Source organism: Candidatus Bathyanammoxibius amoris (genome assembly GCA_024451685.1).
In the GTDB taxonomy this organism is placed as follows: domain Bacteria; phylum Planctomycetota; class Brocadiia; order Brocadiales; family Bathyanammoxibiaceae; genus Bathyanammoxibius; species Bathyanammoxibius amoris.
Genome location: JAMXCW010000012.1, coordinates 1 through 57,671 on the forward strand (window position 1 = coordinate 1; position 57,671 = coordinate 57,671).

Genomic DNA, 57,671 nt, shown 5'->3' on the forward strand with positions numbered 1-57,671 from the left:
GGTTGAGCTGTCATAACTTAAGGCACATGTTTTCCACCCTATTAGGAAGCAAGAATCGTCACGCTAAACAGATACAGGCCCTGCTAGGCTACAAATCCGCCTTGACAAGCCTAAACGTTTACACTAAAGCACTTGAAAATGACTTACGGGATGCTATTGACAGTATATAGCTTGAATAAGGACAAGCATATCGATTACAGATGGTCAACTCGCACACGTAAGTCCTTATATATTACTATTCCCCACCGCTTCATAATCATGGTCTCACTTTCGTTTCGACTTGCTCGACTAAATGCTGAGGGATGCGCTTGCTACTCCACCGTCACACTCTTGGCGAGGTTGCGGGGTTTATCGACGTCGCAGCCGCGCATGACGGCCATGTGGTAGGCCAGTAACTGCATGGGGACTGCCGAGAGGATTGGGGTCAGCGGCTCAGGGGCCTCGGGGATGTAGAATACGTGGTCGACTTTTTTAGAGATCTCCGTGTCTCCCTCGGTGGCTATCGCAATTACCCTGCCGCCCCGCGCCTTCACCTCCTCGATGTTCCCCAGAATCTTGGCGTAGGTGCTGTCCTTTATGGCGATGAAAACAACCGGCATGTCCTTTGTGATTAGGGCGATGGGGCCGTGTTTCATCTCGGCCGCGGGATAACCCTCGGCGTGGATGTATGATATCTCTTTCAGCTTAAGCGCGCCCTCAAGGGCCACCGGGAAATTGTAGCCCCTGCCGAGATACAAAAAGTTCTCGCTGTCCTTGTATAATGCGGCCAGCTCTTCTATCTGCTTCTCTCTCCTGAGTATCTCCCCGACCTGCGCGGGAACCTTTCTCAGATCCGTCATCATACGGTAGACGTCTTGTTCTTCCAGAATACTCCTGCTGCCCAGAAAGACTGTCATCAAATACAGGGCGGCTATCTGTGAGGTAAAGGCCTTTGTGGACGCGACCCCTATTTCAGGCCCCGCGTGGAGGTAGATGCCCCCCTCGGCCTCCCTGGCGATTGTGCTCCCCACAACGTTGCATATTGAGAGTGTGCGGGCGCCGTTCTTCTTCGCTTCCCGCATGGCCGCCAGCGTGTCGGCGGTCTCGCCGGACTGGCTTATGGCTAGAACCAGCGTGCCCTCTTCGATAATCGGCTTTCTATAACGAAACTCTGAGGCATACTCCACCTCTACCGGCACGCGCGCGTATTCCTCCAGCATGTACTCCCCCACCAGGGCTGCGTGCCAGGAGGTGCCACATGCCACTATAACTATACGCTTCATCCCCTTAAGTCTTTTTTGCTCCTCAAGAAATACCCCCAGCCGGACGCTTGAATGGTCGGTGTCCGTCCTGCCCCTCATCACGTTTAACAGGGAGTCGGGTTGTTCATGGATCTCTTTGTGCATGAAATGCCGGTAGCCCTTCTTCTCAATCTTGTCCGCCTCCCATTCAATTTCTTCGGCACGAATGCGCACGTCCACGTAGCACCTGTCCGCTACAGGGCTGATGCTGCGTGTCTCCACCTTCTCCCTGGTCAGCACGGCCAGTTCCCTCTCTTCCAGATACACCACCTTCTTTGTGTGGTTGAGTATGGCCGCTACGTCTGACGTTACAAAATTTTCGCCCTCTCCCAGGCCCACTGCCAGGGGACTCCCAAACCTGGCCGCCACAATCTTATCCGGGTCATCACTGCATATGGCCGCCAGTCCATAGGTCCCCTCAACCTCCAGCAGCGCCTTGCTCAGGGCGTCTGCCAGATCCCCACGGAAGTATTTCTCCACCAGATGCACCAGCACTTCTGTATCCGTCTCGCTTTCAAAATTATGACCCTCATTCTTGAGCATAGACCTCAGATAATCATGGTTCTCTATTATGCCGTTATGGACCAGGGCAATCTTGCGGCCACAATCCATGAGTGGGTGGGCGTTCTTTACGGAAGGCGGGCCGTGTGTGGCCCAGCGGGTGTGCCCTATGCCTATCGTACTTTCACAGCGAGAACCCTCCAGCCCGCGGCTCAGGGTCTCGATCCTGCCTGCTGACTTGACGCACACGACCTCATCAGGGTTTATGTAGGCTACCCCCGCAGAATCATACCCCCTGTACTCAAGCCTCTTGAGCCCCTCTATGAGGATAGGCAGTACCTCTTTGCCGCCCACATATCCTACTATCCCGCACATTGACCGTGCCCCGTTATGTTTCTATACATTCTGAGGAAGTAAAACAACCGAAAAATGACATACACAATTTTGTAGTCTCTCTTAGAGCATTACAAAAACAATGATTGTCACATGTTAGCAGAATCTTCCTCTAAAGGCAAGATTTATGATGCGAACGTCTACTGGATGCTGACTGATTTCTTAAGATATACTGTACTATGCCCCGCATTCAGCTCTTAAAAACCGGAAAGCGATTTAGCTGCTCATAGATAGACGTCCACGACCGGCGGGCAAACACGATGGGGACGTTTCGTGACCTTGCCACCTCCTTCACTTTATTAGTTATGTTGTGATTAACGTAGTCGTAAAGAAGTATTATCAGGTCCATATTCTCAGGTATGCCGTTTCTAAAGCCCCTGTTTTTCTTCCTGCCGGTCATATGCTCTATGCGGGTAGCACCCAGCTTAACAAGCTCTCTGGGGATAGAACCAAGATTGTCACCACCTACTATTAGTACGGACATTATCTAAGACCTCCTGCTATAAAACAAAAAAACCGCCTGTGAAACAACGCGTGAGTCTCATCTCATTGAGTCTCGTCTCATTGAGTCTCGTCTCATAAAGAAGCTTGTATTGCAAATGAGTCTCATGCGCGCTCATCAGTCAAAAAATTTTACCTCCTCGCAACTCTGCCAGCTCTCCCCTCATCCACTCCACCCCACATCTCGTACATCGGAAGGATTATATAGACCATAGCCACTGCCCCGAGCAAAATATATGAAGCGATAAGCCATACGGCAAAACCGGGAGAAACGAACCGTACGAGCCACGGCCCGGTGAGATTTAGTATTATACCCACAAAGGCCGTGACGTGGGTGGCAGCCTTAATCCCTTCCCTGATACCGGTCATATTCAGTATACGCGACAACACAAAGAATATAAGAGGTATCATAAACGCATGCACGTGTAACGATTCGGACATCTCCCGCGCGCTCTTTGGAAATACCATACCCTCCTCCGGAAGGGGCGCGTCCTCAGGCTCGTCTTCACTGACGTTCCCGACGTAGTAGACAGCGACCTTGTGCGGCGAAAAATCCGTCCTCTGGGAGAACATCCAGAACGAGATGCCCATACTCAGGCCCATGAGTATGAGGAAAAAACTTATCGCCGTCTTGTTACTTAGGGAAGCAGTGCACAGGCGTTTAGGCATTTTTTCTCCCCTCAGGTCTTCTCTTCTTTGAACAGTTCCTTTACGGACCCGACCATCTCAAAACCGATATCGTCGTAGTCGTCATGCTCATAGGCAATGAGGGCACCCACGTCTTTGAGGCCTTCCAGGAGTTCCGCGCCGCGTTCACGCCCCAGAATAAATACCCCCGTTGAAAGGGCGTCCGCCTCCGTCGCGCTCCCGGCGACCACCGTTACACTGATGACCTCTCCACTGGCAGGCATCCCGGTCCGGGGGTCAATTATGTGCGAATATCTCTGCCCGTTCACTGTAAAAAACCTTTCGTAATCGCCGGAGGTCGCGATCCCCATGTCCACCAGCTCTATGTACCCCAGGAGAACGTCTTTGTCTCTGGGGTGCTGTACGCCTATCTTCCAGGTATCGGCACCGGGCGGATGGCCGAGCGCATATATGTTTCCCCCGAGATTCACCAGGGCGGACGTTATCCCGCGTCCCTTAAGCATGTCAACGGCCCTGTCAACGGCAAAGCCCTTTCCAATGCCGCCCAGGTCTATCCTGGTGTCCGGGTGCTTGAAGAAGATTGACCCGGACTCACCCTGTTCCTGAATTTCTATGTTCTCATAAGACACGGCGGGCAGTATGGACTCTATCTCACCGGCATCCGGTACGCTTACGTTACCGGTATAAAATCCCCACTTATTCACCAGCGGCTCGACGGTTATATCAAATGCCCCCCCGGTAAGAACACTGTAACCCTGCGATTCTTCGATCGCCTCTAAGAGCACAGGGTCGCATTCTGTCGGCCCATGCGGCGCCTCACGGTTTATGCGTGAGAGTTCGCTTGAAGACTTATAATTGCTCATCAGTGCGTCAAGCCCGTCCATCACCTCAAAGGCCTCCTTAACCGCCAGCGACGCCACGTCCTTATCGGGACTGTAGACGGATACCTCCGCAAACGTCCCCATAATGAGCCTCGTCTCCCGTATCAATTCCGGTGGTTCCAGGGATGAAGCTCCCGGCACAAGAGCGACCGCGTTCTCCAGCCCCCGGTCTCCACTCAGATAAAACTCATCCACCACGGCCAACACCTTTTTCGTCCCCTTGCACATCATAACGACCGACATGGTGGCGCCCGTGATATTTATGATATCCCTGTTTACCATTATGGGGCTGCGAACCGTCTTCCCGATAAACTGGTGGAGGAACCGCCTCCTCACCACCTCTCCGCCACGGCTCTCCCTGTAGACAAGGACCGCCATGTCCTTTATCCTGCCCTTCGGCTCCACCGCAACAATAAACATAAAGGGGTGAAACTTGCCTATCTCCTCGGTTATGATGGCGTACCCCTGAACCTCCCCGTCTTTTCTGCCTATAAACACCTCAAAGCCCTGCTCGTAAATGCTCCTCCTCAGGCGCCCCTCAAGGCCCCTTTTTTCCTCCTCTGTAAGGATAATCAAGTCCCTGAGAATCTCATCACTCTCCGGAAACATCTTAGAGAGGGCTTCTTCCCGGGTAAGATAGACCTGGACCTCAAAATTGCCGGGAGGCTCAGGTTCCTTATAGGCCTGTGCCGATGCCGGTGTCACTGTCACTGACACCATCAAGGCAACTATGATAACAATCAATAACCCGTGTCTCATACTCATAAAACGTCCGAATAATCCTGCATAAAGGCGTGGCTGGCCGCCGCTGGTGCAGCTTGTATGATTGTCATTCCGAGGGAGTAAAACGACCGAAGAATCTCGCATCTTGGAGATTCTTCGCCCAAAAAACTCAGAAAGACGTGTGAATTTGTAGACCTTTGTATGACTCATACTCACCTGGTAGCCCCTTAGAGCCTTCCTTTATTACCCACCCATCCCTTGAGGGGGGAGAGTAAATGTACACCGATACACCGGATGTATGGGCCCGGCCCACCTTGGGCACAGCATTCCAAAAGGGATAATTTTTTTCAGAAGACCCATTCTACTAAAAAGCATCCCCCCTTCATAACGATTTTAGAAGAACGTCGCCACACCGAAGGCGAACGTATTGTCCCGCTTATGGGCCTGGCCGCTTTCCATATTCCACTCGTAGTCCACCTTGAACACCGTATCCTCCGTGTAATGGAAGCTGAGGCCGAAACTGGCCCTGTTATTGTACGTTGAGGACCCTTTGTCTATCTGATCCCACCTCGCGGCCAGCGTGAGGTGTGACTCCTCCTTAAAGAAATTCGGACCCACCTTTCGAATGAACTCCGGCATAAAGTGCCATCTCGGCTCGGCATAGTAGCCCCACATACTGGGCGGCAGGGACGGCTGGTTCGTCCTGACACTCTTACTCCTCTGAAGGTCCGTGTACGCGCCTTCACCCACGAGTTCAAACGGTCCCTTCTCAAATGCAAAATCAAAAGCACTTATGTAGAAGTAGTTATCATCGTCGTACTTGTTGACAAAAAAGGAGCCGCCGAACTCAAGTCCTAAGAACGGACTGAAGCCAACCCTCCCCACAACACCGGGGGTGTTTGTGTTGCTCCTGTCATACCTGAAGAAACGGGCGTCACGAATGCCTTTGCTCTTTGTTATGTTGTTGCCAAAGCCGTTCGTCGCGTAGATCTCATAATCCAGCTTTGACAACTCCGTCGGAAAGAAAGTACCATAAAATCCCATACCCGCCTGCGTGAGCGTGGTTGGTATAATAAACCTGTCCACAAGCGGCCTGTCAATGAATTCCTGAAGAGGGGCGTCGTGAACAAGGTTGTATTTCCCCAGAGGCACCAGGATCAAACCGGCCCTCAGGTTTATCTCTTCCCGAAGCAAGAAATCAACCGTAGCAAATTCAAGCTTCACCTCTCCATCCAATACCTTGGCGTCACCGACATTGCCGAGTTTAGTGTTGGCACCGCCGTGCTCAAACTCAATCTCCGCGGCAACCTTCACCCTGTCCGAGACGTCGGAATAGATGAACGGGACGAACCGCAGCACTTCAAACCTGTTGTCGCTGCCCTCCTGCGCCCTGTAGCTTGCGTCCATGTAGCCGCCGAGGTAGGTGTTCCTGCCCATTCTGCGCAGAAACGGTTTTGTGTAGATACCGCCAAACTGCGGTGAAACCTCCTCCTGAGCAAACTCCTCAGCCCTCTCGGGTATGTAGAGGCCCGAAAGGGTAAAGTCCCCCCGCCTGCCGGGCTCCTCCGGCTTCTTCTCACGTCCCTCACCCTTTTCAGCAAGCTCCGCAGCAGTCCTCCTCTCCCTCTCCGCAGCAGCCACCTGCTGTCCCACAAGCATCTCCTTCAACTCCTGCACCTGTTTCTCCAGCCTGTCGACCTTGTTTCTCAGGTCCTCCTGCGCCAGTACGCCCTGAGACGGAATCAAAAAAATCATTAGAAAAAACGCCATCCCTATTACGACCCTCATAATACATTTCTCCTTTCTCGCTTTGTTTTGGATTTCTTCCGTGTCGCATACTAATCTCTCTTGCACAGGCCTTCAGCAATGACTATTATTTGTTACATGAATTGAGACTGAGACTCACGCGCAGAGATTACCCTAATCCGTACCCCCCGTCAAGATGTTTTTCCATAAAAACCATGACACCTTCACAAAGTCTGTTGTAACAAGAAGATACGGGCTCGCTAGGGAAAGATAACACAGTGAGGAGGCCGTTAAATCTCTACATAAAAGCACATAGACTTCAGCTCTTATTTGCCGCCAGCCGTATCAGCGGCCCACCGCCGGGCCATGTCTATACGTTTGGCAATGGCCGGGTGGTCGTAGAACAGATACTCGATTATGCCGGAGGGGTCTTTGTCGGCGAGGTTGTTCTCGGCGAGTTTTGTCATCAGGCTTATAAAGTCGCCGGGTTTGCCGGTCTTGTCCAGCGCGTAGCGGTCGCACTGCACCTCAAGCCCACGGCTGTACCAGTTCTGAAGGGGTAATATAATGACGCCAAACACACCCAGTATAAGCAGCAACAGCGGCAGAGTGGCGATATCATACGTGTGCTCAAAACCAAGTTCTAATAAAAACCTCTCCAGGAGGCCTTGCGCTATGTACAGGCCGGCAAATCCTGCGATGCCGGCCACCGCAAGAAACTTCCATATATGCCTGTATACGTGGTGGCCTAATTCGTGCGCGAATACCACCGCAATCTCATCCGTCGAGAAGTTCGAGAGAAGCGTGTCCCCCAGGATGACCCTGCGTGTACTGCCAAGACCCGCGAGCATCGCGTTTGCCTTCTTCGTGTTCCTGCTCAGGTCCATTTTATAGACGCCCTCCAGGGTGACACCGGCGTCCGCGGCCAGCGGGGTTAGCGTCTCCCTCAACCCCTCGTCTTCCAGTGGAGTAATCTTATAGAACAGCGGCAGTATGAGCACGGGCGCTATCCTCGCAAGCACCACACTAACCAGCATGAAAAGTATCCCGGCCGGTATCCACCAGTGTTCACCAAAATTTCTTATCAGAAAATATACCGCTTCTATCATTGGGAGGGTTATAGCAAACCCCAGCCCCGCGCCCTTCAATTCGTTCTTAGCCCAACCCGCAATGGTCTGGTTGGACAACCCGTAGCGGTGTTCAAGTATGTAGCCGGAATAGAAATCAAGCGGCAGGCTTATAACGGCAAACAGCAGGCAGAAGCACAGGTAATAAACGCCGAGCTGAAGATAATACCCCTGGGTGAATCCCGCCGCAATGTCTTTGAGCGGGAAGGTGAGGTACAGCGTCAAGAAGAGCAGGAAACCAATGCCGACGATTAAGTTGATAATGGTCAGCGCATAGCGCCTCCTTGCGTATTCTTTGGACTTTGCTCCTACGTCCGTTTTGGTCTTTTCTGTTATCATAAAATTGTAGCGTCCGATCTCCGCATCGGACGTGGAGGCAAGAAACGTCGGGTACGGAGACCCGACGCTACAACAACGAATTCCGTATGCCACAAGACCAGCTCTCGTTGTCGCTCGCAAGTACCGTCCCTACGTTTTTATCTTCAGGCCCAGGTCGGATATCATGCGGAGGTCTTCTTCCGGCGGTCTCCCCCTTGTAGACAGATAACCGCCAATGATTATGCTGCTGGCACCGGCGTAGAATATCCAGCTCTGCAGGTCTCCCAGGTTTCTTTCCCTGCCGCCGGCCAGCTTTATCTCTTTCGCCGGCAGTACAAACCGATAGAGCGCAATAATTTTAAGAATCTCCATCGGGGCAAGCGCCCTGGCGCCGCCGAGCGGCGTACCGGGGATAGGATGTAAAAAATTAAGCGGCACCGTGTCAACGTCCAATTCCCTCAGCGTGAATGCGAGGTCGAGCCAGTCGTCCGGTGACTCACCCGCGCCGAATATGCCGCCGCTGCATACCTCAAGACCCGCCTCCCGGGCCGTCCTGATGGTGCGCAGCCGATCGCTGTAACTATGCGTGGTGCAGAGCCGCGGGAAAAACCTTTGCGATGTCTCCAGGTTATGGTTAATGCGCCTTATACCGCTGGCCTTTAGCCGTTGGGCATTTTGCGGGGAAAGCAGCCCTGGCGACGCGTGCAGGTGAATGCCGTCTGTTCCGTTCACCCCCCCGACACCCTCACACAGTCTGGCCACTTCATCATCGCTCAATTCCCTGCCGCTTGTTACTATCCCAAGCGACCCGGCAGCCGGCTCAGCCGCGCCGCTTATGGCGCTCGCAAGGCCCTCCCCGCCCATAAGGGCAAAGCCCTCTACGGCGGTATCAAACCGTGCGGACTGGGCGCAGAAGCCGCAGTCCTCGGCACATCTCCCCTGTTTCACACTCACCAGGGCACAGCAGCTTATCTCATCCCCCAGAAATTTATGCCTTATCTTGTTGGCCCAGTACAAGAGGTCGTATATGGCGTCTGTCTCGTTGAGGCCGCAGATATATGCGGCTTCATCACGGGTGACCTCACACCCTTCCAGTATTTTTTCGCCTAACACCCTTATATGATTATCCACTTCAACTACTCCTCTGTCGCAGGGCAACCACAGGGGGTTGCCCCTACAGAAGTCCCAGGGCGGCCGCAAGGCCGTCCGCCTTCGGCGGAGCGCCAGGCAGTCCCTGCAGATTCATTAACTGCCCCGCAGCCCGTTAAAGGTATCGGAAATCTTTTTCCATAGCTCTTCGGGACGTTCCGACCGCAGATGACTCATACACCCGCTGCCGCCGTACGACCATACGGCAATATTTTTTATACCCTCGTCACGGGCAATCTCAATGGCCCTCTTCACCTCGTCCTCCCTGTCGGCGGGCACACGGAACCCCTGAATCCATAACTGCGGTTCTTTATCATACGTCTTACAGAGCGCCACCACGTCCCGCGACACGCTGCGCACGAACTCATCCACATCCCTGTCAAACGCCAGCCAGTAGGGGTCGCTTCCGAATATGCTCAGGTATTTATTTTCAAGGGCCTTTTCCCACTCGTATATGCCGAACCGCGGGTTGCGAAAGGGCAGGACACAGAGGGCGTTTATCAGCCCCTTGCTCACGGCAAGCCCGGATAGGGACTCAATAAACCCGAGTATAGTCGCCTGCCTGAACCGTGTGACGTCCTCGGAAAACTGCCCCATCATCTCGTAGCCGAATTTCTCGCGAAACAATCTCTTGCACACACCGCAGCAGCAGCCCCACACGTCTCTCTTCTTCCCGAATAGCGGCGTGAGTTCTCCATAGTACAGATGCGGTTCGTCCCAGAACACGCCGTGCGCGTTTGAATGGCCGGCAAGCTCCACCCACGCCTCCATCATCTTTCTGAACGTTGAGGAGTTGAGGCATGCCTTGTCCGCCGACAGTTCGCCCTCCGGCAGCTCCATGCGCTGCCGCTCACGGGGGTTCATCGCGATAAAATTGGAAAAGGCCTCGCCGCCGAATACCCTGCCCACTCCCCACGGGTCAAGAAACACCTGAAGACCCGCCTCCTTGGAGGCCTTTACTATCTGGACAATGGTCTCCGGGTAATACGTCATGTCCTCTTCGCTCACGGTGTGGACCACCATATTGCAACCTGAACCGGCAATCTCAGCCATATCCCGCTTTACGTGATCGAGGTGCCTGGAACCAAAGTAGCTCACGCCCAAGGTCAAACCGCCGCTCAACTAAACGCCTCCTTCCGGGTCAGCCTGTACGCTATAACCCCACTGCCAACGGCCGCTATAGCCAGGAGCACGGCGCCCGTCGTGTAATCGTGGAATATAAGTTTTCCTATGCCGAACGTCGCGCCGTAGATGAGCGCCACGCCGGAGAACCATTCTACCAGCAAGCCCCATCCCAGTATACCCCGCTTTATGTGCGGCAGTTCCTTCCTTACCGGCCCCCAGAGGCCGCCGGGCCTGACCTTTGTGTAAAACTTCTTGAGCTGCTCAACCGGTACCGGCTGTGTAAGGAACGTGACCGACACCCACACCACTATCGAGAACGGCACGATAACCATGAACCTCTGCTGTACCGGGACGTGCATTACCACGAGCGGTATATTTATGACCATAGAGGCCACCAGGGCCGATATCTCAGACCAGGCGTTTATCCGCCACCAGAACCACCTGAGTATAAGCACCAGCCCGATGCCCGCCGACATAGGTATAAGAAATTCCCACGCCGCCGTGATTGAGTTCATCTGCGAGGCCACAATCCCCGCCATCACCATGAGTACCACCGAGGTTATCCTTGAGACCAGCACGTAGTGGCGCTCTGACGAGCTCGTCTTGATAAACCTCTTGTAGATGTCGTTTATAAAATAGCTGGAACCCCAGTTTAGATGGGTGTCGATTGTGGACATGAACGCCGCAAGAAACGACGCCACCAGCATCCCCTTCAGGCCGCTCGGCAGAAAGGCGTTTATGGCCATCGGATACGCCTCCTTGCTGTGACTCTTCGTGATCTCAGGGAACGTTACCATGGTGACCAGCGCGACTATAATCCACGGCCACGGCCTGAGGGCGTAATGCGCGATATTAAACCACAGCGTACCCACCAGTGAGTGGGCCTCGGTCTTGGCCGCCAGCATCCGCTGGATGATGTAGCCGCCGCCGTCCGCGTTGTGCGAAGACCACCACATCACGGTGATAAATATTAGAAACGTGAACAGCGGGGAGTCCAGAAAACCAGTATCGCCTTTTATGTCGAGAGGCGGGAAAAAATTCATGGTAACATCGGTGCCGCCCGCCGACTGCGCGAGCTGCAGCTTCAGTTCGTCTATACCACCCACCGCATCCAGGCAATAGAGGGCAAGGACGACAGAGCTGGCGAAACAGAGGATGAACTGGAACATGTCCGTGACCACGACACCCCAGAACCCGGAAAGCACCGCGTAGGTAAGGGCGATACAGACGCAGACGGTGATAGAAATCCACTGCATCTCCGGCGGTATGCCCAGCACCACCTGCAGGATGGTGGCCATGGCCTGAATCACCCAGCCCATTACTACGAAGTTGTATATTGTGCTGAAATAGCCTGCCTTGAACGCCCTCAGTATCTCGGCCGGGCGGCCTGAATAGCGAAGTTCTATCAGCTCATTGTCCGTCAACACCTCCGCCCTGCGCCAGAGCCGTGAGAAGAGAAACACCCCCAGGAGCCCGCCCAGCGCCACGTTCCACCAGAACCAGTTACGCCAGATGCCGTCGTTCCTTACGTATTCTGTGACGGCAAGCGGGGTGTCGGCGCCGAAGGTGGTGGCCACCATAGAAGTGCCCAGGAGCCACCAGGGCAGGGAGCGGCCGGAGATGAAGAATTCCTGTATGTTTTTACTTGCGCGGCGGGAGAAATAGACGCCTACTCCCAGGGAGAGGCTGCAGTAAAGACCAATGATGACCCAGTCTACGAGCGAGAGACCCATTAACGCCCATAATTCTGGAGTCTATTGGTCCGCCTAAGGCGGACTGGACTCCACAGGGGACAGTTGTTCGAAGTTACCCATCATCGGACGGCAATGCTACCAGCGGTATACGTTCAAGTCAAAGATTTTTCCATCCCTGCCGGGGTTGGATTATCAATTATATCCCCCTAAACATGATGGGTCACATTTGGACTTTAAACCACGTGGCAGCCAATATCCATCTCTGCTATAATTACTAAAGGTTGGAATTACCGGTTATAAGGACTTTTTCTATGCAGCTTACAAAAAAAATACAGACGCTGCCGACCACGACCGGGGTCTATATGATGCGAGATTCCCGTTCAAAGGTAATCTACGTGGGTAAGGCAAAAAACCTGCGCTCCCGCGTCAGGACATATTTCTTCCATAAGGGCGGGGACGGCAGGCCATTAATCGGCCAACTTGTTAAAAGGGTAGCCGACATAGACATTGTACTGACGGACACGGAAAAAGAGGCCCTGATACTCGAAAACAACCTGATTAAGCAGTTCAAGCCACGCTATAATGTCCTGCTCCGCGACGATAAGACGTATGTAAGTATCAGACTCGACATGCGCCGGAAGTACCCGCACCCACGTGTGGTGCGCGAGGTCAGGAAGGACGGCGCACTCTACTTCGGCCCATATTCATCTTCCCGGTCCGTCAGAGAGACGCTCCGGTTCATCTACGAACTCTACCCCATACGGAAGTGTTCCGACCCCACGTTCCGCGGCCGGACACGGCCATGTCTATACCACCAGATGGACAAATGCATGGGACCGTGTATCGATGACCTTGCGGACGAGAAAACCTACCGTGCGATGATTGAGGAGATCGTCCTGTTCCTCAGGGGGAGGAAGCAAGACCTCATTGACGCCCTTCGCGAGAAGATGAACAGAGAGGCGGTTGAAGAGAGATACGAAGACGCCGCCCAGACACGCGACCGTCTGAGGGCCGTTGAAGAGACGATAGAAGGACAGAAGATACACTCGATGAGCTTCACCGACAGGGACGTGTTCGGTTATTATCGCGAGGGCAAGGAACTTCAGATACAGGCCATGTTCATACGCAGGGGCAGGCTTGAGGACCTTGCCGGATACAGCTTCACACTTGAATACGACACTCCTGAAGGGGTGTTCAGGGCCTTCCTGAACCAGTTCTACGGCCACAACCGTTTCATACCAAAGGAGGTAATAATACCCACCCGGACCGAAGACGCCCCGGTGCTCGAGGAATTCCTGAGTGACACAGGCGGCCATAAGGTCTCGGTTATCTGCCCGCAGAAAGGGGAAAAGCTGAGACTTGTGGCTCTGGCCAGACGCAACGCCGAGAACGCTTTCCGGGCCAGACACGCAACACCCGACAGACAGAAAAAGATTCTAACAGGACTTAAGAAAGCACTGGGACTAAGAAACCTGCCTGAGACCATCGAGTGCTTTGACATATCCAATATCGGAGGCAAGCTGGCCGTAGGCTCGATGGTGACCTTTAAAAACGGCATGCCCGACAAGAACCGCTACAGGCGATACAGGGTGGAGGGCGTCAACCAGCCGGACGACTGCGCCATGATTCACGAGATGCTATCGAGGCGTTACAAGAAGGCGAGCAGGGGCGACAGGGGCAAAAATATTCCGCAACTGGTCATGGTTGACGGCGGCAAGGGACAGCTCGGCGTCGCATTGAAGGTTATGGCCCACGCGGGTATTACGGACGTTGACGTGATAGCCCTGGCCAAGGCCCGCAAAAAATATAATAACGACATGCAGCTTGAGTATGAACTCCAGGACCGGGTGTACGTCCCCGGCAGTGAAGAGCCCATCGCCCTCCCCGGCGACTCATCTGAACTTATGCTGCTGGGCCGGATCCGCGACGAGGCGCACCGCTTCGCCATCGAATATCACAGGAAACTCCGCCAGCGGATGTTCTACCGCTCGCCCCTTGACGCCATTCCCGGTATAGGCCCCGCCCGGAAGACGAAACTCATGAAGTGTTTCGGGAGCATACAGAACATACGCGACGCGGGTCTTAAGGATTTAAAGGAGGTCGCCGGACTTCCTGAGCGCCAGGCCGAGGCCATCTACAACTACTTCCACGCCGCGGCTACTGACGCATAGGGACGGATTTTAACCCTGGCGTGAAATTCCTTATAAAAATTATCGAGGCATGTACATCATAACCGCAGCGCCAGCCAGCGCTATACACGCCCCAATAATCTCGAAGCGGTCCGGTTTCTTCTTATCAATCACCCATCCCCAAATAATAGCGGAAACGATGAATATTCCGCCATAGGCAGCATAGACTCGTCCGAAATGTGCTGGCTGAAACGTCTGTATGATTCCATACATGAATAAAACCGGCACACCCAATAATCCCAGGAGTATCCCCCTGCGTTCTCGCAACCACAACCAGACCAAATATCCACCGCCAATCTCATAAAGAGCAGCGGCAAAAAATAGCGTCAATGAGACTATGATTATCTTTGCCATTGTTGTTCGTATTTCCTCGGCCAATAGAATATTACCGCTACCCCAATGAGAGCTATGAATGCACCGATAACATCGAATCTGTCCGGGGCGATACCGTCAAAGGCCCAACCCCAGAGCATGGCCATCACAATAAAAACACCTCCATAGGCGGCGTATATCCTGTGAAAATGAGATGGCTGCAGTGTTGGGACAACACCGTAAAGAAACAATACTAAGCCGCCAAGAAGCCCAACTACCAGCGCATAATCTTCTCTTATCCAGAGCCAGACAAGATAACCCCCGCCAATCTCAAAAAGACCGGCCAGGAAGAAATAAACCAGTGTCTTCGATATAATTTTAGGTTTATGGTTGTTCATAATAATACAATCGTGGGAGTGTAGAGAATTATGACCGGTGCGTCGAGACACATCCTACCTTACTGAGTAGGGGCGGCTCTTGCGGCCGCCCAACGTCATAGGCCAGGTGCAAGACCTGCCCCTACTATTAGTTATTACGTCTTCATCTGAATATATTCCTCGACGGATACCTTCCGCCCGTCTTTCAGCCTGGCGAACCTGCCAAAATCGCCCAGGGTCTCCAGCGTCTCTCTGGGGAGTACGGGCCCGTCGATACAGATCCGCAGCCCGTCGCAACAGCACTGGCCGCACAGACCTATACCACACTTCATATACCTTTCCAGCGACGCCTGCATCGGTAGACTGTGCCTCTGCGCGAACTCAAGGACCTTATAAGTCATCGGTTCGGGGCCGCAGACATAAAGGTTTATGACGCCAAAGCGGCTGTAAAGGTCCTCGAGCTTCTTGGTGGGCAGTCCTTTTGTCCCTTCCGAGCCGTCCTCCGTAAACACCGTCATGCCGCTGAACCCCGCCCTGTTACGGTACAGAATCTCTGAAGCAGTTTTTGCCCCCTGTATAATCATTCCCCTCTCCAGCTTGTCTACAAGCGTGGCCAGGCTGGCCATGCCTACTCCCCCGCCGATAATGCAGGCATTGCCCTTCTCCATGCTAAACGGCGTCCCGAATGGGCCTCTTACGCCCAATATCTCTCCGGGATTCATCTGGTGCAACCTGCGCGTAAAATTGCCCCTGCATGCCACAGTTATCCCAAAGGAATCATCGCCGAGATAGGAGATGCTGAAGGGCTTCTCGTCCATGCCGGGTATCCACAGCATGATAAACTGCCCCGGCTCATACTCGAACTCACCGCACTTAAAAAAGAAGCTCTTTGACGTGCCGGACTCCTCTACTACCCTGTCTATCTTGATGATAGTAGGCTCCAGCACGTTAAAGGCAGGTTCGTTGCTACTCGGTGCCTGATTCATGGGCAGCCCCTATAAGTTCTTTCACGGAACTATAGCCGTTTTTCACCATCCAGTCTTCCATCTCACCGCAGACCGTAGAAAACACGCCAACACCGCCGGTACAAACGGCGGTACCTATACCGACCGCGCTCGCGCCCGCCATGAGCATTTCTATGGCGTGCCTCCCGGCTGATACCCCACCAGTCCCGATTATCGGTATGCGCACGGCCTCGTATATGTCGTAGACACACCTGACGGCAATCGGTCTTAAGGCCGGTCCGGAGATGCCCCCCTTCTTGAAACCCAAGACGGGGCGCCGGGCCTCTATGTTGATTATCATCCCCGGGCCTATGGTGTTCGTTGCCGTTATACCGTCTGCTCCCGCCTCTTCAGCGGCCTTGGCCACCTTCGCGATGTCTGCCGTGTCGGCCGATAATTTTACAAACAACGGTATGCTGGTCACCCTTCTGGCTGCAGAGACTACCTGTCGCACGTAACTTGGGGTATTTTGTCCCGCCATCGCCCCAAAGCCGGGAGTATGGGGACATGAAAGCGATATCTCTATTGCGGCGAATCCCTGGCTCCACAGCCCCTCCACTACCTTCACTATATCCCCTACCCCCCTGCCTATAACGCTGGCTATCACCGGCACACCCACGGCGCCCGGGTTGCTGAACTCCTGCGCTGCCGCATGCAGCCCCGGATTCGCGTAGCCCACCGCGTTAAGCAGGCCCGCCTCAAAGCCTACCGTGACGGGGTTGTTGTGGCCCGGCATGGGGTCGAGGCTTATTGATTTCGTAGTGACCGCGCCCGCACCCGCGCCGGCCACCGTCTGGAGGAGAGCGTTACTCGTGCCAAGGATACCCGACGCGAGCACCGTAGGATTTCTGAGCGCTATTCCAGAAATTTCTGTAGATATATCTACCGCCGCCATCGATACAAAGTATAACAAAACACTAAAATATATCAATCAAAAAATACCAGTTATAGGGTAATTATAGGGACAGGGCCACATATCTTGTATGGCACGCCCTGACCTCTTTGTCTTCATTCCATACAAGAATTTGATGGAAGCTATGCAAAATGGTTTTTCCCCGGTTGCTTGACAAATGAAACGGTCTATGAAAGTTCTTTATACTCTTCCCGGGTATTTTTCTTTGAATTATGTCCCAAAAAATACTAGAATCTGTCAAGCAACGTTAAACAACCGCGGACCTGAAGCCAGGAAGGGGTTTTCCCGACATGTCGATTACAGTAGACGACGTAATTAAAGTGGCTATTGAAAAGGAAGAAAACGCCTACAACCTCTACCGTGGGATGTTGGACAAGATAAACGATCCCGGCGCCAAGGCCATGGTGTCCAAGCTTGCCGAAGAGGAGCGCTCGCATAAGAATGCCCTGGAAAGGCTGGATCTAAAAAAACTGCAGAAACTGGGGTCTAAAAAGGTAGAAGACCTGAAGATTGTAGAATACCTGCAGGACAGAGTGATTACCGACACGTCCAGCCTGCAGGACGTGCTGGTCTTTGCCATGAAGCGCGAGAAAGAGGCGCATGAGTTCTACAGCAGGTTCGCAAGCGAGATGCCCGACCTGGAGGTCAAGAATATCCTGGAGGCGCTGGCGCAGGAAGAGCTGAAACACAAGAGAGATTTAGAGGTCTTTTACGACGACGTCATATACCAGGAAGACTAGACTCGCGTCATCACTGTATTGAAAACCCGCCGTCCACAAATATTGTCTGTCCGGTTATATAATCAGACCCGCTCGCGGACAGGAAGACCACCGTGCCTACAAGGTCTGAAGGTTGTCCGAGCCTTTTCATGGGGACCTTGCTCTCCAGCGCCTTTCTGACCTTTGCGTCTTCAAGCATTTTTCTGGTAATCTCCGTCTCCATCGTCCCGGGTGCTATGGCGTTTACGTTGATGTTGTACCTGGCCCATTCCACGGCCAGCGCGCGAGTAAGCTGGATAACACCCCCCTTGCTCGCACAATAAGCGGATGCATTCCTTGCGCCGAGGGCGCCCATGGCCGCCGCCATGTTTACAACCTTCCCCCTCTGTCGCTCTATCATGTGCCTGCCAACGGCCCTGCAACATAGATAGGTGCTTGTCAGATTGGTGTTAATCAGCCTGAACCAGTCCTCGACCGCCGACTCCACTATGGGCTGCCCCATGTACGTCCCCACGTTGTTGACCAGGACGTCAATCTTTTTGAACTTCGCAAGGGTTTTTTTGACCACCTTCTCAACGTCCTCAGGTATGGTAACGTCGGCCGCTATCGTAAGCGTCCGCGCGCCGATGTCCGAGACCTCCTTCTCGGCCTCTGCCAGCTTAACGGGCCCGCGGGCCACCATCACTATATCGGCACCCGCCTCTGCCAGTCCCATGGCCATACTCTTGCCAAGGCCCTGGCTCGCGCCGGTTACCACGGCCACATGGCCCCTCAATTCAAACTGTTCCATGCACATAGCTTATATGCTCCAGTACCTATCTTGACGGAAACCCGCGGACGTAGACTACAACGGCTTTCATCTCTTCTCCGTTCATCTTCTCCTTAAAGGAGAACATCCTGCCCGGAGAGCCGTTCGTTATCTGCTCTATCATCCGTTCGTCCGTTGTTCGTTTCTGCCACTCGGGGTCATTGAAATCCGGGAACTCTATGCCCTCCGCCATTGCTGCCAGCCCTTTTCCCAGGTCCGTACCCCTGCCGTCCACACCATGGCAGGGCGTGCAGTGCTCCTTGTAAAGGGCCTTCGCATCTATTTCAGCCCCAACAACAACCATTGCCGGACACAGAAACATGACAATACAACATAATATACTCGTTACCGCAGTCAGGATATCTTTCATAATCGTCATTCCCTACTAAAAGACAGACAAATATACAGGCTGGCAACAAAATGCTAGCAGGAAACGCAACCAAAATCAACTTAAAGACTTGCGGAGATGCCTTTATCTGCTACAATTCTCTACTATTGGAGAACAAACTACATGACTGTTAGCAAAAAAGGCCTCTGGATACTTGTCGGCCTGTTTATAAGCGGTATCTGCCTCTGGCTCTTCCTGAAGGAAATAGACTGGGAAGAGTTGTCCCGCGCGCTGCATGAGGCAAATTATATATACGTAATTCCCGTTGTGCTGCTTACCGTTTTGACTTACCTGGTAAGGACCGCCCGCTGGGAGCTTCTCATACTACCGCTCAAGAAGGTGTCTTTTACAAACGTCTTTTCCGCCATAACTATAGGGTTTATGTCAAACCACCTCTTGCCCGCCAGGGCGGGTGAAATCATCAGATGCGTCGTCCTCAGCAGGAGCGAAAAAATGAGGGCAACGGGGATCTTTGCCACGGTGGTAATGGAAAGGCTCCTGGATTCCGTGAGCCTGATCATCTTTGCCACAGTGGTGATTGCTATTATCTCGCCCCATGGTGGAGGAGTCAACCCCATTAACGATGAAACCCACCTGTTCAGTCAGTTAAAAGAGGGTATCTGGGTGCTGGCAGGAGTAAGTTTTGTTACCGTAGTTTTTCTCGTCTTGTTGGACGTTTACTCTCAAAAGGCTCTCGACCTTACTGATAGACTGTTCTTTTTCGTGCCACACGCCATCAAGGACAAGATACGGCACCTCCTCGAGTCCTTTGTGCAAGGTTTGAAGGTCCTGAAAAATATAAGGCAGGTCCTCTGGTTAACCTTTCTCTCCTTCAGCGTGTGGATCTTGTTTGCGGTAGCAATGGTGGTACTTGGCTACTCATTCGGGATACAAATTCCCTTTGCGGGGATGTGTTTCGTACTCGTGTGCATTTCACTGGCGGTTGCACTTCCACAGGCGCCCGCCTATATCGGGGTTTTTCACCTTGCCGTCCAAAAGAGTCTTGAACTCTTCCATGTAGCCCCAGCGGCCGCCCAGAGTTTTGCCATCGTTCTGTGGGGGATAAGCGTCTTCACCTCTATAGTCTTAGGGCTATTCTTTCTCTGGAGGGAGGGCCTGAGCTTTGGCCAGATCGTAAAGGCACAGGAGGTCTCCGACAACAATACTACTGCAAAGGAACCGTCCTGACGAGCTGCCGCCCTATATCATCCGGCCTCTGCCGTTGACGGTCGAGTTTTTTCCAGTACGCGCATGATAACCATACCCGCGAAGAACCCGCCTATGTGCGCCCCCCATGCAATCCCACCTCCGGCGTCCGCAGCCGCGGTGAAGGCCACAACACCACTGAAGAACTGAATAACGAACCAAAAACCCAGGACAGCCAGAGCCGGCAGTTCAACCACCGTCCAGATAAATAAGATAGGAATAATGCACAACACCCTGGCCCCGGGGAAGGTAATTATGTACGCACCCAGAACGCCCGCTATAGCGCCGCTCGCCCCGATGCAGGGGATGACGGCCACGGGGCTTGCCGCCACGTGAACCACGCCACCGATGACACCGCATGCGAGATAAAACGCCAGAAACCTGAAGTGCCCCAGCCTGTCCTCCACGTTGTCCCCAAATACCCACAGGTATAACATATTCCCTGCGATGTGGATTAGCCCGCCGTGCAGGAACATGCTTGTTACAAACGGAAGGAAGGTGGCCGTGATGAGTGAGGGGTCGCGGCTGAGATGGTTTAGAAAGAAGACGACTTTTGACGGCACAACACCGTAGTGGAGGATCAGGTCCTCAACGGCGCTTCCCAGCGCCATCTCATAGGCAAAGACCATTCCGTTGAGAATGATGATAGATACAGTAACGTACGGGTACGTACCGGTGGGATTATCGTCCCTGAAAGGTATCACAACAACTACCAGCCCTTCATGAATAAGCTAGCGGGGAAGGTTGACAAGCAGTTCATAGTAGGGAAAGCCGCTGCCGGGACACTGTGTGTCCCGCATGTGCCGGTGCAATATCACGTTCTCTGAGGGTATGTCGCAAAGCCCCTGAAGCTCCGCAACCAGTTCCGCCAGGCTCTCCATCTGGTCTTTTGTGGGGCTTCCCGCCTCGAAATCGCCAACAAGGCATACCCCTATACCATGCTGATTATATTCTGCAGACCCTGCGTGGGCCCCGTCAATCTGCCCTGTCCACCTGTGCCCCGTCTCCACAAGACCGTTTCTCGAACCGTGTCCGTTACCAATAACGAAATGATAACCAAGCCCCCTGTCCCACCCCCTTTTGTTACGGTGAAATTTGTCGAAGCTGGCAGCACTTCCGGAGGGAGTCGCACTATGATGAACCACTATGTATTTCCACTTGTTTGGAACAACCTTCACCCGGGGCAGCTTGAGCTTGCGCGGTGCCCACTTTCTTTCCACCACGGGCTTCGGTATCGGCCTTACAACCGTGCTGGGCGGCGCCACCGTGCCGCACCCACTTACTATAATAATATACGCAACAAAAGAGGCCACAAGGACCCATCTGTTCCACCTGTCCATAAACATTCCTGTATGACAAGACGTATCTGCAGATTTTTGCATATAACTCACATCCACCTAGAATTGTTTCTTACTGTCCAGCAGGATAGTGACCGGCCCATCATTGGCCAGTTCCACAAGCATTTTGTCCTGAAACCTCCCTTCCACCACGGGTACCCCCACCTGCCGAAGGCGCTCGACAACCAGGTTGTACAACTTTTCGGCCTTTTCAGGCACCGCCGCATTAACAAAGGACGGCCGTCTCCCCTTTCGGCTGTCGCCGTAGAGGGTAAACTGTGAAACCACCAACACCCCTCCGCCTGTCTCCTTCAGAGAAAGGTTCATCTTCCCCCGGTCGTCCTCAAAGACCCTGAGCCCGCAAACCTTTGCCGCCATATATTCTGCGTCTTCCTCGGTGTCGTCCTTCCCCACACCAACAAGGACCGCAAGGCCGTGGCCGATCTCACCGACAACGTCCCCCTTAACCTTCACCCTGGCATATTTTACCCGCTGAACCACTGCCCGCATGAGGATAAATTCTTCCGTATGTTCGTTACACAAATCTTACCCGCGTATGTCATGACCACACCATGACCGTTAACAACAATGAATCTTACATGATATTAGAGCAGAGTAAACTCTGCCGCTACAATATTTATTAGTGTACAGCATCTTCTGGCCCTCAGTGAAAGCCTGTAAAATTATAAAACCCCCTCATTCTTCCGGTCAAGGAAATTATGACCCTCAATCGTGCCATATTATAGACGATAAAGTACCGCCGCTCCGTGCGAGGTTCATTTCCCCCCCCCCCCTTCCCTGCGACTAAGCAACGCAGGGCGTCACGCCCCCTGACGAATAAGGGTCGGCATCTACTGTTTGACAAAACGCGTAACAGTTGTTAAACTTGCCCTGTCGTAACTCACCAGCTCGGCTTATACTTATAACAGCAGGATTAAGATTATGCCTCTCAGATATTTGCCCGGTATCCTCCTTTTACTACTGGCAATTCCAACGGCTGCCAGCACCCCTGCTGCCGGCGAGGTTCAGAAGGCTGTTGTTCCGGTACTCGGCGTGGAAGAACTGAGAGCCGGCATGACGGGCTATGGAAAGACCGTCTTCAAGGGCGACAGGATTAGCACGTTCGACGTAGAGATACTCGGCGTCCTAAAGAACTGGGAGGCCAAGACGGACATGATACTGATAAAGATGTCCGGGGACCCCATCGACAATACAGGCATAATCTCCGGGATGAGCGGCAGTCCCGTATATATAGACAACAAGCTCATCGGCGCCGTGTCATACGGCTGGAGTTTCGCAAAGGAGGCGATTGCCGGGGTAACTCCGATAAAAGACATGCTCAACGTAATGAGCCTCAGCGCAGACCCGGCGAAGGCCGGTGAAGGGTCCCATCGCGCCGTTCGTCCATGGGAATCGTCCTTCTCCCTGCAGGAACCTACCGTAAAAGAGATGCTGTCAGACATGGGGAGTTCCGAGTCTCACCCCCTTCGTCTCGTGCCTATAAAGACGCCCCTCGTCGTTTCCGGCTTTGACCAGAGGGTTATAAAGGACATGACTCCTGTCCTGGAAAGGTATGGACTGTTTCCGGTTCAGGGCGGTGGAGGGGCATCTGGAACCGCGTACGCTTCGCCGGAGCTGGTACCGGGCGCGGCAGTGGCCGGCGTGCTTGCCTCCGGCGACATAAACGCCTCTGCCGTCGGCACTGTCACTTATCGCGATGGCAACAACATCCTGGCCTTCGGCCACCCCTTCATCCAGTCCGGCGAAACAGACATGCCCATGGCCGGCGCCTATGTATATGCCGTGGTGCCAAGCCAATCCACGTCGCTTAAAATAGCCGCCCCCACAAGGATTGTAGGACGAATCACACAGGACAGAAAGACCGCGCTGGCCGGATGCATCGGCGAATTCGCAGACATGATACCATGTCACATCAGCGTAAAAGGCGCCCAAAACGTCGAATATAATTTCAGCGTGATAAACGACAGGTCCCTGACGCAGACGCTCGTTCAGTGGGCCGCGGAAAGCGCGCTGTTAGCCACAGAGCGACAGACAGGGGACAAGACCATAAAACTCCGCCTGTCCCTGCACGTAGACTGCATGGACAGACCCATAAAGATAGAAAACACGATGTACGAGCCCCATCCAACATGGTCCCCGGTATATTACATCACTCAACCCATCTCTTCTATAATGAACAATAACTTTCAGGACGTGAAGATAGAGAAGATAGACCTTGAAGCCGAGGTGTCGTCAGACCGCAAGGTGGCCCGAATACAAAGCATACACGTAGACAAAAAGCACATAAAGCCCGGAGAGACCGTCCGCGTAACAGTCACGATTAAACCATTCGGACATGAGCCTGTCACCACGACAATTCCGATACAGATACCGCCGGACACGGCCCCCCGCAGCAGTATAGTCCTAAACGTGTGCAGTTCAAACGCCAGCCAGGCTATAGAAAGGAGCAGGGCGCCTGACATATTTAATCCCTCTAGCTTCGAACATCTCGTAAACATCCTGGAAGGCACGGAACCCAACACTAACCTCATCGTGCGCGCCTTACTCCCAAAAAGAGGCATTACCTTTAAGGGTCAAAGGTTCCCCTCCCTACCTTCCTCACTGCTGAGCACCATGTCACATTCCAACCAGAGCGGTGTCAGCCGGTTAATGGACGAAGTGGTCTACCGGGAACCGGTCGAGTGGATACTTGCCGGCTCCAAGACACTCTACCTGTTCGTGGATGACGGTTGATATGAGACCCCTGCACAGGCACCCGTTCAAACTGACCACAGGACACCTTTCATTCCTTGTAATGTCATTCCTTCTGGCAACATTCCTCCACGCCGTTGAGACCCGGGCCGTTTCCACCAAATTCTTGAAGGAATCCCCATCCACGGGCTTTGACGAAGGTGAAATGTCCAATACCTCCCTGACCGCGACGGTGATAAAATTATCTCCAAAAGTCACACGTATAGAAGGCATAAAGGAACAATACGTGTGGTGTCTCACGAAGGACGAGTACGGCAATCTTTACATAGGAACAGGCGACCCCGGCTCGGTATATAAAGTCTCCCCTACGGGCAATTTTTTCCTGCTCTACACCTTCCAGGAACCCTACGTGCAGTCCCTGGCAGTGAGTCCGGCCGGAGACATATTTGTCGGAACGGCACCCCAGGGCATTATTTACAAAATAACTCCCTGGAGAGACGTCGTTATGGTATGTGACCTCCCCGACTCCTATGTCTGGAAACTCCGGTTCGATAAGACAGGGAGGCTCTATGCGGCAACGGGTCCAGAGGGCAAGATATACACTATAGCCGACGATGGTGAGGCAAGCGTCTTTTTTGATTCTTCCCAGTCTCACATCCTTGACATGATTGTGGATGGAGAGGACAACCTGTATGCATGCAGTGAACCGGACGGGCTTGTCTACAAAATAACACCCGGCGGCAAAGCCTTCGTGGTATACGATGCGCAGGAAGGCGAGGTGCACTGTCTTGCCCTGGACGGTAAGGGTAATTTATACGCAGGGACGGCGTCCGGTGCGCGTCCGCAATTACCCATGCTCCGCCAGCCTCCCGCCGCTCCATCTATCGGGCCGCTGCGGCCTATCGAGCCTGTCCCGCCGGTGGAGGTAGACGCCCTTCAGCAGGCACCGCTGCCCACACCTCAGCCTCTCCAAATACCGAGAGCAAGGCCGGGCTACAGACCTCCCCCCTATCCTGCCACCCCCAAGGCGAAAAACGTCGTCTATAAGATTACGCCCGGCGGTGTCATTAAGAGGATTCCTTTGCGTAAGCCCGGGTTCATATTCGCACTCTCCGCAGACCCGGACAACAACGTCTATGTAGCAACGGGTGATAAGGCCGGGCTGTACCGGATAGACAAGGACGAGAATGTCAGCACCTTGCTCGAGGTAGAGGAGTCTCAGATCCTCTCCCTCTTATTCCTGAACAAGAAAGGGCTTTTTCTCGGCACCGGTAATAAGGGGTCTCTTTATCAACTCTCCCGGACGTATGCCGGGAAAGGTTTCTTCGTGTCATCTGCTTTTGACGCAAAGATTAATTCATCCTGGGGAAACGTCTCCTGGGACGTGGAGGTCCCCGAAGGCACAAACCTCACCATCGCCACACGAACCGGCAACAGCAAAAAGCCCGACAACACCTGGAGTGAATGGTCTGCCGAGCTTGCGGCGCAGGCGAAAACGCAAAGCCCGTCATCCCGCTTCATACAATACCGTGCCAGTCTTTCTACCACCCTGCCCAACGCCACACCGACCCTGAAGAGCGTCTCTATAGCCTATCTGCCAACGAACCAGCCGCCGGAGATAATCTCATTATCCGTTGACTCACACGCCGTTCGCAAAGCCGCCCGTGCCAGGATGTATGGTCCCCGCCAAAGACCCGACAAGCCTCCAGGCCTGCGCAGGCCGGCCCCGGGACCCTCACAAAGAAGACCTTCCGACATGGCGAAACCACCGGGTGGCGGTTCCAAACTAATAAAATGGCAGGCGTCCGACCCCAACTATGACAACCTGAGCTTTACGCTCTATCACAAGGGCGTCAGGGAGAGAAACTGGAAGCTCTTGGAGGAAAAAACGACAAAGTCCTCTTTTGTATGGCAGACCACAAGGGTGCCGGATGGAGAATATCTTGTAAAACTTGTGGCCACAGATAACCCGGACAACCCGCCGGAAGTAAGCCTGACGGCCGAAAAGACCACCCAGCCCTTCATAATTGACAACACGCGGCCCCAGGTGAGCAGCCTTTCCGCCTCATACGCCGGAGACAATAACGTCGCCGTGACAGGCTCCTTCACTGACGATCTATCTGATATATCCAGGCTGGAATACTCCGTTGACGCCGCGGACTGGGTGGTTATATTCCCGGAGGACAAGATATTTGACGAAAGTGAGGAGTTTTTTCACTTTATCGTAGAAGGGCTTACCTTCGGAGAACACACCGTCGTGATAAATGCCACCGACAAAGAGGGAAATATCGGCAGCGGCAAGGTGTCGGTAGATCTCTGGGATTAGACTAAAGAAGGGGAAATCCCACCCGCGCCCTTCTTGTATGACCTGTAATTGGTCAGGCAAACTACACAATAATCAATGAAATAAGGGCACCCTGATTGAGACAGGGTGCCCTTATAATACTGACTTCATTAACAGCCTTTATTTCTTGACTGTCTTCTTCTGGGCCTTTTGCTGTGCATAGAAGGCCTTTTCGAGCACCATCAACCTGTGGAAGGCAGGGTAGCAATCTTGACCATGCACCGCATGGTCCAGACCGATTCTCTCTACCTCCGCTGACACCCTGATACCCATGGTGTACTTCATAAGGAACCATATGAAGCCTCCGCAGGCAAATCCCCACGCCATAACAATAACTACGCTTATAAACTGGGCAAGAAGCTGCCATCCGGAACCGACGATAAGACCGATGACTCCGCCGTAACTGCCGTCGGCGAAGATGCCCACAGCCATTATCCCCCACAGCCCGCACGAGCCGTGGACCGATACCGCGCCCAGCGGGTCGTCAACCTTGAGTTTCCAGTCCAGAAGCCATGTGCTCCCCATCATGATAAACGCGGCAATTATCCCTATCACTACGGCTGCCCACGCCGGAACCCAGGCGCACGGGGCCGTAATGGCGACAAGGCCGCCAAGCGCGCCGTTGCACATCCATCCCACGTTCGGCTTACCCTGTTTCAACCATGTCACAAATACAGCGACGACCGACCCTGCCGCACCTGCCAGGAAGGTGTTAACGATCACGACGGAGGTTCTCAAATCCGTTGCGGCAAGGGTACTGCCCGGGTTAAACCCGAACCAGCCGAAGTACAGGAACAATGTGCCTACCACCACATAGGTCATATTGTGGCCCGGCATGTTGTTCGGTGTTCCGTCAGCGTTGAACTTCCCCTTACGCGGCCCTAACGCCCACGCGCCCACAAAACCCATGATGCCGCCTACCGCGTGGACAACGCCGGAACCGGCAAAGTCCAGGGCGCCTGAGCCTATAGGCAGTTGGCTGAGCCAGCCGCCCCCCCAGATCCAGTGGCCGTAGATAGGATAGACTACACCGGCAACGAAAACGGCGTGGATAATGTACGCGGGAAAGCTGCATCTGCCCGCAATCGCGCCAACGGGTATGACGACGGCCTTGGTTAAGAAGACCATCTGGAACATCCAGAGTATGAAGGTATTTACGTCGTATGCGCCCCCGTAAAGTAACCAGCCGCTGTAGCCTATGGCGTCATTTCCCGCCATCGTCCCGGGGTAACCGCTGCCCCCGAACATCAGGGCAAACCCCCATACCCAGAACACAAGACCCGCTAGGGTGGTGTCAAGGAAGGCCTGGCACAGATAGTTCAGCATGTGCCTGGCGTGGAGGAACCCGCCCAACAGCGCGAAGCCGGACTGCATCATAAACACCAGTACCGCGGCAAGTACCGTCCAGGTAAAGTTCACCGCCGAGTGCACGCCCACTACAGTGGACATGTCAACCGATGAACCGTCGGCGTCACCTATACCTTGAAGGGTCCAGGGGACTGTAGTCTCTATGGGTTTTGGTGGAGGGACCCATGGCTTTACCTCTTCCCCCAGTACCATGGTTGCAGGGTCACAAAAGTACCCAATGGCGTAGAGCACTAAAAACGGGACGACAAAAGGTAAAAGTCTTTTCATCATTCATTTCTCCTAAGTAAGCTGTACACTGTACAGCTGCATCAGTTAAAAAGACTTTTATTACCCGCGTCGCGGCCGTCGGGGCGCTGGCGCACCCCATGGCACAAGACCCCTGCCATTGGGAAAATAAAAGATACACGCAGGTCCTTTTCAGAACAGACACTTCTTTATTTCATCGCCTATCTCCTGCATAAATGCCGTGCTTAGATAAGGATTCCCACTTCACTTGGGGCACAGTCTACCATAGACGAAAAGCCCTTTGTACAAAAAAAACAAACCCGATTACTGTTCCGAAACCCCTTGCCCGCAAAGCCCACAGCGCCACGCCCCAGGGCTAAAGAAACAAAACAGATAAAGACATACCGTTTAAGTAGCTATTTACCAAGGGATTAAAGACAAAAATGTTTATATTTTCCCCGCGATTCCACAGAATTCCCTTGACAACCTAAAGGTTTATTCCTAATATCCTTACACTTTTGTAAACTTTGCACGTTGCCGTGGCCCAAAGCCTGTTCCGGGCCAGGGGGTTAATATACATGACTGACTGCCGAGCCTTTTTTTGTTTTATAACCGTATTTCTCGTTATTGGGCTGTTGTCTTCGTCTGCATTCTCTGAGAACTACGTAATTAATGGAAGCCTGCAGACGAAAGGCAAAAAGAGGCATATCGTAAACACTAACGTTCGCAGTGAGTCTTTGCTTATTAAGGGTAACAAGGTTTACATTCGGGTATTCCTTGATGTAGGGGCAAGACACATTGGGGACACAAGCAGGACCAAAGAGTGGCTGTATCTGTTGCCCAAGGATGTGGTTTACGACGAGGTGAGTAAACGTATTTTTTATTATAAGAATAACTCCGAGATTGAGATAGCAAGGGAGAAGAGCTTTTTGGGTTTTATGCCGTATATGGCCCTGGCTGACGGTGTGAAGGTAATGAGTTCCCCCACCGACGCCAAGTTATTGGTTTCACTCGGCAAGAGTGATAGGAGTGTTCCGGTTCCAGGGTTATCTCCTGAAGATGGTATGGAGGAGAGCTTGAACAAGAAGTGCGGTCAGTGCCACGTATTGGAATACATATATTCCCACGAGGAGTGGATTGAGGAAGACGTCCTGCACGCGTTCAACAGGATGCAAATGGAAAAGCAAAAATTCACAAAGAAACAACAAGAAATAATTGACCTGTTTAAAGAATACCAAAAAGGTGAAATAGACGAAGGACACCTTGCCGAGTTCAAGTTATTGAAAGAAATTGCCGAGAAGGACGTGGTCGACTTTACAAAAGGCGTATACAAGAGCAATTGTGTACCCTGCCACAACCAGTCAGAGATCTCAGACGTCTCTGCACAGTACACCTCACGCAGATGCAAGAGCGTCATCGAGCGAATGAAAGAAAAGAAGCCATCTCTATTTCTCAACGCTGACACAGACAGGCTGGCCAGTCAGCTCTGGGAGATAAAGCTTACACCCGGGGGTGGCTCTTGAACGATATTAGATTAGTACGGTGTTTTGAGTGCGGAGTTATGAGTACGGAGTTGTCGTGTCTTTTAGAAAAGTAGTTCGTTTAACTGAAAAGTAACGTACAATTTAACAGTTAAGTAGGCAGGATAATTCTCTAACAAAGGAGAGGAATATGGGAAAGGGAGCCTATTTAGGCATATCATCATTCATTGCTTTGGTGATGTGCGCGCTATACGCATCAACTGGTATGGCCCAAGAACTATCTCCCGCTCAGGCAGGGGATTTAGAAGGCGTAATCGACACAGGTGATAACGCATGGATACTCACATCTTCAGCCCTGGTGTTAATCATGACTCCTGGCCTTGCCTTGTTTTATGGTGGTATGGCAGGGGCAAAGAATATGGCAAACACGCTGTGGATGTGTTTCATCGTCATCTGTGTTGTAAGTGTACAGTGGGTGCTCTGGGGTTACACCCTGTCGTTTGGCGAAGGTAACTGGTTCATCGGCGGTTTTGACTGGGTCGCACTCCAGGGAGTTGGCCAAGAACCTACTGAAGGGTCGACGTTACCCCACCTTACCTTCATGATTTTCCAGTGTATGTTCGCCATTATAACCCTCGCTCTAGTAAGTGGTGCCATTGTAGAACGAATGAAGTTCACCGCATGGTTATTGCTTATACCATTGTGGACGACGGTAGTCTATGCGCCGATATGCCACTGGGTATGGGGGCCGGGGGGTTGGCTCGGAAGCTTTGGAGCGTTAGACTTTGCTGGCGGTACGGTTGTGCATATCACTTCAGGCGCCTCCGCCTTGGTTCTATGTTTGTTCTTGGGGGTACGCAAAGGATACCCGAAATCTGTGCGCCCGCCGCATAACATACCATTTACACTGTTGGGCGCATCTTTACTATGGTTTGGGTGGTTCGGTTTCAACGCCGGAAGTGAATTAGCTGCCGACGGTCTTGCTGCAAGCGCCTTCGTGGTCACGAATACCGCAACGGCCTGTGCAGGGTTTACTTGGGCCATGCTTGATTGGGCCCATTCCGGGAAACCAACTCTGGTCGGTACTTGTTCCGGTGCCGTCGCAGGGCTTGTTGCCATTACGCCGGCCTCGGGTTTTGTAGGTCCCATGGGATCGATTGCAGTAGGTGTCGGTGCAGGCCTGGTGTGTTACTACGCCAGTGTCTACCTGAAAAGAGCCCTGGGTTACGACGATGCCCTTGACGTTGTCGGGATACACGCCTTTGGTGGAACCTGGGGTGCCTTTGCAACCGGGCTCTTTGCTCAGTTGTCTGTAAACCCAGGCGGCGCAGACGGCGCAATTTATGGCAACCCTTACCAGCTGATACCACAGTCCGTAGGCATCGCAGCCTCATGGGCTTGGGCCTGCGGCATTACGGCGATTCTGGCCCTGATCATAAAATACACAGTGGGCTTGAAGGCAAGTAGTGCTGATGAACAAGCTGGTATGGATATCACTCAGCACAAGGAGATTGCTTACACACATGAAACATAAACTGGCCTTGTCTGTTCTTTCTGATTAGAAGGTCAGTGCATTTTTGATGGTGCGTGGGGGGGACGAACTTACAAAGCGTTCCCCCTGCGTTAGCTAGCTTGGGTTTTAAAGAGATTCTGAAAACCTATGAACTGAGTGTGAGAAAGGAAGGAAACTACCATGAAAAAGGTAGAAGCCATAATCAGGGTCGGTAAGCTGAACGCCGTGAAAGCTGCCTTGGAAGAAATCAAGCATCCTGGACTTACGGTAACCGAGGTAAGAGGCCATGGTATTCAGAAAGGTATAACCGAGACATGGCGTGGTAAGTCCATTAAGATAGACCTCCTCGACAAGGTAAAGATTGAGGTCGTGACTCCAGACAAGGACGTAAACAAGATAGTCAACGCCATCGTCGAGGACGGCAAGACGGGTAATATTGGGGATGGAAAGATATTTATCAGCACCATAGATGAAGTCGTTCGCATCCGCACGGGAGAGAAGGGCGAAAAGGCCGTCTAGGCCATGGCGCTACAACCCCAATAAACGTAGACTTAAAAAAGGAGGTGGTCAGCTCATCGTAGCTGCACCTCCTTTTGTTTGCCTCAGCCCATGGGTTTCTAGTTGCACAGGACTTTTTTTAATCAGAAGGGTTCTTACCCCTCCTCCACAACCATTTCTTCTGTGACCTCTTCCTTTGGAGCCTCTTCCTCCGCCACCCCTTCCCCCTCCAACGGGGTAACGCCGAACTTCTGCACCATCTGTTCTATCTCGAGCAGGTCAACCCTATGCTTCTCTTAGATCTCATGTACCTTAGATTCTCCGTAAGTATCCTGCTACGCCGACTCCTTCAGGCCCGGTTATCGGCTCCGGCTTCGCCGGTCATCACCCCCGTATGCGATAAAGGATATGCCCGGCTAACATTAAATCAAGAAGTTTCTGCCGTAACACCGCGCTCACTCCTTTTTAACGGCCTCCCATATCGAGTCCATCTCCTCCAGCGAACACTGTTCGATATCCTTCCCCCTGGCCGCAAGCACGGCCTCTATTCTCTCAAACCGCCGCATAAATTTCTTCACGGTCTTGTGCAGGGCCTCCTCAGGGTTTATCTTTAGAAACCTTGACAGATTGGCGGCGGCAAACAGCAGGTCTCCAATCTCTTCCTCTACCTCCTCATACCTGCCCTGAACCATAGCCGTCTTTACCTCCTCCAGCTCCTCCTCAACCTTCGATACAACGTCCTCCACCTTCTCCCAATCGAAACCCACCCTTGACGCCTTCTTCTGTATCTTTTGGGCCTTCTGAAGGGCCGGCAGGTGTTTTGGCAGACTCCCGAGGACCGACTTGTTGCCCTTCTTCTCCTCCTCCTTCTTCTTTATCTTATTCCATATCTTAATTACCTCTTCCGCCGTGGCAAGGCGTGCGTCCGCAAAAACGTGTGGGTGTCTCGACGTCATCTTCTCCAGGCATGTCTTCATGACATCGTCTATATCAAACTCATTATTCTCACTGGCTATCTGCGAGTGAAAGAATATCTGAAAAAGCAGGTCCCCCAACTCTTCCTTCAGTTTCTCGGTATCCCGGGAGTCTACCGCATCTATTACCTCGTAGACCTCTTCCACCAGATAGGCCTTAAGGGAATCATGCGTCTGCTCCCTGTCCCACGGGCAGCCCCCCTCTCCCCTGAGCCTGCTCATCAACGCCACGAGTTCTTGGAAATTCCCACGTGAGTTCAAACCACCGTCTCCTCTCGAAGACCTTGGAAACCCTTTACGGCCCGGATAAATTCCTTGATAAGCCTTCTGTCCTTCTTGCCGGGCCTAACCTCCACGCCTGACGATACATCCACCCCAAAGGGCCTGGCCATCTCTATAGCGTCTCTTACATTTTCCGGGTTCATCCCACCCGCCAGGATTATGGGCCCGGCGTCCAGCTCCCCCGCCCTTCGGGCAATGGTCCACATCGACGGAACCGCCCTGCCGGTGCCGCCCGGCTTCCCTTTCTTGTACGTATCCAGCAAAAAAGCGTCTGCCTTATAACGGCTTAGCTGGTTGAGTCCCCTTTTGCCTCCGGCAACCCTCAGTGCCTTTACTACGCGATAGTCCCTTCTCAGATTCTCCAGGTCCGCAGGTGGTTCGTTGCCATGGAGTTGGACGGTATCAAGGCCGCAGTACCCCGCGACCTGTCTCACCGCCTGCGGGTCTTCATCAACAAAGACACCTACGAGGTTAACGAAAGGCCCTAACAACCTCACTATCTTTCTCGCCCTTTCAGGGGTTATCCTGCGAACACTCGGCGCAAATACAAAACCCAGGGCGTCAGCACCTAACTCCACGGCGTTTCTGGCGTCCCTCAGGTTGGTTATACCACATATTTTGACCCTCACCATTTCATTAATGCCTGAAATGCCTTCGTCCGGTAAAGACCATTGAAAGTCCGTTTTCCCGGGCCGCGGCGATTACTTCATCGTCCTTTGTCGAGCCGCCCGGCTGGATAATGGCTACAACCCCTGCCCTTGCTGCCGCATCCACCCCGTCTCTAAACGGGAAGAAGGCATCGGAAGCCAGCACACTGCCCTTCGCCCTGTCAGACGCCTTTTTTACGGCAATCTCAACCGAATCCACCCTGCTCATCTGTCCCGCACCCACACCTATGACCCCCCCGTCCTTGACCAGCACGATGGCATTTGACTTTACGTGCCTGGCCACTATCCATGCAAATTTCAGGTCGTTCAGCACCTCCTCCGAAGGCTTCTCAGCAGTGACGCATTTGATGCCCTTAACGTCTTCTGCGGCGGCGTCCTTCGTCTGTACCAGCATGCCCCCGCCTACTCTCTTCATATCCATCGAAGTGTCTTCAGACCGCTTGGTGTCAAGTTCGCCTGAGCGGAGTATCCTCAGGTTTGCTCCCCACTTACGCGCAGTCTTGAGCACCTCTAAGGCGTCAGGATCAAAATCGGGTGCGACCACGGCCTCAACAAAGTGGCCGGGTGCGGTAATCCCTTCGGCGGTTTGAACGTCTACACGGCGATTAAGGGCTATAATGGAACCAAAGGCCGACACGGGGTCCCCGCTGTAGGCCTTGCTGAAGGCATCGGAAAGCGTCCCGGCAATCCCCGCGCCACACGGGTTTGTATGTTTTATTACCGCGACTCCAGGTCCCTCAAACTCCTTTACAAGTTCAAGGGCCGCGTCCAGATCGAGTATATTGTTAAACGAGAGCTCTTTCCCCCATAACTGCTCAAGATGCGAAACGCAGGTTTCCCCTACACCTTCCGCCTCTACATAAAACGCGGCGTCCTGGTGCGGGTTCTCACCGTACCTGAGCTCCTGTTTCTTGAGGAACTCCAGTGAGAGTTTTTGAGGGAAACGGCCCTGTACGTCTCCCGCTAGGAAGCGGGAGATTGCACTATCGTAATGAGCAGTAAGCTTAAATGCCTGAATGGCAAGCTCAAGGGTCTTTGACCCGGATATAGCGCCGTTGTTCTCCCGCATCTCTTCCAGTATAGAGCCATACTGGTCAGGGTCAACGACGACGGCGACGTGTTTGTGGTTTTTTGCAGCCGAGCGTATCATCGAAGGGCCACCGATGTCTATATTCTCTATGGCCTCCTCAAACGTAACGCCCTCCCTGGCAACGGTCTTTTCAAACGGATACAGGTTTACAACGACCATGTCGATGGGAAGGATGCCATGCTCTTTCATCTGCTGGACATGAGCGGTGTTTTCCCGTAGTGCAAGCAGCCCCCCGTGCACCTTCGGATGCAGCGTCTTAACCCGGCCGTCCATCATCTCAGGAAATCCGGTATACTCAGAGACCTCTATAACCTTTAGTCCGTTTTCTCTGAGGAGCTTCGCAGTTCCTCCGGAAGACATAATCTCCACGCCAAGCCCCGCCAGGCCTTTTGCAAACTCTACGACACCCTTCTTGTCGTAAACACTTACCAGGGCCCTCTGCATTTTAGGCATAGACGCTGCTTCTTGATTCGGCCAGTACAAGACTACGACAGCCCCCAGCACCAACCCGTCGTCCCGCCCGGCCGGATGTTAGAAAACACTATCCTCAAATCACATCCAGGAATGACGTAATACTAACAGAACACAAGAGTTATGTCAAATGCAATAAAAGCATACCTGGGAAAATGTCCTTGCCATACCCGGGACTTTCTGTTAGACTCCCGGCACTTTTTTCCTGTGTTAATCAATTTATTTGTTATAGTACGGTCCATGGTCTCCTCATTCCAGTACAGCAACGTTAGTTGTTCCTGCCATGTACCTCACACCCGAACGAGCGAGGCGAAAGGAGACGCAGCGTATAGTGGGTGAAAAGTATCTATATTTTTTCGGAGACGGGAAGGCGGAAGGGCGCGCCGATATGCGTGCTTACCTGGGCGGCAAGGGTGCGAACCTTGCCGAGATGAGTAACCTCGGGCTGCCCGTTCCTCCCGGCTTCACCATAAGCACAAACGTCTGCAAGGCCTACTATGAGAAAAACCGGAAATACCCGGCCGGGCTTTCCACACAGCTTAAAGAGAATTTGTTCCGGTTGGAAGAGACCATGCAGGCAGGGCTGGGTGACACCACCAACCCGCTCCTAGTATCGGTGCGCAGCGGTGCGGCGGCCTCCATGCCCGGTATGATGGACACCGTACTGAACCTCGGATTAAACCAGAACACCCTCCAGGCCCTTATAAATAAAACCGGTAACGAACGCTTCGCCTGGGACGCCTACCGGCGGCTCATATCCATGTTCGGGGACGTAGTTATGGGTCTAGACCGGGACAGGTTTGAACATGAAGTGGAAAATATCAAGAAGAAGGCGCACATAAAGAACGACACGGAGCTAACCGTCAAACACCTTCAAGCTCTGGTAAAAAGATTTAAGGAAATATACAAAAAGGCCACGGGCGAAAACTTTGTCGACGACCCGAAGGTGCAACTTCAGAAGGCAATTGACGCTGTGTTTGATTCATGGAACAACCCACGGGCAATCAAGTACAGAAAACTCTACAACATCCAAGGCCTCCTGGGCACTGCCGTAAACGTTCAGGCCATGGTATTCGGCAATATGGGCGACCATTCCGCAACCGGTGTCTGCTTCACCAGAAATCCCTCAACCGGTGAGAACATCCTGTACGGTGAGTTCCTCTTTAACGCCCAGGGAGAGGACGTCGTGGCAGGCATACGGACACCAGAACCTATCATCAATCTGCGAAAAGAGATGCCCCGTATCTACAAGCAGATACTACAGTATAAAAACCTCCTGGAGAAACGTTACCGGGACATGCAGGACATGGAGTTCACCATCCAAGAAGGCAAGCTCTACATGCTCCAGACGCGTAACGGAAAACGCACCGCCAAGGCGGCACTGAAGATTGCCGCTGATATGGTGAAAGAGGGTTTTATAGACAAGAAGGCGGCCGTCTTGAGGATAGAACCCCAGCAGTTAGACCAGCTGCTCCACCCCGTATTTGACCCAAAAGCGAACAGGGTGGTAATAACCACGGGGCTTCCCGCCTCGCCCGGTGCGGCCACGGGCAAAGTGGTCTTCAGCTCTGAAGAGGCCGAGAAACTGGCCGCGCGAAATGAAAAGGTCATCCTGGTCAGAAAAGAGACCTCTCCGGAAGACGTCGCCGGGATGCACGCCGCACAGGGCATACTTACAAGCCGTGGAGGTATGACGTCCCACGCCGCCGTAGTCGCCAGGGGTATGGGCAGGTGCTGCGTGGTAGGCGCGGGGGACGTGAACGTCGACTACAACTTGCAGCAGTTCACCGTAAACAGCAAGGTGATAAGGCGCGGCGACCACATCTCTCTGGACGGCACCGTCGGCGAGGTGATGCAGGGGCGGGTACCCACGATAGAGCCAAAACTCACTGCTGATTTCTCCAAGCTCATGAAATGGGCGGACGAATTCAGAAAATTAGATATAAGGACCAATGCCGACACCCCTGAAGATGCCACCAAGGCCAGGACGTTTGGCGCCCAGGGAATCGGACTATGCCGTACAGAGCACATGTTCTTCGGTGAACACAGAATTAACTACGTAAGACAGATGATTATGCTCGCCCCGGAGGTAAAAAACCTTAAGGCAAGGATTGGGCCAATTGAGCAGGAACTTCAAAAAGCGCCGAAAGAAGAGAAGGCCAAACTGAAGGCGGAAATCGCCGAGCTGAAGAAAGCCCTGAAACGTCCTAACGCATTATTCACACAGGCTTTACGGAAGCTACTCCCCATGCAGAGAGGCGACTTCGAGAAGATGTTCAGGGCCATGAAGGGCCTGCCGGTAACCATCCGCCTGCTCGACCCGCCGCTCCACGAATTCCTGCCCCACGGCGAAGACCACTACAAGGAAATGGCCAGGAAGTTCGGCATGACACTTGGGGAGGTCATTAAGACCGTTACACGGCTGCAAGAAGTTAACCCGATGCTCGGCCACCGCGGCTGCAGGCTGGGAATCACCTATACAGACATATACGACATGCAGGTAACGGCCATAATTGAGGCCGCCTGCAACGTAAAAAAGAAAGGCCTCACGGTGTACCCGGAGATAATGGTCCCGCTTGTGGGTATGGCCGCAGAGTTCAACCTGCTAAAGGATAACATAAACAAACAGGCCCGGGCCGTAATGAAAAAGAAAGGCGTCAAGGTCAAATTCGCCGTGGGCACCATGATAGAACTGCCAAGGGCGGCCCTGATGGCCGATAAGCTGGCCGAACAGGCCGAGTTTTTTTCCTTCGGCACAAACGACCTGACGCAGATGACCTTCGGTTTAAGCCGCGACGACGTCGCCAACTTCCTGCCCGATTATATAGAACAGGGTATTCTAAAGAAAGACCCGTTCCAGTCCCTTGACCAGGACGGCGTGGGCCAGCTCATTGAGATAGGGGTCAAGAAGGGAAGGTCCACCCGGCCTAATTTGAAGATAGGTATCTGCGGTGAACACGGCGGCGACCCCGACTCCATCGAATTTTGCCACCGGATAGGCATGAACTACGTGAGCTGCTCTCCATACCGGGTACCTATCGCCCGCCTCACCGCCGCCCGTGCCAACATTCACGGCGCAGAAACGTCCTCCACGGTGTAGTCAGACCCAACCACAAAGCCCTTCATGATTGTCATTCTGAGGTAGTGAAACAGCCGAACAGTGTAGCGTCGGAGCTGTACCAGAGGACAGGTCTTCCCTCGGTGCGACTTTCTCCGACGTTAAACGTGGCAGTCGTGCCTGAGGCTGAAAGTCCACTGGTTTGTTTGGAGGGCGGATCTACGACTTGACCCTACCCAGTGTTGTAGCGGTCGAGCTTGCTCGACTTTTGGCAGAGCAAGCTCTGCCACTACAAAAAACCTTTTTGAGGGTTCCGCAGGGTTTTAACCCTGCGGAAAATAATGAACCTTACTTACTTTTACCCAGCAATCTTTTGCGCAGGAGGCGGCGTTTGATGTGGGCTATGGACCGGGGCGGGTCAAGCTCCTTGGGGCAGCACTGGCAGGCAAAGACGTTGTGGCACCTCCACGCGCCATACGGGCCGTCTGCCTGCTCTATTCTCAGATTATGGATGCCGTCACGGGTGTCCCTCACGTAGCGGTCTATCTTAAGTAACGCCGCGGGACCTATATACTCCTTACTTGTAAGGGTAATCGGGCATGCCGAGTAGCAGCTGGCGCACTGGATGCAGTCTATAACCATATCCAGTTCCTTCCTGTCCTCCTGGCTCTGGATTCGTTCCTTTTCGGGCGGGGGTGAGCCGGGGACTAGATACGGCCTTACCAGCTCATGCTTCTCCCAGAACTGGTCCATATTCACACAAAGGTCTTTCTCTACCTCCAGGTGGGCAAGGGGCCTGATGGTGATTTCTTGTGTCTTTAGCGATGCGACCTGCGTGTTACAGGCAAGCCTGTGCTTACCGTTTATATGCATGGCGCAGGAACCGCATACGCCGGCCCTGCACGATGACCTGAAGGCCAGAGAACCGTCCAGGTTCTCCAGTATGTAATTAAGCCCGTCGAGCACGGTCAATCCCTTCCCGTTATCAGGCAGGGGCACGCGGTAGGCCTGAAGGTGAGGTTCACTGCCTGAATCAGGGTCGTAGCGTAAGACGTTGAAGGTTATGTCCGCCACCTAGTATTTCCTCTCTTCCAATTCAAACGGGCCGGGTCTGACTTTGCTGTACTTGAGCTTGGCGCCGTCCCTGGAATAATATGCCCTGGTATGCTTGTGCCACTTCTCATCGTCACGCCTGGGGAAATCGGTGCGGGAGTGTGACCCCCGGCTCTCTTTCCTTGCAAGTGCCCCCGCCGCCACGGCCTCGGCCACGTCAAGACTGCCCTCAAGCTCAAGGGCCGACTGCAGCGACAGGTTCCACCTCCTGCCAGCCGTGTGGCGCAGCGAAACGTTCCTGAAGCGCTCCCTGAGTCCTTTTATGACAGCAAGTGCGTCGGTAAGCGCCGGCTTCTCGCGAAATACGCCCACCTTCCCGGCCATGACCTCTGCCATCTCCTTCTTCAAGACGGCGACGTCCTCGCCGTCCTCTCTTGCCAGTAGCTGCTCGATCTTCCCTTCGGTTTTCTTTAGCGCCACTTCGTGTATCTTGCCGGGCTTAGTACCTGCCAGCTTCTTACCCTGAACATACCTGGCGGCATTATCGCCGGCGATCTTGCCGAAAACCAGCGTCTCAAGCAGTGAATTGCCCCCAAGCCGGTTGGCCCCGTGGACGCTGACGCAAGACACCTCACCCGCCGCGTAGAGGCCGCCCACGATTGTCTCACATTCCGTATTACACTCAATCCCGCCCATAGTATAGTGATGCCCCGGCTGGACGGGGATAAGGTCCGTAATAGGGTCTATGCCGCCAAATTCCATACATATCGTCCGGATGCCGTGAAGCCTGGACATTATCTTCTCCCGGCCCAGATGACGGAGGTCCAGGTGTACATAGCCGCCGTCTCCTTTAAATCCCCTGCCCTCCTGCATCTCCCGGGTAATGTTCCTGGACACTATGTCGCGCGGCGCCACCTCCATGGCCTTCTCGGAATCCGGGTAATTGGCCAAAAATCTCTCGCCTTTATTGTTTAACAGGAACCCGCCTTCCCCTCTCGCACCTTCGGTTATCAGTATATTCTTACCCACCAGGGTGGTTGGATGGAACTGTTCGAATTCCATGTCCTTCAGCGGTACACCCGCCCAGTAGGGGACCGCCATGCCTATTCCCGTGTTGATAAGCGCGTTTGTCGTATTGCCATAAATCCTTCCAGAGCCACCAGTTGCAAATATGACAGCACCCGCGGCGAAGGCCTCAAGCCTGCCGCTGCTAAGTTCCATCGCCACTACCCCCTTGCACTCGTCATCCTCCCTCACAAGCGCCAGCACCAGCCACTCAGGATAAAGAACCAGCTCCTTCCGCTCGGCGGCCTGCTTGAACCTGATCACCTGTTCATAGATGGTGTGCAGAAGCGCTTGGCCCGTGGTATCGGCGGCGTAGCATGTCCTGGGAAATCCGGCCCCGCCGAAGGGCCTCTGTGCTATCTTCCCATCGTCCGTACGGCTAAACGGGCATCCCCAGTGCTCAATCTCGTACACGCGCGAGGCGGCGTCACCTGTCATCCGGAGGACCGCGTCCTGGTCGGCAAGGAAGTCACTCCCCCTGACCGTGTCATACGCGTGTTTCTCCCAGCCGTCGTGCCCGCCCCTCGGATGATTGCCGAGCGAGGCGTTAATGCCGCCCTGCGCGGCTACGGAGTGTGACCGCAGCGGGTGTACCTTGGAGAGTATACCCGCCTTAAGGTTCATCTCATTGGCCGCAACGGCTGCCCTCAGCCCCGCAAGCCCGCCTCCAACTATCAATATGTCATGATAAGGCACAAAAACCCCCTTAAAAGAATATCCCTAAGCTGTACACCGCTACCACGGCAAGGATACCCGCCGACAACAGTAGAAGTCTTCCCTGCACCGCAGTGAGGTCAAACAGTTCTATCAGGGTCAACCTCAGCCCGTTTACCAGATGAAGGATAACCGCGAGAAGGAGCGAGTATTCCATAAAATGCCCCACCGGGTTATCGAACTTGCTTACGGCCGCGTTAAACGCCTCCGGTCCCTGGAACGCGGCCCCAAGAGTCCATATGTGTATAAACAAGAAGAGCACCAGCGCAACACCCGTAATCCTGTGCAGGGTGAAGGTGACCACCTCGACACCAAGGTTCAACCTGATTTCGTTTATTATCTGACGGATAGTTTCCATCCTCAGTTCGTTTCCCCTAATAAGGAGCAAAACACACTAGCACGTCAAGACCCGTAACAAACGCATAACAGCCTATAATATAAAGTGTTACCTTAAATATCATTTTCGTGGAGGAAGAGGTATTGAAATCAAGGAAGACCGCCCAAGCCCCGTTGAGCCCGTGATAAAGGAGTGTCGCCAGGAGCGCGATATAGAATGTCATCCAGCATGGAGAGCTAAGACGTGCAGCTACCTGGTCGTAAACCGGGGGACCGGTTCCATTATGGAGCATACAAAAATGGACAATAACCCCCGCACTGAGGAATAGGCCACTTATTCGCTGTAAGAGCCAAGGCCAGAGACTTGAGCCACCGGTCATTTCCTGCTCCTATGCTATGAGCCTGTCAACCTCTGCACACTCGGCCGTCACGCCCTGGGCCGACTTGTGTAATAAACTGCTCTCTTCCGCCGTAAGTTTCAGCTCGATAATACCTTCCACACCCTTTGAACCAAGCTTTGCGGGGACACCGATAAACACGTCTTTCAGCCCATACTCACCCTGACAGAGCACGGTGGAGGGGAGTATCTTCTTCTTGTCATTCAGTATCGCCATTACCATCTCTGTTATGGCGGCGGACGGCGCATAGAACGCGCTACCCGTCTTGAGAAAATTCACTATCTCCGCACCACCCCTGACCGTCCGCTCTACCAACGCGTCAACTCTTTCTTTAGGCAGGAGTTCATTGACAGGCACACCGGCCACAGTCGTATATCTGGCCAGGGGTAAGGGGTCACTGTGTCCGCCCACGATTGTCGCCTGTACGTTTTCAACTGAAACGCCAAGTTCCATGGCCACAAACGTGGCAAATCTGGCCGTGTCAAGCACGCCCGCCATCCCTATTACCCTTTCTTTTGGCAGTCCACTCACCCTGTAAGCGGTGTGCACTATTGCGTCGAGGGGATTGGTTACCAAGAGGAGTATTGTGTCCGGGGACCTCTTTACCAGCTCTTCAACAACGGACTTTACCACCTTTACGTTATTCTCAAGGAGGTCAGACCTGCTCATGCCGGGCCTTCTGGCCTTGCCTGCGGTAATGACGCATATGTCCGAACCCTCTGTCTCATCGTAGCCGTTCGTGCCTGTAACGTTGGCGTTAAACCCGCATATCGGCCCGGACTCAAGGATGTCCAGGGATTTACCCTGAGGCACACCCTCTACTAAATCAACCAGTACTATGTCACCGGCCTCCTTCTCGGCAAGTCTCTGGGCAGCGGTCCCGCCCACGTTTCCCGCCCCGACTATGGTTATCTTTCTTCTCATCGCCGGTTAACCGCTCTTTTGGGCCTGGTAGTTAAGTAATCCGCCCGCAAGCACTATCTGCGCCTCCCTTTCACTAAACCCGTGTTCCACCTTTATCTCTCTATTATCCCTGGTAGCGTTTATAACGGTAATCGGCCTGTTGCCCTCTTTAAGTACCGCCCTTAGATTCTCAAGCCTGAGCCGGTCTCCTTTATCTACAGAATCGTATCCTGATTCGTCGGTAAAGACAAGCGGCAGAATACCGGTATTAATGAGATTATTCCTGTGTATCCTCGCGAAGGATTTTGCAAGGACGGCCTTTATGCCCAGATGCATGGGTGCAAGGGCCGCGTGCTCCCTGCTAGACCCCTGGCCATAATTACTACCGCCAACTATAAACCCGCCCTTCTTTTCCTCGGCCCTTGCGGCAAACTCCTTGTCCAGGTGCATGAACGTGAATCTTGAGATGGCAGGTATGTTCGAACGAAACCTGAGCACCTTGTTCCCGGCAGGCAGGATATGGTCGGTACTTATATTATCCGGCAGTTTCAATAGCACCTCACCCTCGAGTGAATCGGGAAGCGGCTCCTTCTTAGGAAGCGCCTTTATGTTCGGTCCCCTTATTACCTCAACCTCTGACGGGTCCTTTGCGGGCGGTACTATGAATGAATCGTCCACCGGTATCTTGCCGAGCTTATGAATCTTTACGGGTTTCCCCAGTTCTCTCGGGTCTGTTATAACCCCCGTGAGTGCCGTAGCGGCGCACGTCTCAACGCTTGAGAGATATACCTCGGCATCCAGGGAGCCACAGCGGCCCGGGAAATTCCTGTTAAAGCTCCTTACCGATACACAGCCGGAAGGAGGCACCTGTCCCATGCCGATACAAGGTCCGCACGCAGGTTCCAGAATCCTCGCCCCTGCTTCGATCAGGTCTTCCAGCGCACCGTTCCTGCCAATGAGTTCCAGCACCTGCCGCGAGCCGGGGCTTATCGTCAGGCTTACCTCAGGCGGCACCTTCCTCCCCTTCAGGATGGCAGCAACCATCATAAGTTCACTATAAGACGAGTTTGTACAGCTTCCTATGCAGACCTGACGCACCTTTGTACCGGAAACCTCTTTTACGCGGCAGACGTTGTCCGGGCTGCTCGGTCTTGCTATCAAGGGTTCAAGCTCACTGAGGTCCAGCACAATCTCTTTGTCATACCCGGCATCGTCATCGGGGCCTATCTCTACCCAATCCTTTTCCCTCCTCTGATGGCTCAAACACGCTCGGGTAATTTTATCACTGGGGAAAACCGAGGTCGTCGCGCCCAGCTCCGCTCCCATGTTAGTGATGGTAGAACGCTCGGGCGCCTCAAAACACTTTATCCCGGGTCCGCCGTACTCAAAAATCCTTCCGGTCCCACCTTTAACGGTAAGCATCTGCAGGAGTTTCAGTATCACGTCTTTTGCCGCCACCCAGGGGCCCGGCTTGCCGACAAGCCTCACCAGTACCACCTCAGGCATGGTCATAAAAAACGGCGCGCCGGCCATAGCCATCGCAACGTCGAGACCTCCCGCGCCTATCGCAATCATCCCGAGACCGCCGCACGTGGGGGTATGGCTGTCGGAACCTAGCATAAGCTGCCCCGGTACGGCGAAGCGCTCACGGTGTACCTGGTGACAGATGCCGTTTCCGGGCCTGGAATAGTATAGACCATATTTGGCCGCTACAGTCTGGAGGTACAGGTGGTCGTCGGCATTCTCCACGCTCGTCTGCAGCGTGTTGTGGTCCACGTAGCTGATGGACACCGCGGTGCGGACCCGCGGTACGCCCATGGCCTCAAACTGCAGGTAGGCCATGGTACCCGTAGCATCCTGGGTCAGGGTCTGATCTACCGATACCCCTATCTCAGTACCGGCCTTCAGCTCACCGGAGACAAGGTGGGCCTTCAGTATCTTTTCAACCAGGTTCATGCCCATGACGTAGCCTCTGACCGAATAAAAAATCCCACCTGAAGAAGGTGGGATTTTTTTAGAATTACCTCCACTCTAAACCTCTCTGGCTTAGTTATAAACGCTTTACCACAGGTCTCTTACAGCGGCTCTGGCGCTACAGAGGCCTTCTCAAAATTATGGCTCTTGTGAGTACCATGACACTCCTGGCACGCCGGCGCGCGCCCCCTCCTGACGGCCCACTTGGCGATAAACTGGCCATGCAAGGAGTTTGCGGACATATCAAGCGCGGAATGGTCCGGGAATGCGCCTCCGGTGTGGCACTTCTCACAGGCTCCGGCCTTCGACGCCTGCTCTTTGGAGAACACGTGCCCCATGTGACACGAACCGCAGTCCTCGCCGGTCTCGTCCCACGGGCGCACCATGCCGAAGCGGTGACAGTCTTTGCACAGGTACATGCTCAGCAGCTTGGTACTGAGCTCTTCCCCGCCCAAAACGGCGACCACCCTGCCCTGTATGTGCTTCGTGCCTTTAAACTCATTGTATGCCTTCTCATGACACTGTGCACAAGTGGCGCCCGTAACGTGTCCCGACCTCTCCTTGATTACGCTGTGGTCGTTTCCGTGGCACCCGTCACAGGTCACACCTTTTTCGGCGTGCCGGCCATTCGTCCACTCCTTTACGACCTCGGGTGTGGTGTTCTTATGGCAGCCCAGGCACTCAACGTCCTTATACGTACCAATCGGTTCTATCTTGGCCTTGGGGTGAGATTTCTTCATCTCGGTGTACGCCTTGAACAGGTCTCCCGGCATGTGCGGGTGTACCAGGCCTGCATGACACTCTACGCAGAGAATCTGTTTGAGTACGCCTTCGCCTATCTTGCGCGTGCTCTTCAATACGGTGGGTACGTGTGTCTTGTCTTTCGTATACTCCTCGGAATGGCACCTTACGCAGTTACTGTTTATTATCGGTATACTATCTTCGGCAACCTCTATAATCCTGCCGTCGGAGAAGGTTCCTTTCAGGTGTTCAATGGTGTCGTGTGTACCGTCACTAAGCTTTGCATGAAGGAAACCCGCCAGTCCGGCCCCCACGTGACACTCATGGCAGTTGTGCACGTGTTCGTTGTGGTGTTTTGATTCCATAAAGGAGGTGTAATGTATGTCCATCTCATGGCATAACTTGCCGCAGAAGGCAACCGTCTCGGAGTAGTGGTACATCTTCAGGTTGCCTATCATGAATACTGCGAGGAAGATGACAAGGCCGATTCCTACTGTCTTCTTATTTTCCTTTACCCAGTTTACCGCCTTGGTTCTCAAACACCCGCATTCGTCGTCATCATGATCATGACCATGATGGTGGCTGTGACCATGATGGTGTTCCGTATCTTCTTCTGCCATGAGACCCCTCCTGTTTCCCGGTACATATCTATGTTAAACGTTTTGAGTGCAGGATTTTACCACAACCGTACCGCCTGTTCAAGTGTTTTTAGCAGGTTGATTTTTCGTGCCGTTATGGTAACATTAAGATTTTGAACCCGTGACAGTAGAGACGGGCGTATGGTTTTTCTAAGCAGCTGGAGGTCAAAGGAATGAGGCTTTTTTTGTGCTTGCTATTTATCGTAACTATTTGCATGTCAACGTCTTTAGCCTGGTCTGACACGGAGACGTCGAACATAAAAAGATGTCCGCAATGTGGCCAGATATACCAGAAAGACATACAGTTTTGTGGAAAAGACGGTACGGAACTGGAGGTTGTGGAAGGTGAGCTTGTATGCCCCAGATGCAAACAGAAGGGGGCGCCCGACGAGACGTTCTGCCGTAATGACGGTGAACGACTTGAGCCTGTTACAGCAGAGAAACAACAAGAAGCCCCGCGGGAGCTCGGCACGGAAGAGCTTAAGGAACTGCTCAAGGGGCGCATCGAGAGGGCCGACCGGCTGAGGGAAGAGGCGTATTACGAGGACGCACTGGCCGAGTACCTAAAGGTATTGGAATTAGCGCCTTCAGACCCGTCTCTGCACTACAAGCTGGGAGGCATATACTGGCAGCTGGGGGACAAAAAGACGGCCCTGAAGCATCTGGACAAGTCTCTCAAGCTGATACCCTACGAGAATACTGCGGCAAGGGAGCGGATAGAACGCTACGTGGACACTCTGGAGGCGGCTGAGATCGGCCTGAAGCCCAGAGAAAAGGAGGAAAGACGAAGAGAGAAGGAAGGCCGGAGGGCCGAGTTAATGGCCAAGGGCCTGGAAGAAAACAGGGCCAAATGGAGCGAGATGGCCATTATTCCGGCAGGCAGCTTTGTGATGGGAAGCAAATCCAGGGAAGAGATGAGCCAGAACGCGCGTCTGGAGGAGACACCCCAGAGAGAGGTATATCTGGACGCCTTCTACATTGACAAGTATGAGCTTACCAACGCCGAGTACTGGGAGTTCTTGCAGTACATTCGCGACACTGGCGACCATAGCAAGTGCTATCAAGACGAACCGAAGAACAAAAACCACACGCCAGAAAAGTGGTATGAAGACAGGTACTTCGACCACCCTGACTTTCCCGTAGTGAGGGTGGACTGGTATGACGCCTACGCCTACGCCGCGTGGGCAGGGAAGCGCCTGCCCAGCGAGGCGGAATGGGAAAAGGCGGCAAGGGGCACCGACGGCAGGCGGTTTCCCTGGGGAGACGTCTTCAGCGCCTCAAGGGTCAACTGGGGGGCAACGGGCCCTCTAACTGTCGGCAGCTACACCGAAGGCGACAGCGTCTTCGGTTGTCACGATGTGGCAGGCGGCGTAATCGAGTGGTGCAACGATTGGTTCGACCGTTACTACTACAAGAGGGGTCCGGCATCCAACCCTAAAGGGCCGGAAAAATCTACCGGTGTGAGGTCTATGCGGGGAGGCTCCATGTTCGCGAATTCAGCGTATTTACTCAGATGTCCCAAAAGGTCCTTTGGCAGACCGGACGAGAGGAACAAGGCGGTCGGGTTCCGCACGGCTGCGGACACAGAGTAGAACACTCCCAAATCACCTGTAAATATTAACGAAAGCGTGGCATCCCCGGTCCACCCCTTATTATCTCACGTATTCATTTGGGTCGGGGAGCAGTTCCCTTTCCTCAATGACCTTACGCCCAACCCCCGTAGCGTCCTTCATTGAAGCCTTTACCTTTTCGTACTGTACACGGAAGCTTTCGGCCTCCGCCCTCATATCCCACTCTTCGTATATCTTGGCCACGTTATAATAGGCGTCGGCATACAGCCGGTTCAACCGTATGGTCTTTTGATACTCCTTCATGGCTTCTTCCAGGTCGCCTTTCATGTAGAGGAGGGTGGCCAGGTTAAAACGGGCATGGTCGTGGTCCGGGTCGAGTTCCACTGCCTCTCTTGTCTTCTCAAGAGCCTCGACCATCATCCCCTTCTTGGCATATATCACGCCTACCAGATAATGCCCCTCTGCAAGCTTCGGATCGGACTCCAGGGCCTTGTTAAACTGCTCCAGCGACTTGTCAAACATCGCCTGCGCATAGTATAGAAGCCCAAGATTGATCCGGCCCTGAGGATAGTCGGGATTTATTCTCAAGGCCCTTTCGTATGCCGTTATCGCCTCCTCATATCTTTCCTGTTCCTGAAATGCAAGGGCGCGGTTAAAGTGGGCCTTGTCATAATCCGGTTTGAGCTCTATACACCGTTCATAGTAGGGGGCCGCCTTTTCCGGAAGATGCAGATCCTGGTACAACACACCCAGGTTATAGTACGCGCTCGCATTGTACGGGTCCAATTCGAGCACCTTATTATACTCTTCCCTTGCCGGGTCAATATTGTTCCTACGGTGGAAAAACATTCCAAGCTCCAGGTGGGCCTTCGGGTCGTTAGGGTCCCGTTCTATGGCGTTGGTCCATATCTCATATTTGTCCTTGGGCGCACCAATTTCTTTGAATGTATCGGCAAGTTGCTTGTAGGCATCTGTGTATTTCGGGTTTATGGAGACAACCTCCTTGAACGACTCGGTGGCCTCCTCCAGAAGACCCTTTTGTACGTAGGCCCTGCCCAGATGGTAATAGGCATCGGCATAATAACGATTCAAGGCAATGGCCTCTTTGTAAAGGCCGATGGCCTCATCTGATCTGCCCTTTTCCGCCAGAGCTATCCCAAGATAGACCTTTGCCTCTACGTTGTTCGGGTCGGAATTAACGGCCTCTCTCATGGCCGCGATGAAGTCGTCGGGTTGTGAGGGCTTTATCTTTACGGCCTCCTTAAACTCAGCGATAACCCCACCCGTATCCCTCTTCTGGCTGTACGCCAGTCCCAGTGAGGTATGCGCCTCCGGGTGTTTCGGGGAAATTTCCAGCGCCTTCTTATATTCTGCAATGGCCTGGTCAACAAGACCTTTTTCCTGATAAATAAGACCAAGATAATAGTGGGCGCCCGCGTACTGCGGTTTTATCGAGAGTGTCTTCTTGTACTGCTCGGCAGCCTCATCATTTTTGCCCATTTTGGCCAGTGACTTCCCAAACCACAGCCGTGCCTCCGCATCATCAGGAAATGCGTCCAGCACAGACCTGAGTTCTTTGGTACTCTCATTCACCATACCCTTGTCCGCATATATGAAGCCAAGTGTCCTGCGGGGCTCTATCAAACCGGGTTTTATTTTTAGCGATTTCTCGCAGTTGTCTATAGCCTCGTCAAGGTCGCCGTTCCTGTAATTGGCAAGACCCATAGCCATATACACCTCGGCGTACTGCGGGTCCTTCTTAATGGCCCTTTTGCATTGCACTATCGCCTGCTCGTATTTCCCCTGCATATTAAGTATTACCGCCAGCTTGTAATAGGCCTCCACCATGGCGGGGTTCGCCCTGACCACCTGGCGGTATTCATATTCCGCCTTCTTCATGTCTCCCAGCTCAAAATACGCGTCTGCGCACTTTAAATGGGCCTTGACGTAGCTTGGATAGAATTTCAGCGCCAGCTTATACTCTTCAACGGCCTCCTTGTACTGCCCCTTGTCCGCATAGATGAGTCCGAGCTCCAAAAAGGCCTCCGGGTCAAACGGATTCTTTTCCAGCCACTCCTTGTACTCGCTTATGGCCCTGTCATACTCGCCCTTCTTATAAAAATCTCTTGCAAGGTCTTTGTGCAGCGCCTGGCCCTCTTCCGCAACAACGACGCCCACTGACATTTGACCCGTCACCAGGAACATACTCAAAGCAAGCGTAAGCAGTATTCTCATCATCTTAAAACCCCGTTCTATAAAAAAAGAGCTGCACAGAGGAAATAAGTGTCTGTGCAGCTCTTGATTAACTAACAAAACATCTCATACAAACCTGACAAAAGCTACCTGATAACATCGAAACGGCACGAATACCAACGCTACTTCTCGTGTTTCTTCTCGTGTTCGTGTCCGCCCTCATGATGGACTGAGTGCCTTCCAGCCTTCATACCCAGTGCCTTGAGCGTTCTCTCGATGTACTCCACCTCTGCTGCCGGCGCGTGGTGCGTATCCAGCCAGCCCGGATCGGGACAGAGGTCAAAGATAGTCTTGCCGGGATATTCCCTGACAATCTTCCAGCCTGTGAGCTGGTCTAACCACTCACCGTGTCTCCAGAAGTCTTCTGGGACCCAGGTGATGCCGACCTTCTTCTCAAGGGCCGCAAGTCTTCTGGCCCTGGATGCCTGGGTCTTAACGTCCACCAGCCAGCGGTCCATACCAAACGAACCGTCGCAGTATGTGGCGTCGTTCCAGCTGCCGTGGGCCATACCCTTGAAGATGTAGGTCTGCCAGTAGCCAACGCTCTCGAAGCACAGACGCTCGACGTTAGAGCAGTTGGACATCCTGAACTCACCGGACTGACCCGTGTCACCACCGAACTCGTTGCCGTGATAAGCACCGATCTTAAGACTCCAGATGTGCTGACCGGCCCAGTCTGGCGCAAGGTCCTTAGGCATGGGGTCGAGTACGCCGTCCCTGTAGAGATCTTCTGCAACCTTGAAGGTCTCACGATACTTAAGAGAGGCGTCCTTCACGGCCTCATCCATCGCCTGAAGGATTTCTCTTGCAAACCTTGGTGAATGACAGTCGTCACAGACAGATACCCATGTATCCCTCTTTTCCTTCCAGAGGGGAGCACCGCGGTCACACATGGACATACCCATACTTGTGTAGACCGTGGACAACTTCTGTACGTTGTGGTGGCCGCCACGCATGTGACAGTAGGCACATGTGGGGCCGGTGTAGGTCGCCTCAGACAGCTTCTGGTCCCAGTCAAAGAGCGTCGGGTCCCATTTGCCGGTCTGATAAACTACACCATGAATGGAAATATCATAAGCTTCCCAGTCGCGGTGGTCTTTACCCCAATGGCAGGTCTTGCACTGCTCAGACTTCCTTGCCGTCCTGGGGTCGAACCTATGCCTCGCGTGACAGGTTGAGCACCTCTCCTCTGCACTAGTGTGGCAAAACACGCAACCGGCGGTGTCTCCCGGAGGTCTCTCGATGGACCATGCACACTCTACCTGAGCGAAGCTCGCGCAGGAACCGTGAGAACCAATACCACCTTCCATCTGCTGGGTGTACTGCGTGCCATGACAGTCCTCTGTACCACAGGTCTTTGAGCTGGGCATATGCAGTTTCTGGTGGTCAGAGTTGTGACAGGTAGGACATCCTACCGGCGCAGGCTCTACTGTAGCGTGCCTGCTCAACTTCCAATCCCTTACGATACCGGGGGTCAAAACCTCGTGACATCCCACACACTGCTCGTTGCGGAACACGCCCTTTATAGGGTTCTCTGGGCGGAGGTCGTCCCTGTTGTACATACCATCGGGGATGTAGTAGCGATAGGCAGGTAATGTCCTGTAGAATTTACTGTACTTACCGGGCCAAGGCGGCCCGCCTTTTGGCGCGCCCATGTACTTCGCGGCAAGACCCGAGAAGAATATCTTACCGGAGTTATCCGGCTCTCCCGGCATACCGTAGACCTCATGGGGCACCCAGTGGGTAATAATCTCTACTGCGTACGCGTCGTTATCAGACCCACTGAAGGAACCTACGAAACACATCCCGACTACTAGGGCCAGGATTAACAGGGCCTTTGTACAAAGCCCTTGTCCTTTAGATAGGATATTCATCAATTTTTTGTATCCTCCTCCTTTCCCCAAAAGCCTCACACCTCCTTTCGATACACTACTTATATGACAAATCTTATATGGATTTTTGCGGCAGATAAGAGGGCATATTATAGATACGTTATCGTAAATGTCAAATAAAAAACCTTTCGGGACCTTCTCCAGTAAAGAAAAATCTGCTGCCCGGCTCTGCTTCCAGCCCCAAAGACCCTGCCGGAAAGCAGACCGGAGCAGATAAAAGAGACGATGCTTCGCCCTCAGACATATAATACGCCACTTCCACAGCACTTACAAAAACCAGGAAACATTAAACGTTTTTAGCCTGATAAAACATCCAATGTTTCACACTAAATAATTTTTTTATAAAGACCGCCTTTTACTCTAAGGGAGGTGCCGTTTGATGTCTACAGAGACTGGACGGCGGGTTCTATTGCGCAGACATAGAGACCTTCTCAGGTGTGCCACTGTGTCCTACACGAGGGAATCGCTTATCTTGTTCGCAATCGTCTTCCCGAAGGCCCTTGCCCTTTCAAGCACGTCTACTTTGGGGGGTCCCTGTATCTCCAGTGTCTCTATCACGTCGAAGCCTGTCGGTACAAGTCTTGTCTTTATCTCCTTGGCTGCGCCGGCACCCCAACCGTAAGAGCCGAATGTGGCCAGCATCTTGCCCCTGGGCCTGATGCTCCTTATGACCTCCACCGGGGTGGCAAGCTTTGGATGCATACCACCATAAAATGCAGGCGAGCCGAAGACAATCGCGCTGCAGTCAACGAGGTCTGAGACTATGTTTGAGGCGTCAGCCTCGACCATGTTAAAGGCTGCAACCTCAATCCCCTCCTCTTTCAACGCGTCAATTACCGTTTGCGCCAGGGTGGCCGTACTGCCGTACATAGACACGTAAATAACGACCGCCTTTGCCTTTAGCGGACCCCTGGTCCATTCTTCATGGGCGTCAAGTATGGGTTGGGGATTACGATACACGGGCCCATGGCTCGGAGCTACTATTTTTATATCCAGTTCCTTAAGTTTATCCAGGGCCTTCATGACGGGCTTTATAAATACCATCATTATCTCGCCATAGTATCTCTTTGCCTCGCTCAGCACTATCTCACCAATCTCGTCCTCGTAGATCGAATCCGCAGCCACGTGTGCACCAAGGAAATCGCAGGTGAAGACGGCCTTGTCCTCTTCGCAGTAGGTGAACATTGTCTCAGGCCAGTGAAGCCAGGGTGCATCGATAAACCTCAGGGTCTTGCCCCCGAGGTCTATTCTCGTTTCTTCTCCAACGGCCTCCATCCTGTTTTCCGGGACGTCGTAGTACAGTTTCGCGGCGCTCAGGCCCTTTTTCGAGGCAAGGAGAGTGGCTCCCCCGGCCAATGATAAGACGCCGGGTATTACCCCCCCGTGGTCCGGCTCTGCGTGGTTCATTACCACGTAGTCTATAGCTTCCGGTTTTACTATCTCACTTATCTTTTTCAACAATAAGTCACCGAAGCCCACGCTCACGGTGTCAACCAGCGCCACCTTCTCCCTGCCGACTATAAGGTAGGCATTGTAGGTAGTCCCGTAACGGAGTTTCATGAAGCTGTCAAAGAGCGTGCGTTTACGGTCAAGCACACCGACCCAGAATATCCCGGGCGCTATCTCTACAGGCACCGACGATATGTCTGTTTTACCCATCGACACCCCTTCCTCACACTGCGTTAAAGCGCACGATACGGGTTGCGAACCACCTCTGGCCTTATTCTACACCATCTAGCAGCCTGATGTCTCCAGCTTGCCCTTGGCACCCGCAGCAAGCCTGTCTGCGAGCTGACCAACGGCGTTCACCATCTCAGAGGGGGATTTATCCATATTGCGTTCCAACTCTTTTATCAAGGCGCTGCCCACAATCACACCGTCAGCCACCTTGCCTGCCGCCCTGGCATGTTCGGGCGTAGAGATACCGAAGCCAAGCGCAACGGGTTTATCCGTCATACCCCTCAGCTTCTCTATGTTTTCCGCCATATCTTTCGCCAGGCTGTCCCTTATCCCTGTTATCCCCACAACAGAGATGTAGTACAGAAAGCCCTGGGTGCATTTCACAATCCTGGTCATGCGGTCAAGGTTGGTTGTCGGGGCGACGAAACAGATTATACGAAAGTTTTTTTTCTCCGCATCACGAATAATGGCATCCGCTTCCTCTACAGGCAGGTCCGGTATAGTGGCGCCGTCAAAACCCGCATCTATTGCGCTGTCTACAAACTTCTCGGCACCTGTTTTAAAAATAATGCTGTAGGAGACCATAGACACAATGGGCATGTCCGTTTGTCTTCTCAGGTCCTTCACGAGGCGGAATACGTCGGCCACCTTCAGTCCCCTGGTAAGCGCCCTGTAGTAGGAGGCCTGAATGACGGGGCCGTCTGCGATGGGGTCGGAAAAGGGGATGCCCAGCTCTATGATGTCGGCACCACTCTTTTCGAGCCTCAGGATAAGTTCTCTTGTGACCTCAAGGCTGGGGTCACCGGCCGTTATGAACGGGATAAAGGCGGGTTCCTTCTTGCTCTTTAACAGCTTAAACCGCTGGTCAATCCTGTTATCCATGAAACGGTAGGCTAGATCTTCAAGCCCAGCTTTGCCGCCACCTCAAAGGAGTCCTTATCGCCACTTCCTGAGAGACAGATTAGGATGATACTTTCCTTCCCGAAAGATGACGCGTTCTTGAAGGCATAAGCAAGGGCGTGGCTGGCTTCAAGGGCGGGAATTATGCCCTCTGACCTGGCGCATATTTCAAACGCCTCCAGGGCCTCGGCATCCGTAACAGACGCGTATTCCACCCTGCCTATATCCTTGAGGTAACTATGTTCAGGGCCTACGCCAGGATAGTCCAGCCCCGCGGAGATAGAGTGAACCGCCTGGGTCTGGCCGTCTTCATCCTGCAGCACATAGCTCATACTGCCGTGTAATACCCCGACCTCGCCATGAGAGAGCGTCGCCGCGTGTTCACCGACGCGCAGGCTGAGACCGCCGGCCTCGACCCCTATCATCCTTACGCCTTCATCCCCAATAAACGGATGAAATAGCCCGATAGAATTACTGCCGCCGCCTACACAGGCGATTAAACAGTCAGGAAGCCGATTCTCCTTTTTCAAAATCTGCCCCTTTGCTTCCCTCCCGATTATAGTCTGGAAATCTCTCACCATTGTGGGATACGGGTGCGGACCTACCACGGAGCCAATTATGTAGTGGGTAACCCTTACCGAGGCCATCCAATCCCTCAAGGCCTCATTTGTGGCGTCTTTCAGCGTCCTGGAGCCCGTCTTAACAGGAATCACCTTTGTGCCAAGGAGTTTCATGCGGAAGACGTTCAGGGACTGACGCCGCATGTCTTCCTCACCCATATAGACATCACACTCCATACCAAACATGGCGGCCGCCGTGGCCGTGGCCACGCCATGCTGTCCGGCGCCGGTCTCGGCGATTATCCGCTTCTTACCCATCCTCTTGGCCAGCAGCGCCTGGCCCAACGTATTATTTATCTTATGGGCGCCTGTGTGGTTCAGGTCTTCCCTCTTTAAATACACCTTCACACCGCCCATACGCTTACCAAGCCTCTCGGCAAGATATAAGGGCGAGGGCCTCCCCACGTATTCCGTCAAATAGTAATCCAGCTCCCTCTGGAATTCCTTATCGTCTTTGGTGCTGTTGTATTCCCGCTCAAGCTGCTCAAGCGCGGGTATCAGCGTCTCTGGGACGTACCGCCCCCCAAACCTTCCGAAACGTCCCTTCTCGGCTCGGGGCTTCTCTACGGTCATGGGCCTTGAGACACCTGTACCCATAGTATCAAACACCTCCTTAAAAACCGCATTATACAAAAAAAACAGGAGGGTAGCAAAGAAACTCTGCTACCCTCCTGATTTTAAGCAAACAAGCTAAAAAGTACTACTATTCGCCGCCTGTCAGACCCGAATCGGCGTTGTTACGATGCGGGATATCCGTCCTCTGGAACCAGGCAAGGTCCACGTCGCCTTCTTTCCTCTTCCAACCGGAAAGCTTGTCGGTGTACTCGCCATGCTTCCAGAACCCTTGCGGCGTAAACTCGATACCGGCCTTTTCCTCAAGCGCCTTAAACCTCTTCAGCCGGCTGGCCTCTGCCTTTATCTGGATCAGCATACGGTCCTGCTCAAAGGCGCCGCCGGTTCCGTACGTGGCGTTATAAATCGCCATATGAGCAAGGGCCTTATACACGTTGTCCGTTAGGTAGCAGATCATCTCAAGTCCCATCCTCTCAATTTCTGAGACGTTGTAGAACCTTGGAGTTCCGGTGGGTAACAGACTGAAGGTATAATGGCCGTACCAGTCCGGTGCAAGGTCTGTCGGCATCGGGTCAAGCTCCCCAGCAAGAAAGCAGCCGACAATGATGTTGGCGGCTTCACGCCACTTGGTAAAGCTCAGCCTTACGCCGTAGTCCATCGACCTGAGCTGGTCTCTTGCAAAGTTTGGAGAATGGCAGTCCATACACTTCTTGATCCATGCCTCTCTCTTTGATGCCCACTTCGGCGCGCCACGGTCAACTTCAAACATACCCATGTCGCTGTAGATCGTTCCAAACCTCTGGACGTCGTGGTCGCCCTCCTGCATGTGGCAGTAGGCGCATGTGGGTACCCTGTGGTTGCCCTTCTTAAGAGGCTTCGTCCAGTCCGCCTGGGCCTTCTCTTCGGAATAAAGTACACCGTGCATAGAGGTGGTGTACATCTCCCACTCTCTGTGATCTACACCGAGGTGACAATACCTGCACGCGTCTGCCTTTCTGGACTCTGCGGAATTAAATCTGTGCCTGGTGTGACAGCCGTCGCACCTGTTCTCTATGATGCCGTGACATGCCTGACAGCCGTTTACTTCTTCTGGCGGTTTCCCAAGGTGCCATGAGAACTCAAGCACGTTAACCGTCCATGCGTGGGTGTGTGAACCCAGTCCACCCGCGCGGTGTCCTGCCGTCTGCTCGGGATGACACTTCTGACAGGTCTGCCAGGTAGGCATCTGAAGTTTCTGATGGTCGTTTCCGTGACACTTGTCGCAGGCGACAACGCTTATTTCTTCACCAATCTTCTCTGCTATGGCATCAGCCTTCTTGGCCATCGCGCCGGGGTCACCCAGGTAGAATTTCTTGGCGGTCTCCGCGTCCGGTCTCGGATTGGCGTGCCCGCTCGACCTCCAGTCATTCACAATGGTCGGGGTCTGAACGGAATGACAGAGTATACACTCTTGCGCTTTAAATACACCTTCCACGCTGTTCTTGTTAACCCAATACTCCTGTGGTCTATACCAGCGCACTACAGGCAGGAACTTAAGGAATGACTTGTAGGGCCCCATGCCGTCCACATACGGCGGCTCAACATACTCTGACGTAAGACCAAATACGTAGAGCTCGCCGGTATCACACTTACCGACAGGCTGACCATAAATCGATGATGCGACCTCCTGAAACGTAGGGTCTGGATTGCCCAGCGACACGCTTGGGTTACCCACCAGGAAAAGCCCCAACACCGCTAAAATGGTGCAACATGCCCAGGCTCTCTCAAGAATCTTCATACCCGACTTGTCTCCTTTCTGTCACTTTGCCATATCACGAATAACTGCAGGATATAAGATCATCGCAACGCGACTGATGTTTTAGGAAAAATCTTGCGGTGAGAATTTAACTGCTGAAACTCCCTCCTCTTCCCCTTTACCCTCCAATTCTTTACGAAACGAAAATGTCGCTGAATTATACTAAGAAACCATACACTGTCAAGACATTTTTACAAAACCACTTGTGTGGCATACATATAGGTACTATACGACAGAGGCCTGCCGGCTTTTATCCAAGTAACTAAGCTCACACGGATTGAGGCCTTGCGGACAAAAATAAACACGTTTGTTCACAATTTTTCGACGGTTTAGGAGCGTCTTCAGAGGTCACGGCTCTCAAAACCAACCACATTCAATGCGTTTTGCCCTGGCTAAGACGTGGGCACAACGCACAATACGAAGGCACGGGGAGGCCAGGGCCAGACCTTCTTTTTTAGAAGGGGCCTAGTCGGGACGCTCGGTCAATCTTGCGCCACGGTCATTAAGATACCTCTTCTGTGCGGGGGTAAGACCTTTGGCGC

The 57,671-nt window shown here is 53.3% G+C and carries 44 protein-coding genes and 1 pseudogene (1 of these 45 running past the window's edge); 10 read left to right on the plus strand and 35 right to left on the minus strand.

The features are described 5' to 3' along the window. Nucleotides 1–311 precede the first annotated feature (311 nt). The 9 genes from glmS to NOU37_07445 form a co-directional block, all read right to left on the minus strand. Nucleotides 312–2,156, minus strand: a complete 1,845-nt coding sequence (gene glmS / locus NOU37_07405; protein ID MCQ4575053.1) for a glutamine--fructose-6-phosphate transaminase (isomerizing) — start codon at nt 2,154–2,156, stop codon at nt 312–314. A gap of 208 nt (nt 2,157–2,364) precedes the next feature. After that, nucleotides 2,365–2,658, minus strand: a complete 294-nt coding sequence (locus NOU37_07410) for a DUF2325 domain-containing protein (GenBank protein MCQ4575054.1) — start codon at nt 2,656–2,658, stop codon at nt 2,365–2,367. Between the two features lie 149 nt (nt 2,659–2,807). Continuing rightward, on the minus strand, nt 2,808–3,344 hold the full coding sequence (locus NOU37_07415) for a hypothetical protein (GenBank protein MCQ4575055.1): 537 nt from the start codon (nt 3,342–3,344) through the stop codon (nt 2,808–2,810). An 11-nt stretch (nt 3,345–3,355) separates the two neighbouring features. Further along, complete coding sequence (locus NOU37_07420) at nt 3,356–4,969, minus strand: FAD:protein FMN transferase (protein MCQ4575056.1); 1,614 nt, start codon at nt 4,967–4,969, stop codon at nt 3,356–3,358. 351 nt (nt 4,970–5,320) lie between these two features. Further along, nucleotides 5,321–6,715 (minus strand): hypothetical protein, encoded by a 1,395-nt coding sequence (locus tag NOU37_07425; GenBank protein ID MCQ4575057.1) that lies wholly within the window; start codon nt 6,713–6,715, stop codon nt 5,321–5,323. 284 nt (nt 6,716–6,999) lie between these two features. Beyond that, complete coding sequence (locus NOU37_07430; GenBank protein MCQ4575058.1) at nt 7,000–8,139, minus strand: M48 family metallopeptidase; 1,140 nt, start codon at nt 8,137–8,139, stop codon at nt 7,000–7,002. A 129-nt stretch (nt 8,140–8,268) separates the two neighbouring features. Continuing rightward, nucleotides 8,269–9,249, minus strand: coding sequence for a biotin synthase BioB (gene bioB, locus NOU37_07435; GenBank protein ID MCQ4575059.1), 981 nt, complete (start codon nt 9,247–9,249; stop codon nt 8,269–8,271). 114 nt (nt 9,250–9,363) lie between these two features. Beyond that, nucleotides 9,364–10,389 (minus strand): hypothetical protein, encoded by a 1,026-nt coding sequence (locus tag NOU37_07440; protein MCQ4575060.1) that lies wholly within the window; start codon nt 10,387–10,389, stop codon nt 9,364–9,366. Then, entirely contained in the window at nt 10,386–12,125 is a 1,740-nt protein-coding gene (locus NOU37_07445; GenBank protein MCQ4575061.1) for a Na+:solute symporter, read from the minus strand. The genes NOU37_07440 and NOU37_07445 overlap by 4 nt, the downstream gene beginning before the upstream one ends. 272 nt (nt 12,126–12,397) lie before the next feature. Between NOU37_07445 and uvrC the strand changes: the two genes are divergently transcribed. Further along, nucleotides 12,398–14,257, plus strand: coding sequence for an excinuclease ABC subunit UvrC (gene uvrC, locus NOU37_07450; GenBank protein ID MCQ4575062.1), 1,860 nt, complete (start codon nt 12,398–12,400; stop codon nt 14,255–14,257). 39 nt (nt 14,258–14,296) lie between these two features. Here uvrC and NOU37_07455 read toward each other — a convergent pair whose 3' ends face one another. From NOU37_07455 to NOU37_07470, 4 genes are all read right to left on the minus strand, one after another. Continuing rightward, complete coding sequence (locus tag NOU37_07455; protein ID MCQ4575063.1) at nt 14,297–14,629, minus strand: YnfA family protein; 333 nt, start codon at nt 14,627–14,629, stop codon at nt 14,297–14,299. Then, nucleotides 14,617–14,985 (minus strand): YnfA family protein, encoded by a 369-nt coding sequence (locus NOU37_07460; protein ID MCQ4575064.1) that lies wholly within the window; start codon nt 14,983–14,985, stop codon nt 14,617–14,619. The genes NOU37_07455 and NOU37_07460 overlap by 13 nt, the downstream gene beginning before the upstream one ends. A 134-nt stretch (nt 14,986–15,119) precedes the next feature. Next, nucleotides 15,120–15,950 (minus strand): dihydroorotate dehydrogenase electron transfer subunit, encoded by an 831-nt coding sequence (locus NOU37_07465; protein ID MCQ4575065.1) that lies wholly within the window; start codon nt 15,948–15,950, stop codon nt 15,120–15,122. Beyond that, a complete protein-coding gene (locus NOU37_07470; protein MCQ4575066.1) occupies nt 15,931–16,863 on the minus strand; it encodes a dihydroorotate dehydrogenase in 933 nt (310 codons plus the stop codon). Before NOU37_07470 ends, NOU37_07465 begins: the two co-directional genes overlap by 20 nt. Before the next feature lie 308 nt (nt 16,864–17,171). Here NOU37_07470 and NOU37_07475 point away from each other — a divergent pair, with 308 nt between their 5' ends. Beyond that, nucleotides 17,172–17,621, plus strand: coding sequence for a ferritin family protein (locus NOU37_07475; protein MCQ4575067.1), 450 nt, complete (start codon nt 17,172–17,174; stop codon nt 17,619–17,621). Nucleotides 17,622–17,631: 10 nt separating this feature from the next. Here NOU37_07475 and NOU37_07480 read toward each other — a convergent pair whose 3' ends face one another. Then, nucleotides 17,632–18,390 carry a glucose 1-dehydrogenase gene (locus NOU37_07480; protein MCQ4575068.1) on the minus strand — a complete coding sequence of 253 codons (759 nt, stop codon included), beginning with the start codon at nt 18,388–18,390 and terminating at the stop codon, nt 17,632–17,634. Between the two features lie 25 nt (nt 18,391–18,415). After that, entirely contained in the window at nt 18,416–18,778 is a 363-nt protein-coding gene (locus NOU37_07485; protein ID MCQ4575069.1) for a cytochrome c, read from the minus strand. Nucleotides 18,779–18,919: 141 nt separating this feature from the next. Here NOU37_07485 and NOU37_07490 point away from each other — a divergent pair, with 141 nt between their 5' ends. Beyond that, nucleotides 18,920–19,984 (plus strand): flippase-like domain-containing protein, encoded by a 1,065-nt coding sequence (locus tag NOU37_07490; protein ID MCQ4575070.1) that lies wholly within the window; start codon nt 18,920–18,922, stop codon nt 19,982–19,984. A gap of 17 nt (nt 19,985–20,001) precedes the next feature. Here the strand turns inward: NOU37_07490 and NOU37_07495 are convergent, their stop codons facing one another. The 3 genes from NOU37_07495 to dtd are packed head-to-tail and all read right to left on the minus strand — an operon-like array spanning nt 20,002 to nt 21,849. Continuing rightward, a complete protein-coding gene (locus NOU37_07495) occupies nt 20,002–20,706 on the minus strand; it encodes a rhomboid family intramembrane serine protease (protein MCQ4575071.1) in 705 nt (234 codons plus the stop codon). Between the two features lie 27 nt (nt 20,707–20,733). Then, the gene (locus NOU37_07500; GenBank protein ID MCQ4575072.1) at nt 20,734–21,342 is read right to left on the minus strand and encodes a peptidoglycan recognition protein family protein; all 609 of its coding nucleotides are present in this window, start codon (nt 21,340–21,342) and stop codon (nt 20,734–20,736) included. A 57-nt stretch (nt 21,343–21,399) separates the two neighbouring features. Then, nucleotides 21,400–21,849: a D-aminoacyl-tRNA deacylase gene (dtd, locus tag NOU37_07505; GenBank protein ID MCQ4575073.1), complete on the minus strand. Its 450-nt coding sequence runs from the start codon at nt 21,847–21,849 to the stop codon at nt 21,400–21,402. 432 nt (nt 21,850–22,281) lie between these two features. Here dtd and NOU37_07510 point away from each other — a divergent pair, with 432 nt between their 5' ends. Then, nucleotides 22,282–24,093 (plus strand): hypothetical protein, encoded by a 1,812-nt coding sequence (locus tag NOU37_07510; protein MCQ4575074.1) that lies wholly within the window; start codon nt 22,282–22,284, stop codon nt 24,091–24,093. 1 nt (nt 24,094) lies between these two features. Continuing rightward, nucleotides 24,095–26,377: a hypothetical protein gene (locus NOU37_07515; GenBank protein MCQ4575075.1), complete on the plus strand. Its 2,283-nt coding sequence runs from the start codon at nt 24,095–24,097 to the stop codon at nt 26,375–26,377. A 138-nt stretch (nt 26,378–26,515) separates the two neighbouring features. Here the strand turns inward: NOU37_07515 and NOU37_07520 are convergent, their stop codons facing one another. Beyond that, nucleotides 26,516–28,033, minus strand: coding sequence for an ammonium transporter (locus NOU37_07520; protein MCQ4575076.1), 1,518 nt, complete (start codon nt 28,031–28,033; stop codon nt 26,516–26,518). A gap of 533 nt (nt 28,034–28,566) precedes the next feature. Between NOU37_07520 and NOU37_07525 the strand changes: the two genes are divergently transcribed. The 3 genes from NOU37_07525 to NOU37_07535 all read left to right on the plus strand — a co-directional run bounded on the left by NOU37_07525 (nt 28,567) and on the right by NOU37_07535 (nt 31,501). Beyond that, nucleotides 28,567–29,511, plus strand: coding sequence for a hypothetical protein (locus tag NOU37_07525; GenBank protein ID MCQ4575077.1), 945 nt, complete (start codon nt 28,567–28,569; stop codon nt 29,509–29,511). Nucleotides 29,512–29,659: 148 nt separating this feature from the next. Then, the gene (locus NOU37_07530) at nt 29,660–31,003 is read left to right on the plus strand and encodes an ammonium transporter (GenBank protein ID MCQ4575078.1); all 1,344 of its coding nucleotides are present in this window, start codon (nt 29,660–29,662) and stop codon (nt 31,001–31,003) included. A 159-nt stretch (nt 31,004–31,162) separates the two neighbouring features. After that, nucleotides 31,163–31,501, plus strand: a complete 339-nt coding sequence (locus NOU37_07535; GenBank protein MCQ4575079.1) for a P-II family nitrogen regulator — start codon at nt 31,163–31,165, stop codon at nt 31,499–31,501. Nucleotides 31,502–31,935: 434 nt separating this feature from the next. Here the strand turns inward: NOU37_07535 and mazG are convergent, their stop codons facing one another. Genes mazG through purH form a run of 3 tightly spaced genes read right to left on the minus strand, consistent with a single transcriptional unit; the run spans nt 31,936 to nt 34,947 of the window. Further along, the gene (gene mazG / locus NOU37_07540) at nt 31,936–32,715 is read right to left on the minus strand and encodes a nucleoside triphosphate pyrophosphohydrolase (protein ID MCQ4575080.1); all 780 of its coding nucleotides are present in this window, start codon (nt 32,713–32,715) and stop codon (nt 31,936–31,938) included. Next, nucleotides 32,712–33,368: a phosphoribosylanthranilate isomerase gene (locus tag NOU37_07545; protein ID MCQ4575081.1), complete on the minus strand. Its 657-nt coding sequence runs from the start codon at nt 33,366–33,368 to the stop codon at nt 32,712–32,714. Before NOU37_07545 ends, mazG begins: the two co-directional genes overlap by 4 nt. 4 nt (nt 33,369–33,372) lie before the next feature. Then, nucleotides 33,373–34,947: a bifunctional phosphoribosylaminoimidazolecarboxamide formyltransferase/IMP cyclohydrolase gene (gene purH, locus NOU37_07550; protein MCQ4575082.1), complete on the minus strand. Its 1,575-nt coding sequence runs from the start codon at nt 34,945–34,947 to the stop codon at nt 33,373–33,375. A 349-nt stretch (nt 34,948–35,296) separates the two neighbouring features. Here purH and ppdK point away from each other — a divergent pair, with 349 nt between their 5' ends. Beyond that, nucleotides 35,297–38,065, plus strand: coding sequence for a pyruvate, phosphate dikinase (gene ppdK, locus NOU37_07555; protein ID MCQ4575083.1), 2,769 nt, complete (start codon nt 35,297–35,299; stop codon nt 38,063–38,065). Nucleotides 38,066–38,371: 306 nt separating this feature from the next. On the opposite strand, the gene NOU37_07560 is transcribed toward ppdK, so the two are convergent. The 6 genes from NOU37_07560 to NOU37_07585 all read right to left on the minus strand — a co-directional run bounded on the left by NOU37_07560 (nt 38,372) and on the right by NOU37_07585 (nt 45,827). Next, nucleotides 38,372–39,097, minus strand: a complete 726-nt coding sequence (locus NOU37_07560; GenBank protein ID MCQ4575084.1) for a succinate dehydrogenase iron-sulfur subunit — start codon at nt 39,095–39,097, stop codon at nt 38,372–38,374. After that, on the minus strand, nt 39,098–40,837 hold the full coding sequence (locus tag NOU37_07565) for an FAD-binding protein (GenBank protein ID MCQ4575085.1): 1,740 nt from the start codon (nt 40,835–40,837) through the stop codon (nt 39,098–39,100). 10 nt (nt 40,838–40,847) lie between these two features. After that, the gene (gene sdhC, locus NOU37_07570; protein ID MCQ4575086.1) at nt 40,848–41,213 is read right to left on the minus strand and encodes a succinate dehydrogenase, cytochrome b556 subunit; all 366 of its coding nucleotides are present in this window, start codon (nt 41,211–41,213) and stop codon (nt 40,848–40,850) included. 367 nt (nt 41,214–41,580) lie between these two features. Further along, the gene (mdh, locus tag NOU37_07575; protein MCQ4575087.1) at nt 41,581–42,513 is read right to left on the minus strand and encodes a malate dehydrogenase; all 933 of its coding nucleotides are present in this window, start codon (nt 42,511–42,513) and stop codon (nt 41,581–41,583) included. 6 nt (nt 42,514–42,519) lie between these two features. After that, on the minus strand, nt 42,520–44,448 hold the full coding sequence (locus tag NOU37_07580; GenBank protein MCQ4575088.1) for an aconitate hydratase: 1,929 nt from the start codon (nt 44,446–44,448) through the stop codon (nt 42,520–42,522). Nucleotides 44,449–44,567: 119 nt separating this feature from the next. Next, the gene (locus tag NOU37_07585) at nt 44,568–45,827 is read right to left on the minus strand and encodes a cytochrome c3 family protein (protein ID MCQ4575089.1); all 1,260 of its coding nucleotides are present in this window, start codon (nt 45,825–45,827) and stop codon (nt 44,568–44,570) included. Between the two features lie 191 nt (nt 45,828–46,018). Here NOU37_07585 and NOU37_07590 point away from each other — a divergent pair, with 191 nt between their 5' ends. Continuing rightward, complete coding sequence (locus tag NOU37_07590) at nt 46,019–47,437, plus strand: SUMF1/EgtB/PvdO family nonheme iron enzyme (protein ID MCQ4575090.1); 1,419 nt, start codon at nt 46,019–46,021, stop codon at nt 47,435–47,437. Nucleotides 47,438–47,497: 60 nt separating this feature from the next. On the opposite strand, the gene NOU37_07595 is transcribed toward NOU37_07590, so the two are convergent. The 7 genes and pseudogenes from NOU37_07595 to NOU37_07625 form a co-directional block, all read right to left on the minus strand. Then, nucleotides 47,498–49,654, minus strand: coding sequence for a tetratricopeptide repeat protein (locus tag NOU37_07595; GenBank protein MCQ4575091.1), 2,157 nt, complete (start codon nt 49,652–49,654; stop codon nt 47,498–47,500). A gap of 137 nt (nt 49,655–49,791) precedes the next feature. Next, a complete protein-coding gene (locus tag NOU37_07600; protein ID MCQ4575092.1) occupies nt 49,792–51,474 on the minus strand; it encodes a hydrazine oxidoreductase HzoA in 1,683 nt (560 codons plus the stop codon). A gap of 537 nt (nt 51,475–52,011) precedes the next feature. After that, nucleotides 52,012–53,220: an FprA family A-type flavoprotein gene (locus NOU37_07605; GenBank protein MCQ4575093.1), complete on the minus strand. Its 1,209-nt coding sequence runs from the start codon at nt 53,218–53,220 to the stop codon at nt 52,012–52,014. A gap of 75 nt (nt 53,221–53,295) precedes the next feature. Beyond that, nucleotides 53,296–54,123 carry a tryptophan synthase subunit alpha gene (gene trpA, locus NOU37_07610; protein MCQ4575094.1) on the minus strand — a complete coding sequence of 276 codons (828 nt, stop codon included), beginning with the start codon at nt 54,121–54,123 and terminating at the stop codon, nt 53,296–53,298. A gap of 11 nt (nt 54,124–54,134) precedes the next feature. Next, nucleotides 54,135–55,358 (minus strand): tryptophan synthase subunit beta, encoded by a 1,224-nt coding sequence (gene trpB / locus NOU37_07615; protein ID MCQ4575095.1) that lies wholly within the window; start codon nt 55,356–55,358, stop codon nt 54,135–54,137. Between the two features lie 106 nt (nt 55,359–55,464). Continuing rightward, nucleotides 55,465–57,036 (minus strand): annotated as a pseudogene (locus NOU37_07620) (hydroxylamine oxidoreductase). A gap of 558 nt (nt 57,037–57,594) precedes the next feature. Continuing rightward, a protein-coding gene (locus NOU37_07625; GenBank protein ID MCQ4575096.1) for a pentapeptide repeat-containing protein crosses the window boundary here: on the minus strand, nt 57,595–57,671 show its 3' end. The gene runs 739 nt beyond the window's last position; 77 of the gene's 816 nt are visible here — the last part of the coding sequence; its start codon lies off the right edge, out of view; it ends in the stop codon at nt 57,595–57,597.

What these genes read in the sequence shown, in the direction of transcription:
- NOU37_07605 (MCQ4575093.1), bottom strand. Translation starts at nt 53,220, where the DNA reads ATGGGTAAAACAGACATATCGTCGGTGCCTGTAGAGATAGCGCCCGGG.
- dtd (MCQ4575073.1), bottom strand. Translation starts at nt 21,849, where the DNA reads ATGCGGGCAGTGGTTCAGCGGGTAAAATATGCCAGGGTGAAGGTTAAG.
- NOU37_07585 (MCQ4575089.1), bottom strand. Translation starts at nt 45,827, where the DNA reads ATGGCAGAAGAAGATACGGAACACCATCATGGTCACAGCCACCATCAT.
- NOU37_07420 (MCQ4575056.1), bottom strand. Translation starts at nt 4,969, where the DNA reads ATGAGTATGAGACACGGGTTATTGATTGTTATCATAGTTGCCTTGATG.
- trpA (MCQ4575094.1), bottom strand. Translation starts at nt 54,123, where the DNA reads ATGGATAACAGGATTGACCAGCGGTTTAAGCTGTTAAAGAGCAAGAAG.
- NOU37_07410 (MCQ4575054.1), bottom strand. Translation starts at nt 2,658, where the DNA reads ATGTCCGTACTAATAGTAGGTGGTGACAATCTTGGTTCTATCCCCAGA.
- trpB (MCQ4575095.1), bottom strand. Translation starts at nt 55,358, where the DNA reads ATGGGTACAGGTGTCTCAAGGCCCATGACCGTAGAGAAGCCCCGAGCC.
- NOU37_07535 (MCQ4575079.1), top strand. Translation starts at nt 31,163, where the DNA reads ATGAAAAAGGTAGAAGCCATAATCAGGGTCGGTAAGCTGAACGCCGTG.
- purH (MCQ4575082.1), bottom strand. Translation starts at nt 34,947, where the DNA reads ATGCCTAAAATGCAGAGGGCCCTGGTAAGTGTTTACGACAAGAAGGGT.
- NOU37_07590 (MCQ4575090.1), top strand. Translation starts at nt 46,019, where the DNA reads ATGAGGCTTTTTTTGTGCTTGCTATTTATCGTAACTATTTGCATGTCA.
- NOU37_07520 (MCQ4575076.1), bottom strand. Translation starts at nt 28,033, where the DNA reads ATGATGAAAAGACTTTTACCTTTTGTCGTCCCGTTTTTAGTGCTCTAC.
- NOU37_07580 (MCQ4575088.1), bottom strand. Translation starts at nt 44,448, where the DNA reads ATGAACCTGGTTGAAAAGATACTGAAGGCCCACCTTGTCTCCGGTGAG.
- NOU37_07475 (MCQ4575067.1), top strand. Translation starts at nt 17,172, where the DNA reads ATGTCGATTACAGTAGACGACGTAATTAAAGTGGCTATTGAAAAGGAA.
- NOU37_07500 (MCQ4575072.1), bottom strand. Translation starts at nt 21,342, where the DNA reads ATGGACAGGTGGAACAGATGGGTCCTTGTGGCCTCTTTTGTTGCGTAT.
- NOU37_07595 (MCQ4575091.1), bottom strand. Translation starts at nt 49,654, where the DNA reads ATGATGAGAATACTGCTTACGCTTGCTTTGAGTATGTTCCTGGTGACG.
- NOU37_07465 (MCQ4575065.1), bottom strand. Translation starts at nt 15,950, where the DNA reads ATGAATCAGGCACCGAGTAGCAACGAACCTGCCTTTAACGTGCTGGAG.
- NOU37_07600 (MCQ4575092.1), bottom strand. Translation starts at nt 51,474, where the DNA reads ATGTGTTTCGTAGGTTCCTTCAGTGGGTCTGATAACGACGCGTACGCA.
- NOU37_07515 (MCQ4575075.1), top strand. Translation starts at nt 24,095, where the DNA reads ATGAGACCCCTGCACAGGCACCCGTTCAAACTGACCACAGGACACCTT.
- NOU37_07425 (MCQ4575057.1), bottom strand. Translation starts at nt 6,715, where the DNA reads ATGAGGGTCGTAATAGGGATGGCGTTTTTTCTAATGATTTTTTTGATT.
- NOU37_07525 (MCQ4575077.1), top strand. Translation starts at nt 28,567, where the DNA reads ATGACTGACTGCCGAGCCTTTTTTTGTTTTATAACCGTATTTCTCGTT.
- NOU37_07455 (MCQ4575063.1), bottom strand. Translation starts at nt 14,629, where the DNA reads ATGGCAAAGATAATCATAGTCTCATTGACGCTATTTTTTGCCGCTGCT.
- sdhC (MCQ4575086.1), bottom strand. Translation starts at nt 41,213, where the DNA reads ATGGAAACTATCCGTCAGATAATAAACGAAATCAGGTTGAACCTTGGT.
- NOU37_07530 (MCQ4575078.1), top strand. Translation starts at nt 29,660, where the DNA reads ATGGGAAAGGGAGCCTATTTAGGCATATCATCATTCATTGCTTTGGTG.
- mdh (MCQ4575087.1), bottom strand. Translation starts at nt 42,513, where the DNA reads ATGAGAAGAAAGATAACCATAGTCGGGGCGGGAAACGTGGGCGGGACC.
- NOU37_07490 (MCQ4575070.1), top strand. Translation starts at nt 18,920, where the DNA reads ATGACTGTTAGCAAAAAAGGCCTCTGGATACTTGTCGGCCTGTTTATA.
- NOU37_07415 (MCQ4575055.1), bottom strand. Translation starts at nt 3,344, where the DNA reads ATGCCTAAACGCCTGTGCACTGCTTCCCTAAGTAACAAGACGGCGATA.
- NOU37_07480 (MCQ4575068.1), bottom strand. Translation starts at nt 18,390, where the DNA reads ATGGAACAGTTTGAATTGAGGGGCCATGTGGCCGTGGTAACCGGCGCG.
- NOU37_07430 (MCQ4575058.1), bottom strand. Translation starts at nt 8,139, where the DNA reads ATGATAACAGAAAAGACCAAAACGGACGTAGGAGCAAAGTCCAAAGAA.
- NOU37_07545 (MCQ4575081.1), bottom strand. Translation starts at nt 33,368, where the DNA reads ATGGTGAGGGTCAAAATATGTGGTATAACCAACCTGAGGGACGCCAGA.
- NOU37_07460 (MCQ4575064.1), bottom strand. Translation starts at nt 14,985, where the DNA reads ATGAACAACCATAAACCTAAAATTATATCGAAGACACTGGTTTATTTC.
- glmS (MCQ4575053.1), bottom strand. Translation starts at nt 2,156, where the DNA reads ATGTGCGGGATAGTAGGATATGTGGGCGGCAAAGAGGTACTGCCTATC.
- NOU37_07445 (MCQ4575061.1), bottom strand. Translation starts at nt 12,125, where the DNA reads ATGGGTCTCTCGCTCGTAGACTGGGTCATCATTGGTCTTTACTGCAGC.
- uvrC (MCQ4575062.1), top strand. Translation starts at nt 12,398, where the DNA reads ATGCAGCTTACAAAAAAAATACAGACGCTGCCGACCACGACCGGGGTC.
- NOU37_07470 (MCQ4575066.1), bottom strand. Translation starts at nt 16,863, where the DNA reads ATGGCGGCGGTAGATATATCTACAGAAATTTCTGGAATAGCGCTCAGA.
- NOU37_07485 (MCQ4575069.1), bottom strand. Translation starts at nt 18,778, where the DNA reads ATGAAAGATATCCTGACTGCGGTAACGAGTATATTATGTTGTATTGTC.
- NOU37_07510 (MCQ4575074.1), top strand. Translation starts at nt 22,282, where the DNA reads ATGCCTCTCAGATATTTGCCCGGTATCCTCCTTTTACTACTGGCAATT.